This window comes from Streptomyces sp. NPDC002537, assembly GCF_053594975.1.
The window spans coordinates 1-57,442 of sequence record NZ_JBSFWT010000026.1 but is presented as its reverse complement, the minus strand read 5'-3'; the positions used below and the strand labels follow the sequence as shown (position 1 = coordinate 57,442).

At 72.2% G+C, this 57,442-nt stretch carries 48 protein-coding genes and 1 riboswitch (1 of these 49 cut by a window edge); of the genes, 13 read left to right on the top strand and 35 right to left on the bottom strand.

Going from position 1 to position 57,442, the window contains the following annotated elements; all coding sequences use genetic code 11:
• The 4 genes in view from ACWD4A_RS14780 to ACWD4A_RS14765 are tightly spaced (at most 35 nt apart) and all read left to right on the top strand, a layout consistent with a single transcriptional unit that may run on beyond the window.
• Positions 1-1,738 carry the 3' portion of a non-ribosomal peptide synthetase gene (locus ACWD4A_RS14780; RefSeq protein ID WP_451193749.1) on the top strand. Its footprint begins 89 nt before the window's first position, so the window shows 1,738 of its 1,827 coding nt (coding positions 90-1,827); its start codon lies beyond the left edge, outside the window; the stop codon is at positions 1,736-1,738.
• A gap of 35 nt (positions 1,739-1,773) precedes the next feature.
• A complete protein-coding gene (locus tag ACWD4A_RS14775) occupies positions 1,774-3,558 on the top strand; it encodes a beta-ketoacyl synthase N-terminal-like domain-containing protein (protein WP_451193746.1) in 1,785 nt (594 codons plus the stop codon).
• The gene (locus ACWD4A_RS14770) at positions 3,555-4,838 is read left to right on the top strand and encodes a cytochrome P450 (protein WP_451193744.1); all 1,284 of its coding nucleotides are present in this window, start codon (positions 3,555-3,557) and stop codon (positions 4,836-4,838) included. Before ACWD4A_RS14775 ends, ACWD4A_RS14770 begins: the two co-directional genes overlap by 4 nt.
• Before the next feature lie 32 nt (positions 4,839-4,870).
• Positions 4,871-5,530 carry a formyltransferase family protein gene (locus ACWD4A_RS14765; protein WP_451193742.1) on the top strand — a complete coding sequence of 220 codons (660 nt, stop codon included), beginning with the start codon at positions 4,871-4,873 and terminating at the stop codon, positions 5,528-5,530.
• Between the two features lie 158 nt (positions 5,531-5,688).
• Here the strand turns inward: ACWD4A_RS14765 and ACWD4A_RS14760 are convergent, their stop codons facing one another.
• The 4 genes from ACWD4A_RS14760 to ACWD4A_RS14745 all read right to left on the bottom strand — a co-directional run bounded on the left by ACWD4A_RS14760 (position 5,689) and on the right by ACWD4A_RS14745 (position 10,034).
• Positions 5,689-6,684 carry an alpha/beta hydrolase gene (locus ACWD4A_RS14760; protein ID WP_451193740.1) on the bottom strand — a complete coding sequence of 332 codons (996 nt, stop codon included), beginning with the start codon at positions 6,682-6,684 and terminating at the stop codon, positions 5,689-5,691.
• 152 nt (positions 6,685-6,836) lie between these two features.
• Entirely contained in the window at positions 6,837-8,300 is a 1,464-nt protein-coding gene (locus ACWD4A_RS14755) for a serine/threonine-protein kinase (protein WP_451193738.1), read from the bottom strand.
• Positions 8,301-8,363: 63 nt separating this feature from the next.
• On the bottom strand, positions 8,364-9,170 hold the full coding sequence (locus ACWD4A_RS14750) for a serine/threonine protein kinase (protein WP_451193736.1): 807 nt from the start codon (positions 9,168-9,170) through the stop codon (positions 8,364-8,366).
• 201 nt (positions 9,171-9,371) lie between these two features.
• Complete coding sequence (locus ACWD4A_RS14745) at positions 9,372-10,034, bottom strand: GGDEF domain-containing protein (protein WP_451193733.1); 663 nt, start codon at positions 10,032-10,034, stop codon at positions 9,372-9,374.
• A gap of 187 nt (positions 10,035-10,221) precedes the next feature.
• On the opposite strand from ACWD4A_RS14745, the gene ACWD4A_RS14740 reads away from it, so the two are divergent.
• The gene (locus ACWD4A_RS14740; RefSeq protein ID WP_451193732.1) at positions 10,222-10,635 is read left to right on the top strand and encodes a DUF779 domain-containing protein; all 414 of its coding nucleotides are present in this window, start codon (positions 10,222-10,224) and stop codon (positions 10,633-10,635) included.
• Between the two features lie 40 nt (positions 10,636-10,675).
• Here ACWD4A_RS14740 and ACWD4A_RS14735 read toward each other — a convergent pair whose 3' ends face one another.
• The 3 genes from ACWD4A_RS14735 to ACWD4A_RS14725 form a co-directional block, all read right to left on the bottom strand.
• A complete protein-coding gene (locus ACWD4A_RS14735; RefSeq protein ID WP_451193808.1) occupies positions 10,676-12,775 on the bottom strand; it encodes a putative bifunctional diguanylate cyclase/phosphodiesterase in 2,100 nt (699 codons plus the stop codon).
• Between the two features lie 1,005 nt (positions 12,776-13,780).
• Entirely contained in the window at positions 13,781-14,410 is a 630-nt protein-coding gene (locus ACWD4A_RS14730) for a GNAT family N-acetyltransferase (RefSeq protein ID WP_451193730.1), read from the bottom strand.
• Positions 14,411-14,528: 118 nt separating this feature from the next.
• Positions 14,529-15,866 carry a peptidase C39 family protein gene (locus tag ACWD4A_RS14725; RefSeq protein WP_451193728.1) on the bottom strand — a complete coding sequence of 446 codons (1,338 nt, stop codon included), beginning with the start codon at positions 15,864-15,866 and terminating at the stop codon, positions 14,529-14,531.
• A gap of 143 nt (positions 15,867-16,009) precedes the next feature.
• On the opposite strand from ACWD4A_RS14725, the gene ACWD4A_RS14720 reads away from it, so the two are divergent.
• Positions 16,010-16,600 carry a uridine kinase family protein gene (locus ACWD4A_RS14720; RefSeq protein ID WP_451193726.1) on the top strand — a complete coding sequence of 197 codons (591 nt, stop codon included), beginning with the start codon at positions 16,010-16,012 and terminating at the stop codon, positions 16,598-16,600.
• A 481-nt stretch (positions 16,601-17,081) separates the two neighbouring features.
• Positions 17,082-18,998, top strand: a complete 1,917-nt coding sequence (locus ACWD4A_RS14715; RefSeq protein WP_451193724.1) for an AAA family ATPase — start codon at positions 17,082-17,084, stop codon at positions 18,996-18,998.
• Positions 18,999-19,124: 126 nt separating this feature from the next.
• On the opposite strand, the gene ACWD4A_RS14710 is transcribed toward ACWD4A_RS14715, so the two are convergent.
• The 10 genes from ACWD4A_RS14710 to ribD form a co-directional block, all read right to left on the bottom strand.
• Complete coding sequence (locus tag ACWD4A_RS14710) at positions 19,125-20,234, bottom strand: hemolysin family protein (protein WP_451193722.1); 1,110 nt, start codon at positions 20,232-20,234, stop codon at positions 19,125-19,127.
• Positions 20,231-21,562, bottom strand: coding sequence for a hemolysin family protein (locus ACWD4A_RS14705; RefSeq protein WP_451193805.1), 1,332 nt, complete (start codon positions 21,560-21,562; stop codon positions 20,231-20,233). The genes ACWD4A_RS14710 and ACWD4A_RS14705 overlap by 4 nt, the downstream gene beginning before the upstream one ends.
• Positions 21,563-21,768: 206 nt before the next feature.
• Positions 21,769-22,224 carry a PH domain-containing protein gene (locus ACWD4A_RS14700; protein ID WP_451193720.1) on the bottom strand — a complete coding sequence of 152 codons (456 nt, stop codon included), beginning with the start codon at positions 22,222-22,224 and terminating at the stop codon, positions 21,769-21,771.
• 65 nt (positions 22,225-22,289) lie between these two features.
• Positions 22,290-23,138, bottom strand: a complete 849-nt coding sequence (hisG, locus tag ACWD4A_RS14695) for an ATP phosphoribosyltransferase (protein WP_451193719.1) — start codon at positions 23,136-23,138, stop codon at positions 22,290-22,292.
• Between the two features lie 69 nt (positions 23,139-23,207).
• Complete coding sequence (locus ACWD4A_RS14690; protein WP_451193717.1) at positions 23,208-23,480, bottom strand: phosphoribosyl-ATP diphosphatase; 273 nt, start codon at positions 23,478-23,480, stop codon at positions 23,208-23,210.
• A gap of 33 nt (positions 23,481-23,513) precedes the next feature.
• The gene (gene ribH, locus ACWD4A_RS14685; RefSeq protein ID WP_451193714.1) at positions 23,514-23,999 is read right to left on the bottom strand and encodes a 6,7-dimethyl-8-ribityllumazine synthase; all 486 of its coding nucleotides are present in this window, start codon (positions 23,997-23,999) and stop codon (positions 23,514-23,516) included.
• 53 nt (positions 24,000-24,052) lie between these two features.
• Positions 24,053-25,333 carry a bifunctional 3,4-dihydroxy-2-butanone-4-phosphate synthase/GTP cyclohydrolase II gene (locus ACWD4A_RS14680; RefSeq protein WP_451193713.1) on the bottom strand — a complete coding sequence of 427 codons (1,281 nt, stop codon included), beginning with the start codon at positions 25,331-25,333 and terminating at the stop codon, positions 24,053-24,055.
• Positions 25,330-25,986 carry a nicotinamide mononucleotide transporter family protein gene (locus ACWD4A_RS14675; protein ID WP_451193711.1) on the bottom strand — a complete coding sequence of 219 codons (657 nt, stop codon included), beginning with the start codon at positions 25,984-25,986 and terminating at the stop codon, positions 25,330-25,332. Before ACWD4A_RS14675 ends, ACWD4A_RS14680 begins: the two co-directional genes overlap by 4 nt.
• Positions 25,983-26,591: a riboflavin synthase gene (locus tag ACWD4A_RS14670; protein WP_451193709.1), complete on the bottom strand. Its 609-nt coding sequence runs from the start codon at positions 26,589-26,591 to the stop codon at positions 25,983-25,985. Before ACWD4A_RS14670 ends, ACWD4A_RS14675 begins: the two co-directional genes overlap by 4 nt.
• 2 nt (positions 26,592-26,593) lie before the next feature.
• A complete protein-coding gene (gene ribD, locus ACWD4A_RS14665) occupies positions 26,594-27,670 on the bottom strand; it encodes a bifunctional diaminohydroxyphosphoribosylaminopyrimidine deaminase/5-amino-6-(5-phosphoribosylamino)uracil reductase RibD (protein WP_451193802.1) in 1,077 nt (358 codons plus the stop codon).
• Between the two features lie 191 nt (positions 27,671-27,861).
• Positions 27,862-27,992: riboswitch (FMN riboswitch) on the bottom strand.
• A gap of 190 nt (positions 27,993-28,182) precedes the next feature.
• Here ribD and ACWD4A_RS14660 point away from each other — a divergent pair.
• Positions 28,183-29,385: an MFS transporter gene (locus tag ACWD4A_RS14660; RefSeq protein ID WP_451193707.1), complete on the top strand. Its 1,203-nt coding sequence runs from the start codon at positions 28,183-28,185 to the stop codon at positions 29,383-29,385.
• A 100-nt stretch (positions 29,386-29,485) separates the two neighbouring features.
• Here the strand turns inward: ACWD4A_RS14660 and ACWD4A_RS14655 are convergent, their stop codons facing one another.
• Positions 29,486-29,884 carry a hypothetical protein gene (locus ACWD4A_RS14655; RefSeq protein ID WP_451193706.1) on the bottom strand — a complete coding sequence of 133 codons (399 nt, stop codon included), beginning with the start codon at positions 29,882-29,884 and terminating at the stop codon, positions 29,486-29,488.
• Positions 29,885-30,103: 219 nt separating this feature from the next.
• On the opposite strand from ACWD4A_RS14655, the gene ACWD4A_RS14650 reads away from it, so the two are divergent.
• Both ACWD4A_RS14650 and ACWD4A_RS14645 read left to right on the top strand, forming a co-directional pair.
• Complete coding sequence (locus tag ACWD4A_RS14650; RefSeq protein ID WP_451193705.1) at positions 30,104-31,507, top strand: uracil-xanthine permease family protein; 1,404 nt, start codon at positions 30,104-30,106, stop codon at positions 31,505-31,507.
• Between the two features lie 72 nt (positions 31,508-31,579).
• Positions 31,580-32,263: a DUF5995 family protein gene (locus ACWD4A_RS14645; RefSeq protein ID WP_451193704.1), complete on the top strand. Its 684-nt coding sequence runs from the start codon at positions 31,580-31,582 to the stop codon at positions 32,261-32,263.
• 257 nt (positions 32,264-32,520) lie between these two features.
• Here ACWD4A_RS14645 and ACWD4A_RS14640 read toward each other — a convergent pair whose 3' ends face one another.
• The 14 genes from ACWD4A_RS14640 to ACWD4A_RS14575 form a co-directional block, all read right to left on the bottom strand.
• Positions 32,521-34,221 (bottom strand): flavin monoamine oxidase family protein, encoded by a 1,701-nt coding sequence (locus tag ACWD4A_RS14640; protein WP_451193702.1) that lies wholly within the window; start codon positions 34,219-34,221, stop codon positions 32,521-32,523.
• Positions 34,222-34,270: 49 nt separating this feature from the next.
• Complete coding sequence (locus ACWD4A_RS14635; RefSeq protein WP_451193700.1) at positions 34,271-35,071, bottom strand: carbon-nitrogen hydrolase family protein; 801 nt, start codon at positions 35,069-35,071, stop codon at positions 34,271-34,273.
• A 421-nt stretch (positions 35,072-35,492) separates the two neighbouring features.
• The gene (locus ACWD4A_RS14630) at positions 35,493-35,948 is read right to left on the bottom strand and encodes an Lrp/AsnC family transcriptional regulator (RefSeq protein ID WP_451193698.1); all 456 of its coding nucleotides are present in this window, start codon (positions 35,946-35,948) and stop codon (positions 35,493-35,495) included.
• Positions 35,949-35,958: 10 nt separating this feature from the next.
• Positions 35,959-37,452 (bottom strand): amino acid permease, encoded by a 1,494-nt coding sequence (locus ACWD4A_RS14625; RefSeq protein WP_451193697.1) that lies wholly within the window; start codon positions 37,450-37,452, stop codon positions 35,959-35,961.
• Between the two features lie 375 nt (positions 37,453-37,827).
• Positions 37,828-39,270: a GuaB1 family IMP dehydrogenase-related protein gene (locus tag ACWD4A_RS14620; protein WP_451193694.1), complete on the bottom strand. Its 1,443-nt coding sequence runs from the start codon at positions 39,268-39,270 to the stop codon at positions 37,828-37,830.
• Between the two features lie 183 nt (positions 39,271-39,453).
• Positions 39,454-40,020 (bottom strand): FABP family protein, encoded by a 567-nt coding sequence (locus tag ACWD4A_RS14615; RefSeq protein WP_451193692.1) that lies wholly within the window; start codon positions 40,018-40,020, stop codon positions 39,454-39,456.
• A 55-nt stretch (positions 40,021-40,075) separates the two neighbouring features.
• The gene (locus ACWD4A_RS14610) at positions 40,076-41,248 is read right to left on the bottom strand and encodes a pyridoxal phosphate-dependent aminotransferase (protein WP_451193690.1); all 1,173 of its coding nucleotides are present in this window, start codon (positions 41,246-41,248) and stop codon (positions 40,076-40,078) included.
• Between the two features lie 52 nt (positions 41,249-41,300).
• Positions 41,301-42,113, bottom strand: a complete 813-nt coding sequence (locus ACWD4A_RS14605; RefSeq protein ID WP_451193688.1) for an S-methyl-5'-thioadenosine phosphorylase — start codon at positions 42,111-42,113, stop codon at positions 41,301-41,303.
• Complete coding sequence (gene metK / locus ACWD4A_RS14600; RefSeq protein WP_451193687.1) at positions 42,110-43,339, bottom strand: methionine adenosyltransferase; 1,230 nt, start codon at positions 43,337-43,339, stop codon at positions 42,110-42,112. The genes ACWD4A_RS14605 and metK overlap by 4 nt, the downstream gene beginning before the upstream one ends.
• A 54-nt stretch (positions 43,340-43,393) precedes the next feature.
• Entirely contained in the window at positions 43,394-44,539 is a 1,146-nt protein-coding gene (locus ACWD4A_RS14595; protein WP_451193685.1) for a GNAT family N-acetyltransferase, read from the bottom strand.
• A gap of 2 nt (positions 44,540-44,541) precedes the next feature.
• Positions 44,542-45,300: a thioesterase II family protein gene (locus ACWD4A_RS14590; RefSeq protein ID WP_451193684.1), complete on the bottom strand. Its 759-nt coding sequence runs from the start codon at positions 45,298-45,300 to the stop codon at positions 44,542-44,544.
• Positions 45,297-46,442 (bottom strand): aminotransferase class V-fold PLP-dependent enzyme, encoded by a 1,146-nt coding sequence (locus ACWD4A_RS14585; protein ID WP_451193683.1) that lies wholly within the window; start codon positions 46,440-46,442, stop codon positions 45,297-45,299. The genes ACWD4A_RS14590 and ACWD4A_RS14585 overlap by 4 nt, the downstream gene beginning before the upstream one ends.
• A gap of 159 nt (positions 46,443-46,601) precedes the next feature.
• Entirely contained in the window at positions 46,602-50,138 is a 3,537-nt protein-coding gene (locus ACWD4A_RS14580) for an SDR family NAD(P)-dependent oxidoreductase (RefSeq protein WP_451193681.1), read from the bottom strand.
• A gap of 3 nt (positions 50,139-50,141) precedes the next feature.
• Positions 50,142-51,935 (bottom strand): non-ribosomal peptide synthetase, encoded by a 1,794-nt coding sequence (locus tag ACWD4A_RS14575; protein WP_451193680.1) that lies wholly within the window; start codon positions 51,933-51,935, stop codon positions 50,142-50,144.
• Positions 51,936-52,375: 440 nt separating this feature from the next.
• Between ACWD4A_RS14575 and ACWD4A_RS14570 the strand changes: the two genes are divergently transcribed.
• The 3 genes from ACWD4A_RS14570 to mtnB are packed head-to-tail and all read left to right on the top strand — an operon-like array spanning position 52,376 to position 54,302.
• Positions 52,376-52,969 (top strand): 1,2-dihydroxy-3-keto-5-methylthiopentene dioxygenase, encoded by a 594-nt coding sequence (locus ACWD4A_RS14570; RefSeq protein ID WP_451193678.1) that lies wholly within the window; start codon positions 52,376-52,378, stop codon positions 52,967-52,969.
• Entirely contained in the window at positions 52,966-53,691 is a 726-nt protein-coding gene (mtnC, locus tag ACWD4A_RS14565) for an acireductone synthase (protein WP_451193676.1), read from the top strand. Before ACWD4A_RS14570 ends, mtnC begins: the two co-directional genes overlap by 4 nt.
• The gene (gene mtnB, locus ACWD4A_RS14560) at positions 53,688-54,302 is read left to right on the top strand and encodes a methylthioribulose 1-phosphate dehydratase (protein WP_451193674.1); all 615 of its coding nucleotides are present in this window, start codon (positions 53,688-53,690) and stop codon (positions 54,300-54,302) included. The genes mtnC and mtnB overlap by 4 nt, the downstream gene beginning before the upstream one ends.
• 110 nt (positions 54,303-54,412) lie before the next feature.
• Here the strand turns inward: mtnB and mtnA are convergent, their stop codons facing one another.
• From mtnA to ACWD4A_RS14545, 3 genes are all read right to left on the bottom strand, one after another.
• Entirely contained in the window at positions 54,413-55,444 is a 1,032-nt protein-coding gene (gene mtnA / locus ACWD4A_RS14555; protein ID WP_451193673.1) for an S-methyl-5-thioribose-1-phosphate isomerase, read from the bottom strand.
• A 43-nt stretch (positions 55,445-55,487) separates the two neighbouring features.
• Positions 55,488-56,747, bottom strand: a complete 1,260-nt coding sequence (locus ACWD4A_RS14550) for an MDR family MFS transporter (RefSeq protein WP_451193671.1) — start codon at positions 56,745-56,747, stop codon at positions 55,488-55,490.
• A gap of 243 nt (positions 56,748-56,990) precedes the next feature.
• Positions 56,991-57,251 carry a DUF5372 family protein gene (locus ACWD4A_RS14545; protein ID WP_451193670.1) on the bottom strand — a complete coding sequence of 87 codons (261 nt, stop codon included), beginning with the start codon at positions 57,249-57,251 and terminating at the stop codon, positions 56,991-56,993.
• Between the last annotated feature and the right edge of the window lie 191 nt (positions 57,252-57,442).

Sequence of the window (57,442 nt, the reverse complement as noted above, 5' to 3'; positions counted from 1 at the left end):
CTACGGCGACCTGGACGAGCGGTCCCGTGTGCTGGCCGAACGGCTCGTCGCCGACGGCGCCGGCCCCGGCGTACCGGTCGGCATCTGTGTCGAGCGCACCCCCGACCTGCTCGTCGGCATCCTGGCCGCCCTGCGCGCGGGCTCCTGCTACGTGCCGCTGGACCCGAGGTATCCGGCCGACCGGCTGACCTTCATGGTCCGGGACAGCGGGACCCGTCTGCTGCTGACCACGCCCGCGTCCCGGGCCAGTTGCCCGGCCGGCCCGACCGTGGTCGTGCTGGGGGAGACCGTGACGACCGAGCCGGGCGAGAAGCCCGTTCCGGTCGTGCCCGGCGACACCGCGTACGTCATCTACACGTCGGGATCCACCGGCACGCCGAAGGGCGTGGCCGTCCGGCACGGCGGCTGCGTCGCCATGCTGGCCGAAATGGACCGGATCTTCGAGGGCTGCGACCTGAGCGGCGTCTCGGCGGCGAGCTCGGTCTGCTTCGACATGTCCGTGATGGAGATCTTCGCCGCGCTGTGCCGCGGCGGCGCCGTCGTGCTCGTGGAGAGCGCCGTCCACCTGCCGGAGAGCCGGTACGCCGACAGGATCACCCACCTCAACGTCGTCCCGTCGGTGATGAACGGCCTGCTCGACGCCGGCGTTCTGCCCCCGAACGTGCGCACGGTCGTGTTCGGCGGCGAGGCCCTGCGGCGCAAACTGGTGGACCGGACGTACCGGGAGACCGGCGCCGACCGGGTCTTCAACGCCTACGGCCCCACCGAGGGAACCGTCTTCTGCTCGTTCGGGCTGGTGCCGGAGGACGGGACCGGCGAGCCGACGATCGGCACGCCGTCGGTCGGCGCCCGTATCCACGTACTCGACGAGAACCTGGAGCGGCTGCCCGCCGGCGAGCCCGGTGAGCTGTACCTCGGCGGCGCCGGCCTCGCCCACGGCTACGTCAACCGGCCGCGCACCACGGCCGAACGGTTCGTGCCGGACCCGTTCCTGAGCGGCGAGCGCATGTACCGCACCGGTGACGTCGTCAAGTTCACCGAGGACGGCGAGCTCCGGTTCCTCGGCCGCACCGACCACCAGGTCAAGCTGCGCGGCTTCCGTATCGAGCTGGAAGAGGTCGAGGCCCGGCTGACCGGCTGCCCCGAGGTCAGGGAGGCCGCCGCCGCCGTACAGGGCAACAGACTCGTCGGCTACGTCGTGCCCGAGGGCGACGGCCACCCGCGGGACGGCGCCCGGCCGGACGCCGGACTCCAGAGCGCCATCACCCGCAAGCTCGCCGCCGAGCTGCCCGAGCACATGGTGCCGGCGACGATCGTGTTCCTGTCCGCGCTTCCGCTGGGACCCGGCGGAAAGCTCGACCGCGCCGCGCTTCCCGAGCCGCCGGCCGCCGGGAACAGCGGGCCCCTGACGGCTGCCAGTACGCCGACCGAGGTGGCGCTGTCGGAGATCTGGGGCCAGTTGCTCGGCCTCGAACCGGCGGGCATCGACGTCCGGGCCGCCTTCTACGACCTCGGCGGCGACTCGCTGCTGCTCGTCCGGCTGGCCAGGCTGATGACCCGGCGGTTCGACCGCCGGGTCCGCGTGCCCGACCTCTTCAGCTTCCGTGACATCTCCTCCCTCGGCCGCTGGCTCGACGAGGAGAGCGGCGCCACCCCCGAGGTGGTCCGGTCGGCGCGCCTCCGCGCCAACACCCGCCGCGCGGCGCTGCGCGGCCGCGCCACCTCCACCGGCAGTTGAGCCACCCCCCTTCGACACGAAGCAGGAGCCTCACCATGACCGACAGCCCCGAGCAGGAGTACGACCCGGGCGATGTGGCCGTCATCGGCATGTCCCTGCGGGCGCCCGGCGCCCGCACCAAGGAGCAGTTCTGGGACAACCTCGTGCACGGCAGGGAGTCCGTGTCGTTCCTCGCCAAGGACGACATCCACGTCGACGAGACCTTGATCCACAGCCCGTTCTACGTCCGGGCCTGCGGTGTGCTCGACACCTACGACAAGTTCGACCCCGCGGTCTTCGGCATCAGCGACCGGATGGCGGCCGCGATGACCCCGGAGAACCGGCTGTTCCTGGAGAGCGCGTGGGAGACGCTGGAGGACGGCGGTTACGACCCGGACCGGGTCGAGGCCGAGATAGGCATGTACGGCGCCAACAACCCGCAGACCGCCGCCCTCTACAGCTCCCCGCCGGACCGGGTGTCGGTCGGCCCCGAGGCGATCGAGGCCAGCCTGGCGTGGTCGCCGGACACCATGACGTCCAACGCGCTGTACTACATGGGGCTCACCGGCGAGGCCGTCACCGTCGCCGCCGTCTGCGCAGGCTTCCACTACGCGGTGCACCTGGCCTGCCAGTCGCTGCTGCTCGGCCAGACCGACATGGCGATCGCCGGTGGTGCGATGGTCCGGCTGCCGCACCCCCGCGGTCACCTGTGGGAGGAGAACCGCATCCTGTCGAAGGACGGCCACTGCCGCCCGTTCGACGCCAACGGCACCGGCACCGCCCTGTCCAGCGGTGTCGTCACCGTGCTGCTCAAGCCGCTGGCACAGGCCGTCGCCGACCGCGACCACGTCTACGCCGTGGTCAAGGGCACGGCCATCAACAACAACGGCGTCAGCGCGATGGCCTACGGCCTGGCCCAGCCCGAGCGGCTGAGCGCGTGCATCGCCAACGCCATGGAGGTGGGCGGCGTCACCCCGGACACCGTCTCCATGTACGAGGCCAACGGACTCGGGATGCCGATGACCGACGAGCTCGAAGTGCACGCGGCGAGCATGGCGTTCGGCAAGCAGACCGGCACCACCTCGATCGGCGGGGTCAAGGGCAACGTGGGCCACGGCGGTGTGGTGTCGGGCGGCTTCGGCGCGGTGAAGGCCGCGATGGCCCTGTACCACGGGAAGCTGCCGGCGACGATCAACCTGACGGAGGTCAACCAGGACCTCGACCTCCCCAGCACCCCGTTCGTACCGCAGCTGGAGGCGGCCGACTGGGAGCCGGAGTCCGGTATCCGCCGTGCGGGCATCACCTCGATCGGCGGCGGTGGCTACAACGCGCACCTGCTGCTGGAGGAGCCGCCGGTGGTCGCCGGGCGCGCCCCCGAGGCCGGCGGCAGGCCGCGGCTTGCCACCTTGTCCGCCCTGGACGACGAAGCACTGGCGCGTCAGCGCGCGCGGCTGAAGGAGCGGCTGGAGGCCGACCCCGGCCTGCGTCTGGACGACGTCTGCTTCAGCCTCAACCTGGGCCGCAAGGTGATGACGCGCCGGTGGGCGGCCGTGGTCCGCAGCCGCGAGGAGCTGATCGCGGCGCTGTCCGACGGCTCTCCCCTCGGCCTGGCCACCGGGACCGCCGCCGCGCCGAGAGTGGACGCCGGTTCCTTCCGCCGCAACGACAACGGGATCGTGCGGTCCGGGACGGACGCGCACGCGCTGTCCGAGCTGGCCGCCGCCTGGGTCGACGGCGAGCAGGTGGACTTCGGCTCCCTGCACATGGGGGAGACCAGCCACCGCGTGCCGCTGCCCACCTACCCGTTCCAGCCGCGCCGGTTCTGGCGTACGGACTGGTGACCGTGAGCACACCGGCACCGGACACCGTGGACCTGGGCGATCCGGACACCTTCGCGGACCACGACCTCGACGAGTTCTGGCGCACCCTGCGCGACACCGCCCCGGTGCACTGGAATCCTCCGGTCGACGGCCGCCGGGGGTTCTGGGTGCTCTCCCGCTACGACGACATCATGGCCACCTACCGGGACAACGTGAACTTCACGTCCGAGCGCGGCAATGTGCTCGTCACGCTGCTGGGCGGCGGGGACGCCGGCGCCGGCCGGATGCTGGCCGTCACCGACGGGCACCGGCACCACGAGCTGCGCAAGATCCTTCAGCGGGTGCTCTCGCCGAGGGTGCTCGCCGAGGTCGCGCGAACGGTGCGGGTCAACACCCGGCGGTGGATCCGCGAGGCGGTCGAGTCCGGCGGCTGCGACTTCGCCGAGCAGATCGCCGCCCGGATCCCGATGACCACGATCTCGAACCTGCTCGGAGTACCCGAGCAGGACCGGGACTTCCTTCTCTCCCTGACCAGGACCGCGCTGTCGGCCGACGACGAGGACGTCGACGAGATCGACTCCGAGATGGCCCGCAACGAGATCCTGATGTACTTCATGGACATCGTCGAGGAGCGGCGCGAGTCCCCCGGCGACGACGTGATCAGCATGCTGGTCGGCAGCTCCGTCGACGGCGTGCCGCTGTCCGACGAGGACGTCGTGCTCAACTGCTACAGCCTGATCATCGGGGGCGACGAGACCAGCCGGCTCACGATGATCGACTGCGTCCGCATGCTCGCGGCCCGGCCCGAGCAGTGGCGGCGGCTCAAGCACGGTGAGGTCGCCGTCGAGACCGCCGTGGACGAGGTGCTGCGCTGGGCGTCCCCCACGATGCACTTCGGGCGCAGTGTCGTACGGGAGACCGAACTGCACGGCGTACGGCTGCGGCCGGGCGAGATCGTCACGCTCTGGCACGCCTCCGGCAACCGGGACGAACGGGTCTTCGCGCGGCCCGGGGAGTTCGACCTCGGCCGCACCCCCAACAAACACCTGGCCTTCGGCTACGGCCCGCACTTCTGCGTCGGCTCGTACCTGGCCAAGGTGGAGATCGCCGAACTGCTGGCCGCCCTGCGGGACTTCACCACCGGGTTCGAGCAGACCGGCGAGTCGCTGCCCATCCGGTCCAACTTCCTGACCGGCTTCTCCACGCTGCCGGTGCGGTTCCGGCCCGATCACTCCGGACTGAAAGAGGCCCCCTTTCCCCTCAGCACCTGCCACACCAGCGACTGCCGGGAGCGCGAGTGAACATCTACCTATCAGGACGAGGGGCATTCGCGGTGCAGGTCGCGGAAGCCCTGCTGGACGAAGGCCACAAGGTCGTCGGCGCGGCCGCACCCAGGCTGCGCCAGGGCCGTTCCGACGAGAGCGACGCGATGTCCTGGGACCGCCTGCGCGCCTGGGCGTACCCCAGGAGCATCCCTTGGACGGACTCGGCCGAGCTGCGCGCGATGCACGTGCCCGACAGCGTGGACATCATCGTCGCCGCGCATTCGCACGCCTTCATCGGCCGGCGGACACGGGCCAGGGCGGGCGTCGCCACCATCGGCTACCACCCCAGCCTGCTGCCGTTGCACCGCGGCCGGGACGCGATCCGATGGACGATTCGCGACGGTGACAAGGTGACGGGCGGGAGTGTCTACCACCTCACCGAGCGTACCGACGCCGGACCGATCGCCGCACAGGAGCACCTGTTGGTGCCCCCGGGCTCGACCGTGCAGAGCCTGTGGCGCGAGCACCTGGCCCCGCTCGGTGTGCGGTTGCTGGTGCGGGTGGTCGCCGACCTCGCCGAGGGCAGGCGGATCGAGGTCCCGCAGGACGAGAAGATGGCGACGTGGGAGCCCGCGATGGACGCGCCGCCACTGTTCAAGCCCGAACTCGTCGCGCTGCCGGGAACGGCGTCCGTCGACGGCAGCAAGTGGGCGCTGCACGCGCGGTGAACCGCTCCATGAGCGCGTTCACGGAACTCGCGCGCACGGTGGCGCGGTCCCGGGACGCGGAGGCGTAGTGGGCAAGGGACTTGCCGGCCGGCTGCTGCGCCGCGGCTACGCCCTCGGCCGCCACGCGTCCGTGTCCCGGCCGGGGACCGGGCCGAGGGCTACGCCTTGCGGAGCCGGTCGATGATGCCGTCGAGGTCGCGCTGGAAGAGGTCCGGGCGGACGAAGTGCCCGCCCGGCACCTCGTGCCACTCGTGCGGGATGCCGGCGTTGCCGAGGAGGCCGCGGAACTCCCGCTGGGTGTCGAGCACGGCGGTCTCGTTGAACCTGTCCCAGAACGTCGGCTCGGGACTGGTGCCGGCCACCATGAAGACCCGCTTGTTCCGGTAACTCTCGATGCGCTGGCAGGGGTTGTCCATGTTGACCCTGTTCTGGTCCCACGGCACGCCGTAGACCGTTCCGCCGCCCAGTTCCAGGGCCGCGGAGGACAGGTTGGCCCAGTGGACGACCCCGCCCGCGATGCCGCCGGCGACGCCGCGCAGGCTGGCCGGGCCGGAGTGGGAGCTCACCGAGGCGAAGTGGCCCCAGTACTTGGCCGCGTACTTCAGCGCGCCGAAGCCGCCCATCGAGAATCCGGAGACGGCGCGGCCGTCGTACTCGGCGTACGTCCGGAAGTTCGCCTCGATCCACGGGAGCAACTGGGCCATGTGGAAGGTCTCCCAGTTCCGGGGACCGACGTTGGTGGTGACCGGGTTGGAGTACCAGCCCGCGTGCCCGCCGTCGGGCATCACCACGATGATCGGCTTGCCCGCGGTCCAGTCGCGGATGTGCAGGCGGTCGAAGGTGATGAAGTCCTGGTCGGTGCCGCCGCCGTGGAACAGGTAGAGGACGGGGTAGGTGCGGCCGCTGGTGTGGTAGTCGTCGGGGAGCAGGACGTTGACGGCGGGGGCCCAGCCGATCGCCGCGGTGTCGAACCGGTAGTACCACATACGCGGGTCCGCCTCGCCCGCTTCCCTGATGTGCAGCCCGAAGCCGTCGGAGGCGGCACTGGCCGACGACGCCGACGCGACGACGCCCCCGGCGCCGAGAGCCACCGCCGCGGAGACCCCGCCGGCGGCCTTCAGGACACCTCTGCGCGTGGGGTGGTGCTCACTCATCATGACCTCCTGGTCAGTTGTCACATGCGCACCGGTCGGAGCCGACCGGTCCGCAAGGTAACCGTGGGCGGCCGGGCAAGGCATCCGGAACGATCCGGAGTGACAGGGCCCGGCGGTCCCTGACAGGCTCGTGGAGCGCGAAGGGCGGCCCCTTACCGCCGCACGGGGGTGGGACGCGGGCACTCGGGGACCGCGGGGCGGTCCTTCGTGCGCACGGCGGGCAGCCAGGCGGTGGACTGCGGGAGGCGCACACGGAACCACTCGGCGGACTGCACGTCCGCCTCGTCGATGATGACCATCCCCTGGGGAAGCCGGCAGTCGACGGCGAGGACATCACCGTGCCACACCCTTGTCGGCACGACGTTGTCGATGGTGTAGGGATGCAGGGGATCGATCGCCAGGCCGAGACTGCACTCCGGCTCCCGGTCCGTACGGCTCCTGCAGTTCTGGTCGGCGTTGAACACCCGTATCCGGGCGGCGGATTCGGCCGCGGCGCCGTCCGGTGCCGTCGTGGCGGGCGCGCCGTCGCGCGCGGCGTTCGACCAGGCCCAGGTCGCCGCGGCCATCCCGCACACCGCGACGGCCAGGAGAGCGGCGCGGGTTCCGCCGAGCCGGCGTACCGCCGGAGGCGCGGCCGTACGGCCGGCGGCGGCCCGGCCGACCTCCACGGCGGGCTCCGCCTCCGGGGCCGGGCGGGCGGTGATGCGCGCCAGCAGGCTCTCGGCGGTGTGCGCGGCACGTGCGTCGTGGGTCGGGGCCAGGCAGTCGGCGGCCAGCGCACGCCAGAACGGCGGTACCGCGTCGGCCAGGCGCAGCGGTGCGCGCCCGTCGGCGTACTCCTGTGCCGCGGCACTGCGCGACACCGGTGTGGCACCGGGGAACGGCGGGGCGCCGGACGCGAACACCTCGTGGATCATGATGCCCAGGGCCCAGATGTCGGCGCTCGTCCGGACCCGCACGCCGCGCTCGCCGAGCGGGGCCTTCCAGCGCTCCGGCGGGAGGTAGTCCAGGGTGCCCATCGGGGGCGCGTACCCGTGGGTGGCGTGGTCGCCGGCCAGTTCCGTGGCGAGTCCGAAGTCCGAGAGCTTGACCGAACCGTCCGCCATGAGCAGGACGTTGTCCGGCTTGAGGTCGCCGTGCACCCAGCCGCTGCGGTGCAGATGTGCCAGGCCCTCGCAGATCCCGGTGATCAGCCGGGCGCCTTCGGCCTCGGTCACTCCGGCGGCGAGCCTGCTCCGCAGACTGCACTCGGCCCGCTCCATGACGAGCACGATCGCGCCGTCCAGGAACGGGTGGCCCGGTTCGCCGAGCACGACGGAGTCCAGCAGGCGTATCAGCCTCGGGTGGTGGGCCCGGCGGCCGAGTTCGACCTCCCGCCGGGCGGCTTCCGCGACGTTGCGGGCCTGGCGCGGTGCGAGCCCGGCGGTCGGCAGGAACTTGAGCGCGACGTCTCCCCCGCCCGCGCGCCCGGTGCCGTCGCCGACCGGGCGCCCGGCGTGGACCGTCGCCCAGCCACCGGCCGCGATCGGCCCGGTGACCTCCCAGTCACCGACCCGGTAGCCGCGCGGGAGTTGCTCCGCGCGATCGCTCCCCGAGGTGTCGGCCGGGTCGCGCACCGTCTCAGCCCCCGGTCCGCCGGCCGTACCGGCGTATGCCGGCGCTCCCCGCGGGTCCGCGTCTCATCTCACCGTCTCCCGCTCCCGTGTGCCCGCTCCGGCCCGGGGCGGGAGCAGCGCGAGATGCTCCTCGCGCACGAGCCCGAACCGCAGCGCGATGCCGACGATCGACTCCCGCTTGCCGTTGCGGCGGGCCTCCCTGCGGAGTCCGTGTTCGGCCGGGACGCCGATCCGCATCTTCTCCTCGGCGATGTAGTCGATGTGCGAGCTGACCGCCCGGGGCGTCAGCCGCCCGCAGGCGGCGTGGTCCCCGAGCCGCTCGACGATCTGAGGGGTCGTCGGCACCGCGACCGGCGACTCGTCGCGCAGCCGCGGTTCGCAGAGCGCGACCAGCACCAGGAAGTAGCGGGACGTCTCGTCCAGGGAGTACGCCGGGACGGTGTGGGTCCCCCATTGGCCGTCGAGGGTGTCCGGGTCCAGGTAGACGTGGTCGGGCGCGAACACCTGGAAGGCGACCGTGCCGTTGCTCCGGGTGGGCAGCACGACCCGGGCGAACTCGAAGGGGATGGGCGCGCCGGCCCGCCGTGGCGGCACCCTCAGGTACTCCCCCGCCCCTTCCGGGTTCTCCACCAGATAACTCTGGGTCCTGCTGTGGTTGCTGAGCTGCCAGTGGTCGTCCGTCACGCGGATCTCCCCGGCCAGCCGGGAGATCGCCGTGTCGGCGAGGCGGAGTTCGACCGGGGTCCTCGCGGAGCCCCGCCCGAAACGGGCCACTCCTCCCGGGCCGAGCCGCAACGTCACCGCGTCACCGCTCCGCGCCCCTCCGATGCCGCCGCTCCCCTGTGGCAGATGGATCACTACCCCGCTCACCGCGCCCTCCCCAACCCCCGTACCACCGGTTGCCACGCACTCCGAACGTTATACATCCCCCGCACATCGGGGTCGCGGCCGGAGGGAAGGCGGAGTGGTGCGGGGGGTCCCGCCTTCCCCCTCTGTCGGTTTCCATCGGTTTCTGTCGGTGCGGTGGGCCTGTCGGTGCGGTGGGCCGGATCAGGGCGCCCCGCCGCCCGCTTACGAGGCCTTCCTTCGGGTCTGCGGGAGGAGGGTCAGGTGGGTGCCCGGACGGCCCGTACGGCGGCCGTTGGTGGTGGGGTAGACGTCCACCCGGCCCGCGGGACGCCAGTGCTGGCCCAGGCGCTTCGCCGTGTACATGGCCTCGTCCGCGCCGCGCAGCAGTTCAGGCAGGCCGGCACCGGGGCGGTGGCCGACGCGGCACAGGCCGATGGAGGCGCGGGGCGAGAGGGTGACGGTGCCGGTGTCGAGCGCGGCGGAGAGCCGCGCGGAGAGGCCGTAGGTCAGTTCCGCGTGCAGGTCGGCGTCCGGCGCGAGGCGGACCACGGCGGTGTACTCGTCGCCGCCCAGCCGCGCGGCGAACCCGCCCCGCTCGTGGCACCAGGCGGCGAGCCGCCGGCCGACGGCGGCGATGACCTGGTCCCCCACGGCGTGGCCGTGGGTGTCGTTGATCTGCTTGAAGCCGTTGAGGTCGAGGAGCAGCACGGCGGCGTCCGGGTGCCTGACGGCCCGCCGCGCCCGGGAGGTGAACTCATCGCGGCACATGAGGCCCGTGAGGGGATCGGTGCGGGCGGTGCGGAGGCGGCGGACGAGGATGAGCGCGTGGGCGGCCCAGCCGACGGTCGGCGCGGCTATGGGGAGTGCCTGGACGAGGAGGTTCATCGAGCACCTTCCGAACAGAGAGCTGGCCCGCCACGGCTTCGCGGACTCGGCGCGTGCGGGCCGGTGGGTGGTCCGGTCATGCTGGAGATCCCCCCTTTCCGCTCGATCGGCGCCAACTCCGCTTCTGTTCAAGGCCGTTCGCATACGATGTCTGGCGGGCGGCGCCCGTTCGGGGCAGGCTGTCCGGATGGACAAGGACGTTATGGGCAAGGGCGTTATGGACGAGGACGTTTCCCGTGTCGCGCTCACGCCTGCCGCCGCCGAACTGGTCCGGCGGCTCCGGGAGAAGCACGGTCCGCTGATGTTCCATCAGTCCGGTGGCTGCTGCGACGGAAGTTCACCCATGTGTTATCCGTACGGGGAGTTCCGTACGGGTGGGTCCGATGTGCTGCTCACGGAGCTCGCCGTGGCGGGGGTGGCCGAGCGGGTGGGGTTCTGGATGTCGGCCGATCAGTTCGAGCGGTGGCGGCACACACATCTGACGGTGGACGTGGTGGCCGGGCGGGGCAGCGGCTTCTCGCTGGAGGCGCCCGAGGGGGTGCGGTTCCTCGTGCGGTCGCGGTTGTTGAGCGACGAGGAGGCGCGGGTCCTCGACGGCTGACCGTCTCGCCCGCGCCTCCCGCCCGCCCGGCGGCTCCTCGCTACGACCCCGCGTCCGCCAGGGACAGCGTGCGCAGCCGCTCCGGCGGGCCCGGCCTCGCGTAGTACCAGCCCTGGGCCGTGTCGCAGCCGAGGATCCGGAGGTGTTCGGCCTGGGTGCCCGTCTCGACGCCCTCGACCGTGACCGACAGGTCGAGGGTGTGGGCGAGGGAGACGATGCCCTCGACGATCTTCACATCGACCGGGTCCGCGGGCGAGCACTGCATGCCGCGGGTGAAGGACCGGTCGAGCTTGAGCGTGCTGACGGGCAGTCTGCGCAGGTAGGAGAGGTTGGAGTAGCCGGTGCCGAAGTCGTCGAGGGCGATGTCGACGCCCATGTCGGCGAGTTGGCGCAGCGGGCGCAGCTCCTCCTCGTCGGCGCCGATCAGCGCGTTCTCGGTGACCTCGAGGCAGAGCGAGGACGGCTCCAGGCCCGCGTTCTCCAGGATGGCGACGGTGTCGGCGACCAGGAACGGGTAGCGGAGCTGGGACGGCGAGAGGTTGACGTTGACGCGCATGGGGGTCCGGTCGGCGCCCTCCTGCCAGGCCCGTGCCTGCCGCGCGGACTCCTCCAGGACCCAGCGCCCGAGCGGCACGATCAGCCCGGTGCTCTCGGCGAGCGGGATGAACTGGTCCGGGCCGAGCACTCCGTGGACGGGGTGCAGCCAGCGGACGAGCGCCTCCGCGCCGCGCACGGTGCCGTCGGTGAGGTGTACGAGGGGCTGGTACTCGATGAAGAACTCGCTGTTGTCGAGCGCCGCGGGCAGCCGGTTGGTGAGGCTGTGCCGGGCGATGACCCGGGCGTCGGAGTCGGCGTCGGCGAGTTCGTAGCGGTTGCCGCCGGCGGCCTTGGCCCGGTACATCGTGATGTCGGCGCTGCGCAGCACCTCGGCGGCGCCGAGTTCGCCGGCGGCGCCGTCGACGATGCCGATGCTGGCCCGTACGGACAGGTCGCGGCCGTCGAGGCGGATGGGCCGGGAGAGGGCGGCCAGCATGCGGCGGGCGAGGGCGATCGCGTCGGCCTGCGCGGTCGGGCCGGTGAGCAGGGCCACGAATTCGTCGCCGCCGAGGCGGGCGACGAGCTCGGCGGGGGCCGTGGCGCAGGAGCGCAGCCGTTCGGCGACGGCGACGAGGAGTTCGTCGCCCACGGCGTGCCCGAGGCTGTCGTTGACCGCCTTGAAGCCGTCGAGGTCGAGGTAGCACAGGCCGAAGCGGGACGGGTCGGAGCCGGCGCCGGAGGTGGCGAGCGCCCGGTCGAGGTTCTCGAAGAAGAGGGTGCGGTTGGGCAGGCCGGTGAGGGCGTCGTGGGTGGCCTCGTAGCGCAGCCGTTCGTGGAGCAGCCGCCGTTCGGTGATGTCCTCCATGAGCGCGAGCTGGTACTGGGGCTCGCCGTGGGCGTCGCGGAGCAGGGCCACGGAGAGGTCGGTCCACAGGACGCTGCCGTCGCCGCGGTAGTACGGCTTCTCGACGCGGTAGTAGTCGCGGTCGCCGCGGATCAGTTCGCTGTACATGCCCCAGACGTCCGGGTGGTCGTCGGGGTGCACCATCTCGCCGACGTTCCGGCCCATCACGTCCTGGACCGGGCCGCCGAACATCCGGGTGAGGGCGTCGTTGACGTCCATGATGCGGCCCTCGACGTCCGCGATGCCGACGCCGATGGCCGCGCCCTCGAACACCGCCCGGAACCGGGCCTCGCTGGTGTGCAGGGCCTTCTCCGTCTCCGCCTGCGCGGCCAGGGCGGCGCGGGAGAGGGCGTCCTGCTCGGCGAGAGCGCGCTCGCGGAGGGCGCGCGCGAAGCCGGCGGAGAGCGAGTGCTGGAGGCGGGCGCACCGCGCGCGGGCCTCGGTGTCGGAGACGGTGCCGCCCGGCGGGCAGTACACCAGGAGGTAGGAGTCGATGGCGCCGAGGACCGACGGCAGCGCCTCGGGGTCGGTGCAGTGGGCGCGGACGAGCGCCGCGCCGACCTCGGTGGCGGGGGCGGGGTCGAACGGCCAGGTGCACAGGACGGCAGCGAGCCGGCCGGCGAGGGGGACGAGGTGGTCCTCGAACTCGGCGCGGGACATATGGGTCGCCGTGACCGGGTAGACGGCCCGGCTCCAGATCGCGGCGAACCGTCTGAGGCTGTCGTCGCGCCCGGGGCCGCCCGGCCCTTCGGAGCCCCGGCGGTCCGGTTCCGATTCCGGTTCTGGTTCCGGTTCCGGATGGTGGCCGCGGAAGGCGTGGGCGTGATGTCCCCGCGCGTGGTGGACGTAGGCGCCTCCGGCGCCGGGGCGGTCCCCCGCCGTGGCGCGGCCCTCCGCCTCGGTGCGGCCTTCCTCGCAGCAGGGCTCCCCGGCCCCGCCGCCGTCTCCCGCGCGCTCCGTGAAACCCGTGGGTCCCGTATGCCCCACGGGCCCTGCCCGTCCCGCGGAAGCGGAACCCGTACGCCCCGTGGCACCTCCCGTGAGACCCTCGTCAGTGCGGCCGTCCCCCGAGCGGCCTTCCTGCGTATGGCAGTCCTGCGCCTGGCCGTCGCGCACGCAGAACCCGGCGGCCCTGCCCGTCGCGACGCCCAGGGCCGCTGCCCCGCTCCCGATACCCACCCCGACCCCGGCTCTGCTTCCGATTCCGTTTACGGTTCCGCTCATCGCGCTGCCCTTGGTTCCGGCCGCCGCCCGTACGGGCCCGCCGGCCGCCCCTCCCGCTGTTCCGCCCCCGGATCCGCCCAGCGTCGTACCGCTCGACGTGTCGGTCACGGCCGGCGCCTCACCGCGGCCGAGCCGTCGTACACGGAAGGGTCGATGCCTCGGGGGATCCGGGTGGGACGCTCCATCAGTCTGACTCTCCAGCTCATCGAACGGATATGTGAGCAGAGGCTACTGATCGACCGTTCGAATGGAAGAAGCAAGTGGAAAACTGCGATCCGCATTTAACTCAGTTCAACTCTGCCTCATCCGGGTGCTCTCCTCGAAGCACCTCAAAACAACTTTCCTACGTGAGATGCATCTCTCCCGCTCCCCCTCTCACGCGCCCCTACGATCGCAGCAGGCACTCGGACGCGGCCACATGGCGGCGCCACCGAGTGCGTCGATCATGCAATAAATGATCTTGGTAGGGGAAATGTGCGCTCAGGATCGCGGCTCACGCCACATCGGCCACATGTGCGGACCGTCCGGCAGCTCGATGGGCGCGCCCATGGCGGCGAAGCCGAGGCGTTCGTAGAGCGCCCTGCTGCGCGCGTTGCTCGCCTCCAGGTAGGCGGGCATCCCCTCCCGGTCGCAGCGGTCCAGGACGGGCGCGAGCAGCGCCCGCCCGCGGCCCTCGCCGCGACGGCCCGGGGCGGCGACGATGACCGGCAGGTAGTAGTGCGAGCGGTCGGTGGGGTGCGCGAGGCCCGCGAGCTCACCGACGGTCCGGACGCGTTCATTGCCGGGGGCGGCCGCGCACAGCTGCTCGCCGAGGTCCTCGCCGCCCTCACCGTCCTCATCGGCCTCGGCCCCCGCCCGCACCGGCAGCCAGAGCGCCGCCGCCGAGAGGTCGTCCGTCACATCGACCCAGCCGTCGCGCAGCGCGGCGTCCAGGTAGACGCCGAAGAAGCCCGGCTGCGCGGCGCGCCGGTACTCCTCGCCGGGGAAGACCCAGCCGCTGACCGGGTCCGCCATGAACGACTCCCCGATCAGCAGACTGATCGCGTCCCGCTCCTCCCGCACGGCCCGGCGGATCTCCGGTACGACGACTGCGCCCTGATGCACGGTCATGGCCCCTTCCCCTGCGTACGCATGCGTACGAACCCTGTGTGCGACCGACGTGGCGATCGCGTGTCCGTCGATCGTACGGACCAGGGGCGCGCCGGTGGTACGGGGCGGCGGGCGCCGGTCAGCGGACCCCGACGGCCGCCAGGGTGTGGCGCTGCGCGGCCGTGGGCTCGACGGGGAAGTAGAGGTAACAGACACCTCCCGTGCCGTTCCTCACCTGGCCCTGCGCGTTGTGTCGCTTGGTGCGCAGCCAGATGTTCTCGAACTGGCGGCGTTTGTAGACGCGTCGGACCGCTCCGTCCGACGGGCTCGCCGGGTCGTTGGCCACGACATCGCCGTCCCGGGTGAAGCCGACGACGCACATCAGGTGGCCCGCGGTGCCGTAGCCGGCGCCGTCCAGTTCGGAGGCGAGGAAGGACTGCGAGGTGATGACGGGGATCTTCGCGCGGATCAGCCGCTCCACATCGCCGAGCGAGCGCAGCCGGGTGACGACGGCCTGCATGTCGCGGTACGTGGCCGCGTAGGCGGCGTTGAACGGCCAGTTGCCGCAGCCCTGGTACTGGTAGTCGTAGGTGGAGCGGGCCGCGTGGCAGACCTGGGGGTCGGCGTACGCGGGGTCGACCCAGGCGAGATCCGCCCGCGAGGGGACCCGGCCCCAGTATTCGAGCACCATCTGCGAGGAGGTCGGGCTGCACCACGCCTCGCCGCCGTTGTCGTACTGCGGGTACTGGCCCTTGTGGATCTCCTGCGAGTAGTGCGGCACCTTCAGCTCGTGGCCCCGCCCCTCCCCCGGCGCGGAGGCGGGCACGGTGAAGCGGTCGGGGATGTCGGAGCCCATGGCGCCGAGCCGCCACACGGTGGGGGTGAGGGCGGTGCCGGGCCTGCGGTGGAGGGTGAGGCGCAGTTCGTACGAGGCCAGCCGGAGGCCGGTCGCGGGGTCGTCGATCGCGAGGGTGTCGGTGGAGACGCTGCTCCTGCCGTCCTTCTGGCCGTCGACGGAGGTGCGCCGGATGTCGCCCGCCGCGTCACCGGCGGTCCAGCGGCCCATCACATACCAAGGAGTGCGCCCGCCGTCGGTGTAGGTGGCGCGGAGCTCGACCTGGAGCCAGGTGCCCGCGGGCGCGTGGGCGTTCCAGGAGGCGACGACCTCGCTCGCGGGGGCGGGGAGGCGGCGGACCGGCCCGGTCCAGGTGGCGTACTCCCAGGTGGCCGTGGTGCCGGTGTGCGGGTCGGCGTAGTCCAGGGTGCCGACGGGGTGGTCGATGGCGATGCCGGAGCGGTGTCCGGTGCAGGCGCGGGTGCCGTGGGCGGTGCCCTGGCGCCAGTCGGCAGGGGTGGTCCAGGCGTGGTAGTCGACGGCTTCTCCTCCGGATGGGGCGGCGACGGCGAGTTGGGGGGTGACCGCGGCGGCGGCGACCGCGCCGAGGGCTGCTGCGAGGACGGTGCGTCTGCTGGACATGGCGGTGATCTCTCTGGTCGGTCGGCTGGCGAGGGGTTTTTCCCCAGCCCCGCCCCTCCCCGAAACTGAGGGAACCCCCCAGGCCTCCCTGATTCGGGGGCCGGGCCCCGCACACCGCTCGCGCCGCGGCCTACGGTGGAACCGTGAACGATTCGTCCCGCCTCGCCCCGCTCGCCCGGCGGCTCCGCGCCCTCCCCCCGTCCCTCGGACGGGTAAGACTCGTGGCCGTCGACGGCCACGCCGGCTCCGGCAAGTCCACCTTCAGCGCACGGCTCGCCGCGGCCCTCGGCGGCGCGCCCGTCCTGCACCTGGACGACCTCGCCACGCACGAGGAGCTGTTCGAGTGGACCGAGCGGCTCCGCGACTGGGTCCTGGAGCCGCTGGCCCGCGGCGAGACCGCGCACTACCGCGCCTACGACTGGGTGGCCCGCGAGTTCGCGGAGGAGCGCACGCTCCCGGCGGCGCCGGTCGTCCTCGTGGAGGGCGTCGGCGCGGGCCGACGGGCCCTGAGACCTCATCTGGCGTGCCTGTTGTGGATGGAGTTGACCCATGAAAACTCTTGGGAAAGGGGTCAACTCCGTGATGGTCCCGAACTGACCGATTTCTGGGACGGCTGGAAGCGAGCGGAGCGGCGCCACTTCTCGACGGATCCCACCCGCCCCTACGCGGAACTACTGGTTCTCCAGGGACGAGAGGGATACGAGGTGCTGCCGGGGCCCCAAGAGACCTCGTGAACCGCCCTTGCCCTCACGCTCAGTGAGCAACTGGGGCCGGTGCACCGGCCGTCGCCGACCGATCCCCGCCGAGTGCGCCAACTCGGCTTGACCGAGGGGGCGTACAGGACTTACGTTCTCATTAGGCGGCCGTCAGCGGTCGCCGGAAGACGCGAAGCCCCCGGTTGTTCCCCCGTGATCGGGGGCTTCGTACGTTCCTCGAAACCCCCTTTTGAGTGCTTTGCTCCGCCGTCCCCTTCACACTGGGTGACCGCCTTCCGGATCGTTTTCCGGCCCCCGGGGATCGTCCCGACACCGTGAACAGCGGTGCGGCACCCTTCGGCCCATGCCAACCGCGCAGGTACGATGCCAGACGGCACACCTCTCGGCTGGGTGCGCCACACACACTGGTCAACTCCCGTCCACAGCACAGCGGTTCGGAAAGGCGCGCCAGGCAGCCGCCCGGCAGCACGCTACGGGGGCAGGGTTTGTGGGGGACGTGATGGATATCGGCATGCAGGGCCCACCCGCCCCGGCCGATCTCGCCTGGCTGCGCGCCGTCGACGCCTACACCATGGGCGCGTACGCACAGGCCGAGGAGGAGTTCCGGGCCGCGGTCCGGGCCGATCCGGGAATGGCCGACGCCTGGCTGGGGCTGCACGCGCTGCGCGCCGAGACGACCACCGCGCTGCTGCGCATGTACCGCCATCGCGACCGGTTCGGCGAGCAGCGCACCCGCCACCGGCGCACCCTCAACTCCTGGTACTGGCTCGGCTGGTGGGTCCAGCCCGTACTGGAGAGCGGCCGTGACCTGCTGCTCGCCCACGCCTCGCACTGGCTCGACGGCCGCCATGTGCCCGAGCTGGACCGGGCCCTGGCCGACTGCCCGCCCGTCGAGACGGACCCCCAGGTCCGCTTCCTGCACGCGTGCCGCGCCTACCTCGTCAAGGACTGGGAGCAGCTCGTCCGGCACACCGAACCCCTGCTCGGCGATCCGCTGCTGGGCATCGAGGCCGGTCTCTTCGGCGGCATGGCCCGGGTCCGCCTGGAGATGTACGGCCAGGCGGAACCGCTGCTGTCCGCCGCGCTGATGCGCTGCCGCAGCGAGCAGCCGCAGCGCAAGGAGCTGCGCTACTGGCTGGCCCGCGCGCACGAGGGCACCGGCCGCAGCGCCGCGGCGCTCCCCCTCTACCGGGCCGTGCACCGCGTCGATCCGTCCTTCATGGACACCTCCGCCCGGCTCACGGCCATCGCCGACGCGGACGGCCTCGACGAGCACCTGGACCTGGCGTCCGTGTCCCTGGGCGGTCCCCCGGTCCAGGACCCCGCGACCCCCGACGGGGCGGCGGGCGACCCCGACACGCTGCCCTCCCCCGAACCCCTCGACGGCCGCGATCTGCTGACCGGCGGCCCGGACCCGGCCGGCACGGCACAGCCCGGCCCCGACGGCACGCGCAGGCCCGTCCGGGTCCCTTCCCAGCAGCAGCCCGTGCCGCAGCCGATGCCCGGCCCGTCCGACCCCGTGCTGCTGGCGCAGGCCCTCTCCGAGCTGGAGCGGATGGTCGGCCTGGAGCCCGTCAAACGGCAGGTGCGGGCGCTGTCCGCGCAACTGCACATGGCACGGCTGCGGGCCGGACAGGGGCTTCCGGTGCAGCCTCCCAAACGGCACTTCGTCTTCTCCGGCCCCTCGGGCACCGGTAAGACCACGGTCGCCCGCATCCTCGGCAGGGTCTTCTACGCGCTGGGGCTGCTGGGCGGCGACCACCTGGTCGAGGCCCAGCGCGCCGACCTGGTCGGCGAGTTCCTGGGACAGACCGCCGTCAAGGCCAATGAGCTGATCGACTCCGCGCTCGGCGGGGTGCTCTTCGTCGACGAGGCGTACAGCCTCTCCAACTCCGGCTACAGCAAGGGCGACGCGTACGGCGACGAGGCCCTCCAGGTGCTGCTCAAACGTGCCGAGGACAACCGCGACCGCCTGGTCGTCATCCTCGCCGGCTACCCCGAGGGCATGGACCGGCTGCTGGCCACCAACCCCGGCCTGGGCTCCCGCTTCACCACCCGGGTGGACTTCCCCAGCTACCGCCCCCGCGAACTGACCAGCATCGGAGAGGTGCTGGCCGCCGAGAACGGCGACCGGTGGGACGAGGAGGCGCTGGACGAACTCCGCAGCATCAGCGCCCACGTCGTCGAACAGGGCTGGATCGACGAGCTGGGGAACGGGCGGTTCCTGCGCACGCTCTACGAGAAGAGCTGCGCGTACCGGGATCTGCGGCTGTCGGGGTACGCGGGCACCCCCACCCGCGACGACCTCGCCACGCTCCGCCTGGCGGATCTGATGCAGGCGTACGGCGAGGTCCTGTCCGGGCCGGGGTGGTCGTCCCCGCGGCGGGAGTCCCGCGACCCGCAGGATCCTCCGTAACGGCGGGCTTTCAGTCCCCGGTCCCGCCCCTTCCCGAAACCGGGGGAGACCCCCGGACCCCCGACCGGGGTCCGGGGCGGAGCCCCGGTTTCGGGAAGGGGCGGGACCGGGGAAATACACCCGGCCTCAGGCCGTCACCACGCCCCGTTCCTGGGGGACGAGGACTTCGACGCGCGGGTCCGCCACTACGGGGCGGACAGTCGTGACCGCCCGGTGCGAAGGATCCCGCACCTCGCCCACCAGCATCTCCAGCACATCCTCCAGCGCCACGAGCCCCAGCACCCGACCCGACGCGTCGGCGACAGCCGCCAGGTGCGCGGCGGCCCGTCGCATCACGGTGAGCGCGTCGTCCAGCGGGAGTTCGGCCCGCAGGGTCTCCACCCGCCGCCAGACGTGCTGGGGGACGGCACGGTCGCGGTCCTCCAGGTCGAGGACGTCCTTCACATGCAGATAGCCCATGAAGGCACCACCGGGCCCGGCGACCGGGAAGCGGGAGTAGCCGGTCCGTACGGTCAGCTCCTCGATCTGCCGGGGTGTGACGGACGGGGCGACCGTGACCAGCGTGGCCGGGTCGAGGAGGACGTCCGTGACCGGGCGGCTGCCCAGCTCCAGCGCGTCCTCCAGCCGCTCCTGCTCCGCCGGTTCGAGGAGACCGGCCTGACGGGAGTCGTCCACCAGGCGGTTGAGCTGCTCGCTGGTGAACACCGCCTCGACCTCGTCCTTGGGCTCGACCCGGAACAGCCTCAGCACCCCGTGCGCGCAGGCTCCGAGGAGGGCGGTGACCGGCCGGCACAGCCGGGCGAAGGCGACGAGCCCCGGTCCGAGCCACAGCGCGGCCCGGTCGGGGGCCGACATGGCCAGGTTCTTCGGCACCATCTCGCCGATGACCAGGTGCAGGAAGACCACGAGGGCCAGCGCGATGACGTAGCCCAGCGGGTGGACCAGCCCGTCGGGCAGTCCCGCCGCGTGGAAGGCGGGCTCCAGCAGGTGCGCCACGGTCGGCTCGGCGACCGCGCCGAGCGTCAACGAGCAGATGGTGATGCCGAACTGCGCGGCGGCCATCATCTGCGGCAGGTTCTCCAGCCCGGTCAGCACCGTACGGGCCCGCGCCGAGCCCTCGGCGGCCTTCGGCTCGATCTGGCTGCGGCGCACGGACACGAGTGCGAACTCGGCGCCCACGAAGAAGCCGTTGGCGAGCACCAGCAGCACGGCGAAGAGGAGTTGCAGCAGACTCATCGCTGCTCCCCCTGCGCACCGCCGGTGCGGACGAGCCGCACCCGCTCGGCACGGTGGTGGGCCACCTGCCGCACGGAGAGCCGCCAGCCCGGCAGCTCCGCGGTGTCGCCGGGCGCGGGAATCCTGCCGAGCAGGTCCGCGACCAGGCCCGCGACGGTCTCGTAGGGGCCGTCGGGCGTCTCCAGGCCGACGCGGCGCAGGGCGTCGACCCGGCAGGCACCGTCGGCGTCCCACGCCGAGCGGCCGTCCTCGCAGGCGACGGGGGCCAGTTCGGGCCGGTCGGCGTCCTCGTCGTCGTGCTCGTCGCGCACCTCGCCGACGAGCTCCTCGACGATGTCCTCCAGGGTGACCACGCCCGCCGTGCCGCCGTACTCGTCGACGACGACGGCTATCGGCTGCTCACTGCGCAGCTGCTCCAGCAGCGGCTGCACGGGCAGCGTCCCGGGGACGAGCATGGGCGCGACCGCGATCCGGCCGACCGGGGTGCGCAGCCGGTCCTGGCCGGGGACCGCCAGGGCGTCCTTGAGGTGGACCATGCCGACGACCTCGTCCAGACGCTCCCGGTAGACGGGGAAGCGGGAGAGGCCGGTGGCACGGGTGAGGTTGAGGACGTCCTCGGCGGTGGCGGTCGACTGGAGGAAACTGACCTTCACCCGGGGGGTCATCACATGCTGGGCGGTCAGCTCGCCGAGCGAGAGGGTCCGTACGAACAGGTCGGCGGTGTCCTGCTCCAGGGCGCCGGCGCGGGCCGAGTGCCGGGCGAGGGAGACGAGTTCGCCGGGGGTACGGGCGGAGGCCAGCTCCTCGGCGGGCTCGACGCCCATGGCCCGGACGAGCCGGTTGGCGACCGTGTTGAGCAGGGTGATCACGGGCCGGAAGAGGTGCGCGAAGGCGTGCTGCGGCCCGGCGACGAACCGCGCGACCTGGAGCGGCCGGGAGACCGCCCAGTTCTTCGGCACGAGTTCGCCGATCACCATCTGGACGGCGGAGGCCACCAGCATGCCGGTCACCACGGCGGCGCCGGGCGCGGCACCGGCCGGGAGCCCGGTGGCGGCGAGCGGCCCGGTGAGCAGCCTGCCGAGGGCCGGCTCCGCGAGCATGCCGACCACCAAGGAGGTGATGGTGATGCCGAGTTGGGTGCCCGAGAGCTGGAAGGAGAGCTCGCGCAGGGAGGCGACGACGGTGCGGGCGCGGCGGTCGCCGGCGGCGGCGGCCCGTTCGGCCTCCGGCCTCTCGACGGTCACCAGGCCGAACTCGGCGGCTACGAAGAAGCCGTTCGCGAGGATGAGGAGCAGTGCTGCCGCGAGAAGCAGCAGGGACAGGGTGATGCTCATGCCGCCGCCTCGTCAGGGTGGGCGGCGGCGCAGGTACTGCAGGACGATCCGTCCATTGCCGGAGGGAGTCACTCCTCGGTTCGCAGGTGCCCCGCGGCCGCGGCGTTCCGCGGCGTTTCTTCCGGTGTGCGGGGCCGGGCACGGTGTGCCCGTGGCACCAGAGTAATCAAGGACTCGCGATCAGGGGGCTGACGGCCGGGTCAGGTTGTGGGCCGTCCGGTGCCGTACGCCTCGGCGAGGGCCCGCAGCGCGCGGGCCTGGGCGACGGCCCGGTCCTTGGCGATGCCCGGCTGGATGCCCATGGCGGGCAGGGCGGTGCCGTCGGAGAGGTCGAGGCGGACCCAGGGGTCGCCCGCGCGCAGGTTGACGCGGACGATCTGGGCCCAGGCCAGCCGCCGGGTCCTCGCCAGGTTGACGACGGTGACACCGTCCTCGGTGGCGACGACCCTGGGACGGGCGAGCATCCAGAGGACCCAGAAGACGAGGAGCCCGACAGCGGTGAACGTGGCCCGGTCCCCCGCCGTGAAGCTGCCGGTCAGCCAGGCGCCCGCCGTGAGCACGGCGAACAGCACGGTGCCGAGGCTCAGCAGCACGGCCCGGGTGGCGGTCGGGCGGAAGGTGACCGGAAGCTCCGGCAGGGGTGCGGGGGTGGACACGTCGTGCGTTCTCTCGGCGTCGTCGGGTGTCGTCGGAACTCGCGGGCGGGGGCGGGCCGCCGCCGTCAGAGGCGGCAGGCGTGGATGCCGGTGGTGAGGATGGCGCGCGCGCCCAGCTCGTACAGCTCGTCCATGATGCGCTGGGCGTCCTTGGCCGGGACCATGGAGCGCACGGCGACCCAGCCCTCGTGGTGCAGCGGGGAGACGGTGGGCGACTCCAGGCCGGGGGTGAGGGCGACGGCCCGCTCGACGTGCTCGACGCGGATGTCGTAGTCCATCATCACGTAGCGGCGGGCGACGAGGACGCCCTGCATACGGCGGAGGAACTGCTGGACCTTGGGGTCGTCGGCGGGTGCGCCCGCGCGGCGGATGACGACGGCCTCGGACTCCAGGATCGGCTCGCCGATGATCTCCAGACCCGCGTTGCGCAGGGTGGTGCCGGTCTCGACGACGTCCGCGATGATCTCGGCGACGCCGAGCTGGATGGCGGTCTCGACCGCGCCGTCGAGGTGGACGACGGAGGCGTCGACGCCGTTGTCGGCCAGGTGCTTGGTGACCAGGCCGGAGAAGGAGGTGGCGACGGTCATGCCGCCGAACTCGCCGACGTCCTTCGCGGTGCCCGGCCGGGTGGCGTAGCGGAAGGTCGACCCGGCGAAGCCGAGCTGCATGATCTCCTCGGCGCGCGAGCCGGAGTCCAGCAGGAGGTCCCGGCCGGTGATGCCGATGTCGAGCTTGCCCGAGCCCACGTAGACGGCGATGTCGCGGGGGCGGAGGAAGAAGAACTCGACGTCGTTGGCGGCGTCGACCAGGACCAGTTCCCTGCGGTCCTTCCGCTGCCGGTAGCCGGCCTCATGGAGCATCGCCGACGCAGGCTCGGAGAGAGAACCCTTGTTGGGGACGGCGATGCGCAGCATGAGGTCGTTTCCTTCGTGCGGGGGAGGATGTGCGTGGGAGTTCTGGGGGTGGTGCGGGGTGATGCTCGATCAGAGGTGAGCGTATACGTCGTCGAGGGAGATCCCCCGGGCGACCATCATCACCTGAACGTGGTAGAGGAGCTGGGAGATCTCCTCGGCAGCGGCGTCGGCGCCCTCGTACTCGGCGGCCATCCACACCTCGGCGGCCTCCTCGACCACCTTCTTGCCGATGGCATGGACGCCCTTGCCCACGAGCTCGGCGGTGCGGGAGGTGGCGGGGTCGCCCGTGGCGGCCTTCTGCTGGAGCTCGGCGAAGAGCTCCTCGAACGTCTTCTTGGACATGGTGGTCCTACCCTACGGGGTCCGCCGCCCGCTTCAGTGCCAGGGCTCGGACACCGAGCGCAGGATCGCCGCCGTCGCGACGGCCGCGGTGACCGCCTCGTGGCCCTTGTCCTCGTGCGAGCCCTCGATCCCGGCCCGGTCCAGGGCCTGCGCCTCGTCGTCACAGGTGAGGACGCCGAAGCCGACGGGGACGCCGGTGTCGACGGAGACCTGGGCCAGGCCCTGGGTGACGCCCTGGCACACGTAGTCGAAGTGCGGGGTGCCGCCGCGGACGACGACGCCGAGGGCGACGATCGCGTCGTAGCCGCGGCCCGCCATGACCTTGGCGACGACGGGGAGTTCCCAGCTGCCCGGGACGCGCAGCAGCGTCGGCTCGTCGATGCCGAGGTCGCTCAGGGCGCGCAGGGCGCCGTCGACGAGTCCGTCCATCACCTTCTCGTGCCACTGCGCGGCGATCACGGCCACACGCAGGTCCTGACAGTTCCGCACACTCAGCTCGGGGGCGCCCTTGCCGCTCACGTTTCTCCTCGGGTTCTGGTCGGGTGACGGTCGGGTGGATCAGTCGGAGTGGATCACTGGTTGCCGCAGGCGGAGACCGGGTCGGCGTCGAGCCAGGGCAGGTCGTGCCCCATCCGGTCCCGCTTGGTCCGCAGATAGCGGAGGTTGTGCTCGCCCGCCTGGACGGGCATGGGCTCGCGGCCCGTGACCGTCAGTCCGTGCCGGACCAGCGCGGCCGTCTTGTCGGGGTTGTTGGTCATCAGCCGCAGCGAGCGCACCCCGAGGTCGGCGAGCATCCGCGCGCCGGCCGCGTAGTCGCGCCCGTCCGCGGGCAGACCGAGTTCCAGGTTGGCGTCCAGCGTGTCGCGGCCGTCCTCCTGGAGCTCGTAGGCGCGCAGCTTCGGCAGCAGACCGATGCCGCGGCCCTCGTGGCCGCGGAGGTAGAGGACGACACCCCGGCCCTCGGCGCTGATCCGCTCCAGGGACGCCCGGAGCTGCGGGCCGCAGTCGCAGCGCAGCGAGCCGAAGACGTCACCGGTGAGGCACTCGGAGTGCACGCGCACCAGGACGTCCTCGCCGTCGCCGACCTCGCCCGCGACCAGCGCGATGTGCTCCACGCCGTCGACGGTCGAGCGGTAGCCGACGGCCCGGAAGTCGCCGAAGGCGGTGGGCAGCCGGGTCTCCGCCTCGCGCCGGACGGTGGGCTCCGCGGACCGGCGGTAGGCGATCAGGTCCTCGATGGAGATGATCGACAGGCCGTGCTTACGGGCGAACGGGATCAGCTCGGGCAGCCGCAGCATCGTCCCGTCCTCGCCCGCGATCTCCACGATCGCGGCGGCGGGGCGCAGTCCGGCGAGGCGCGCGAGGTCCACGCCCGCCTCGGTGTGGCCGTCACGGACGAGGACACCGCCGGGCCGGGCGCGCAGCGGGAAGACGTGGCCGGGCCGGACGAAGTCGCCCGGGGTGGTCGCCGGGTCGGCGAGCAGCCGGATGGTGGTGGCGCGGTCCGCCGCGGAGATCCCGGTCCCGATGCCGTGGGCGCGGGTCGCGTCCACGGAGACGGTGAACGCGGTGCGCATCGACTCGGTGTTGTCGTCGACCATCTGCGGCAGGTCGAGCCGGGCGATGTCCGGCTCCTCCAGCGGGACGCAGATCAGGCCGCGGCACTCGCTCATCATGAACGCCACGATCTCGGTCGTGACCTTCTCGGCGGCGACGACGAGGTCGCCCTCGTTCTCGCGGTTCTCGTCGTCCACGACGACGACGGGCCGTCCGGCCGCGATGTCGGCGACGGCGCGCTCGACCGGATCGAGGGTCAGGTCCCCGGCGTCGTACCAGCTCTGCAGGGCGGTCATGCTGCGACTCCTTCCAGTGCGGACTGCTGTTGTCCGGCTCGGGACCGCAGCCACCAGTCGCGCATGCCCCACAGGACGACGACGAAGTAGATGACGTAGACGAGGCCGGAGAAGGCGAGGCCGCTGCTGAAGGCCAGCGGGACACCGACCACGTCCACGAGCAGCCAGGCGAACCAGAACTCGATGAGGCCGCGGGCCTGGCAGACCATCGCGGCGAGCGTGCCGACGAAGATGTAGGCGTCCGGCCAGGGGTTCCAGGAGAGCTCCGGCACGGCGGTGAACAGGGCGCCCACCGCGAGCGTGCCGAGGGCGGTGCCCGCCAGCAGGGCGCCCCGCTCCCGCCAGGAGGCGAAGCGTACGGCGATCGAGCCGTCCTGCGCGTCCCGCCTGCCGCGCTGCCACTGCCGCCAGCCCCACAGTGCGACGCCGATGACCAGGAGCTGCTTGCCGACGCCGCCGCTGAGGTGGGCGGAGAGGTAGGCGGCGACGAGGATCAGGCCGGAGAGGAACTGGGTGGGCCACGTCCATATGGAGCGCCGCCAGCCGAGGGCGAGGGCGGCGAGGCCCACGGTGTTGCCGATCATGTCGGACCAGATGACGTGCTGGCCGAGGACCGTGAACGCCTCGCCGTTGAGCCAGTTCAGCGCGCTCACTGCGTCTTCTCCGTACGGTCGTCGCCCAGCAGCCGCTCGACGTACTTGGCGAGCACGTCCACTTCGAGGTTGACGGGGTCGCCGGGCTGCTTGATGCCCAGGGTGGTCAGTTGGAGGGTGGTGGGGATGAGGCTGACGGTGAAGAAGTCGTCGCCCGCCTCGACCACGGTGAGGCTGATCCCGTCGACGGTGATCGACCCCTTGTCGACCACGTAGCGGCGCAGCCCGGCCGGGAGGGCGATCTTCACGACCTCCCAGTGCTCGCCGGGCACCCGCTCCAGGACGGTGCCGGTGCCGTCGACGTGGCCCTGGACGAGGTGGCCGCCGAGGCGCCCGCCGAGTGCCATGGGCCGTTCGAGGTTCACCCGGGAGCCGGGGGCGAGGGCGCCGAGGCCGGAGCGGTCGAGGGTCTCCGCCATCACGTCGGCGGTGAACTCGCCGTCGGCGGTGTCGACAACGGTGAGGCAGACGCCGTTGACGGCGATCGAGTCGCCGTGCTTGGCGCCGTCGGTGACGAGGGGGCCGCGCAGCCGGAGAACCGAGGAGTCGCCACGGTTCTCGATGGCGACGACCTCGCCCAGTTCTTCGACGATTCCGGTGAACACGTTCAGTTCTCCTCAGGAGCGGAAGCGGTGGGGGTGGCGGTGATGCGCAGGTCGGGGCCGAGGCGGTCGACGCCGGTCACCTCCAGGCGCAGTGTCTGCGCGATGGTGCCGATGCCCGCGTCGCCGAGGGCGGCGGGTCCGGCGCCGAGCAGCGCGGGCGCGAGATAGCCGACGACCCGGTCGACGGCGCCCGCGGCGACGAACGAACCGGCGAGGGTGGGGCCGCCCTCCAGCAGGACGGAGCGGACGCCGCGCCCGTACAACTCGGTGAGCAGGGCGTGGACGTCGAGGCCGGTCCCGTCGTGGGGCAGCCGTACGGTGTCGACGCCGGGCAGGTGGCGGGTGTCGGCGTGCTCGCCGACGGCGATCAGCGTCGGCGCCGCGTCGTCGAGGACGCGGGCGCGCGGGGTGATCGAGGCGTGGGTGTCGACGACGACCCGCAGCGGCTGGGTGCTGTCGTCCCGGCCGCGCACGGCCAGGTGCGGGTCGTCGGCGCGCAGGGTGCCGGAGCCGACGACCACGGCGTCCGCCTCGGCGCGCAGCCGGTGGACGTCCGCGCGGGACGCGGCGGAGGTGATCCAGCGGCTGGTGCCGTCGGCGGCGGCGCTGCGGCCGTCGAGCGTGGCGGCGTACTTCCAGAGGACGAAGGGGCGGTGGCGCGGCACCGAGGTGAGCCAGGCGGCGTTGCCCGCGGCGGCCTCGTCGGCGAGGAGTCCGCCCTCGGTGTCGATCCCGGCGGCGGCGAGGGTGGCCGCGCCTCCGGTGGCGGTGGGCGTCGGGTCGGCGACGGCGTAGACGACGCGGGCCACTCCGGCGGCGATCAGGGCCTGTGCGCAGGGGCCCGTGCGTCCGGTGTGGTTGCAGGGTTCGAGGGTGACGACGACGGTGCCGCCGCGGACGTCCCGGCCGGAGTCCGCGGCGTCGCGGAGGGCCTCGACCTCGGCGTGCGGTCCGCCCGCGCGGCGGTGCCAGCCTTCGCCCGCGGTGCGGCCCCGGGCGTCCAGGAGGACGCAGCCGACCACGGGGTTGGGGCTGGTGGAGCCGAGGGCTCGGGCGGCGAGTGCGACGGCCCGGCGCATCGCGTCGGCTTCGACGGCGCTCTCTCGGGTGGCCACCGGGTCCTCCTGCCTCTCAGGGCACGGACTCCGGGGCTGTCGTACGGGACGACGAAGGAGCGGGAACGCCACCGGGGGTGCACCGAGTTCGCAAGAGGGTCCGCCCCCGGAAAGTGGGCCGGATCACCTGCGGGTGTGCCGGATATGCGTGCCCGCCGCGCACTGCCTCCCATCCGGACTTTAACCGTCGGTCCAGGAGTTTCACCTGGTCAACCGGCCGCTGGCTGCGGCCGGGTCGCGGACTGTAACCGCCGGTTCGGAATTTCACCGACCCCGGAGTGCGCTGCGTGAATACTTGTCCAACAAATGCTACATGGGGTCTGACCTGCACGTTCCTTGAACACTGCCGGTCCGACGCCTTTGAGCGTACGCCGAGGGGCGGCGCGGTGTCCACGGTGATGTGGCGCGCACGACGGGGCCGCGGGCGGGGAAACGGGGTCGACCGGCCCGGACCGCGTCCGGGAGGATGCCCGTCCATGAGCGCGGACAGCAGGGGTGCGGGCGAGGGGAACGGCCGGACGGGCGGGGACGGGAACGGCGCGCCCGGCCGGTTACGCCGGGCGCGGTACGCGGTGGCCGCGGTGTTCGCGGTGCACGGCGCGGTCACGGGGAGCTTCGCGACCCGGGTGCCGTGGATCCAGGCGCACGCGGACATCGGCGCGGGCCGGCTGGGGTTGGCGCTGGCGTTCCCGGCGATCGGCGCGTCGCTGGCGATGCCGCTCGCGGGGCGGGTGGGCCACCGCTTCGGGTCGCGGGCCGCGTTGCGCGGGCTGATCACGCTGTGGTGCGGCTCGCTGGCGCTGCCCGCGCTCTCCCCGGGGCTGCTCGCGCTGTGCGGGGCGCTGGCCGTCTACGGCGCGGCCTCGGGGATGGCGGACGTCGCGATGAACGCGCTCGGCGTCGAGACCGAGGAGCGCATGGGCCGCTCGATCATGTCGGGGCTGCACGGGATGTGGAGCGTGGGGACGCTGGCCGGTTCGGCGGTGGGCACGGTCGCCGCGCACGCCGGTACGGACGCGCGGCTCCATCTGGGACTCGCGGCGGTGGTGCTCGCGCTGTGCGGGGCGCTCGTCTGCCACTGGGTGCTGGATCTGCGCACCCCCGCCGGGGAACACCCGCCGCCGCGCTTCTCGTTGCCGCCGCGCGCGGCTCTCGCCATCGGAGCGGTCGGGTTCTGCGCGGTGTTCGCCGAGGGCGCGAGCCTGGACTGGTCCGCGGTCTACCTGCGCGATGTCATCGGCTCGGACCCGGGAGTGGCGGCGGGCTGCACCACCGCGTTCTCCTGCACGATGGCGGCGGCCCGGTTCGCGGGGGACGCGGCGGTACGGCGGTACGGCCCGGTGCGGACCGTACGGTACGGGGGCGCGCTGGCCACGGCGGGCGGGGTGCTGGTGGTCTCGGCGACCGGGCCGGTGGCCGCCGTCGCGGGCTTCGCGCTGATCGGCCTGGGCGTCGCCGTCGTCGTCCCGCTGGCCTTCTCGGCGGCGGGACGCAGCGGGCCGGCGCCCGCTCGGGCCATCGCGGGGGTCGCGACCGTCGTCTACACGTCGGGGCTCCTCGCCCCGGCGGCGATCGGGCAGATCGCGGACGCGGCGTCGCTCGTCGCGTCGTTCGGCCTGGTGACCGCACTGGCGGCGGGGCTGGTGGCGGGGGCGGCGGTGCTGCGCACGGCGCGGTAGGCGGGGCGGGAGGAAGGGCGGACGCGGCGGTGGGCCGCACGGCGGGCCCTTGGAGGGTCCACCGCACGGCCCGAACCAGGCGGCTGTGCGCCGTTACCGCTTAGAGGATGCCGAACAGACCGCCCAGGCCGCCCCAGCCGCCCCAGCCACGGTGGCCGAACTCCCGGCCCTCGTGACGCTCGCAGCCGCGGCCCTCGTGACGGCCCCATTCGCCGCCACCCCAGCCCCAGCCTTCGTCGCAGTCCTCGTGGCGACGGTGGCCCCAGCCACGGTCCCAGCCGCGGTCGCAGTCGTCACGGTCCCAGCGGCCGTGGTCGTGGCCATGGTCGCGGTCGTGGTCCCAGCGACCGTGGTCACGGTCCCGGTCGTGGTCGTGGTCGTGGTCCCACGCCTGGACGGCGGGGGTGGCCGGGGCGGCCTGTGCCACACCGGCGATCGGTACGACGGCTGCCGCGGCGAGAACGGCGGCGGCCGCGGTGCGGCCGACGAGGTTACGCATGTGTGTCTCCTGGATTCGCAGGAATCGGACACAGAGACGCATACCTCGCATGAAGCAAGAAACAGCACGATGCAGCGGTCATACAGTCTTACGGACCATTGATTGCCCCGATTGCAGCAGCGAACGGGCCCGCCGCGTTGCGGACGGCGGCCGGGAGCACAGGCCGGCGCCACTTAACATGGTCCGGATTCCCCCCACTGCGAACCTTTTGGAGCACTCATGGGCCTCGGCGTGCGCTGGACTCTGCACGGGGACGGGCGCACCCCGGCCCCCGGGGCCGTCGTCCGGCCGGACGAGCGGCTCTCCTGGCCCAGGACCGCGGGGCTCGGCGCCCAGCACGTCGTGGCGATGTTCGGCGCGTCCTTCGTGGCCCCGGTGCTGATGGGTCTCGACCCCAACCTCGCGATCATGATGTCGGGTGTCGCCACGATCCTCTTCCTGCTGGCGACGCGCGGCCGGGTGCCCAGCTATCTGGGGTGCAGCCTCTCGTTCGTGGGGGTCGCCGCGATCATCCGGGCGCAGGGCGGCGGCACCGCGGCCGTCACCGGAGCGATCTTCGTGGTCGGCGCGGTGCTGCTCCTGAGCGGGCTGGCGGTGCGGAAGTTCGGCGCGGGGATCATCCACGCGGCGATGCCGCCGGTGGTCACCGGGGCCGTCGTCATGCTGATCGGCTTCAACCTCGCGCCGGTCACCGCCCGTACCTACTGGCCGCAGGACCAGTGGACGGCGCTGCTGACGATGCTCGTCACCGGGCTCGCCGTGGTGTGCCTGCGCGGGTTCTGGTCCCGCGTGGCCATCTTCCTCGGGCTGCTCTTCGGCTACGGCATCTCCTGGGTGTTCGACCGGGCCTTCGGGAAGATCCACTCCGTGCACGGCGGCCCGGACGCCGTCGACCACTGGCGGCTCGACCTCTCCGGGGTCTCCAAGGCCGACTGGATCGGCCTGCCGTCGCTCCACGGTCCGACGTTCAGCTGGTCCGCGATCCTCGTGGCCCTGCCGGTGGTCATCGCCCTGATCGCCGAGAACGCCGGGCACGTCAAGGCTGTCGGAGAGATGACCGGCGACCCGCTGGACGACCAGCTCGGCACCGCGATCTCCGCCGACGGCGTGGCGACGATGCTGTCCACCGCGGTCGGCGGCCCGGCCAACACCACGTACTCCGAGAACATCGGCGTCATGGCGGCCACCCGCGTCTACTCCACCGCCGCCTACTGGGCGGCGGCCGGCTTCGCCCTGCTCTTCGGCGTCTGCCCGAAGTTCGGTGCCGTCGTGGCGGCCGTGCCCGGCGGTGTGCTGGGCGGCATCACCGTCATCCTCTACGGAATGATCGGCCTGCTCGGCGCGCAGATCTGGGTCCACAACAAGGTCGACCTGCGCAATCCGCTGAACCTGGTGCCGATCGCCGCGGGCATCATCATCGGCATCGGCGGCGTCAGCCTGAAGATCAGCGACAACTTCGAGCTCAGCGGCATCGCCCTCGGCACCCTCGTGGTGCTCTCCGGCTACCACGTCCTGCGCGCCCTGGCCCCGGCCCACTTGAAGGAGCAGGAGCCGCTGCTGGACGCCGGGACGAGCGGCTACGACGCGGCCGCCGAGGAGGACGCGGCCCGGGACGGGCGCTGACCTCGTCATCCGTTCCGGTCATCCACCCACCGCCCGCCCCTACGCTGCGTACTCGCATGTCACTGTGAGCACATGACGACGGCAGGGGTGCGGGCGGCATCCACGGGTATCGAGGGCGTCGTGGCCCGGATGCGCCGACTGGCGGAGACCCTGCCGCCACGGGACGGGGTGGCGGTCTTCAACCGGGTCTACCTCACGGTCACCGAGGAGATCGGACGGCGGGTCACGGCGGGGGCGTTCACGGACCGGGGCACGGCGACGGAGCTGGACGTCCGGTTCGCCGCGCGCTATCTGACCGCCGTCGACGCCGTGGCGGCGGGCCGCTGCCCGCCCGCGTGCTGGCGCCCGCTCTTCCAGCTGCGCGGGCACCCCGCCGTACGGCCCCTCCAGTTCGCCCTGGCGGGCATCAACGCCCACATCGGACACGACCTGCCACTGGCGCTCGCCGATACGTGCCGGGTGCTGGATCTCGAACCGTGCGCGCTCGAAGCCGACTTCGACCGGGTGGGCGAGGTGCTCGTGGCCCTGGAGGAGCGGGTGCGGGACGGCTTGGCGCCGGAGCTTGTGGATGTCGCGGATCCGCTGACGCATCTGGTGGGGGCGTGGAGCCTTGAGGCGGCGCGGGGTGCCGCGTGGGCGGCGTTCCGGGGGCTGTGGGCGGTGCGGGATCTTCCGGACGTGTCCGAGGAACTCGTCGAACGCCTCGACTCCGGCGTGGGGTTGGTGAGCCGCTGCCTGCTCACCCCGCTGGGGTGACTTGTTCTCCAGCCCCGCCCCTTCCCGAACCGGGGCTCCGCCCCGGACCCCGGTCCTCAAACGCCGGACGGGCTGGATCTGCTGACCGTAGTCCGTAACCTGCGGGCCGCAGGTCAAAGAACCACAGTCCGGAAAATCCAGCCCGTCCGGCGATCGAGGACGCGGCCGCAGGCCGCCCCCGCCGCTGGGGGTCCCCCCGGCCGAAGGTTGGGGGAGGCGAACCAGCCCGCAGCCGGGAGCCCGTGGCCGGAAAGGGTTCAGTCCTCCGGGAGTTCGACCGGGGCGAGGTCGTCGTAGAGGTCGCCGGGGCCCGGGTTGGTGGGGTCGGTGGCGCCGCCGAACTGGCGCATCACACCCCACACCGCGTTGAGCGCCGTCTGGACGGCGCCCTCCGCCCAGCCCGCCGTCCACGAGATGTCGTCACCCGCGAGGAACAGCCCCCGCTTGTCCTCCGGCAGGAGGTCCTGCATGAAGTGGGTGAACAGGCGCCGCTGGTAGCGGTAGTGGCCGGGCAGGTTGGCCTTGAACGCGCCCATGAAGTAGGGCTCGTTCTCCCAGGAGACGGTGACCGGGTTGCCGATGATGTGGCGCCGGATGTCGACCTTGGGGTAGATCTCGCCGAGCGACTTCAGCATGACCTCCATCCGCTCGTTCGCGGACAGCGGCAGCCACTTGAGGCTGTCGTCGCACCAGGTGTACGAGAGGCAGATGACGGCCGGCTTGTCGGGGCCGTCGTCCAGGAGGTACGTGCCGCGGGTCATCCGGTCGGTGAGCGTCATCGACATGACGTCCCGGCCGGTCTCCTCGTCCTTGTCCAGCCAGAACGGCCGGTCGACGGGCACGAACAGCTTGGAGGACTCCATGTAGTGGGTGCGCTCCATCGCCGTCCAGTGGTCGATGGGGAAGAGCGAGTCGTCGCACGCGATCTTCGACAGCAGCATCCACGACTGGGCGGTGAAGACGGCCGCCTTGTACGTGCGGATGTCGCCCGACGCGTCGGTCACCGTGATGCCGTTGCCCGCGGTGCGGTGCAGGCGGGTGACGGCCGGGCGGGGCTCGCCGTCGTGCAGCGAGGACAGCGAGGTGCCGGGCGCCCAGTGCAGGATCTTCGCGGGCTCGCGCTCCCACAGCCGCAGCGGGAGCTGCTGGCTGCCGCCGACGATGCCGCGGTGGTGGTCGTCCGCCTCGGTGTAGACGACGCGGAGGATCTCCAGGATGGAGTTGGGGAAGTCGGTGTCCCAGCCGCCGGTGCCGAAGCCGACCTGGCCGAAGATCTCGCGGTGGCGGAAGGACTTGAAGGCGGTGGACTCGCAGAGGAAGCCGTAGAAGGTCTGGTTGTCGAGCTTCTCCACGAGCTTCGCCCAGATCTCGCGGATGCGCGGCACGTCGCGCTCGCGCAGGGCGCGGTTCATGTCGGAGAAGTCGGCGCCCTCCTCCAGGCAGGCGTTCCACGCCTCCGCGACCTCGCGGTAGACCGGCGGCAGGTCGTCGATGGTCTTCGCGTAGTGCGACTCGCCCTTGAGGTCCACGACGGTCGACGGGGTGTCGGGCGCGAGGGGGTTGGGGAACGGCTTGGTCTCCAGGCCCACCAGGTCGATGTAGTACTGGAGGGCGGTGGAGCTCGGCGGGAAGCGCATCGCGCCCATCTCGGCGGTCAGCGAGGGGTCGCAGCCCTCGAAGCCGACGGTGCGCAGCCGGCCGCCGATCTTGTCGGCCTCGTAGACGACGGGCTTGAGGCCCATCTTCATCAGTTCGTAGGCCGTGATGATGCCGGAGAGGCCGCCGCCGATGACCGCCACCTCGGTGCCGTGCTCGGTCGCGGGTATCTGCCCGAGGCCCGCGGGGTGCGCGAGGAAGTCGTCGTACGGGAAGGGGAAGTCCGGACCGACCATGGTGATCGGCGGCAGGGCCGGCTGCGACGGCTCGTCGTGGGCGGCGGTGGGCACCGTGGACGTCATCGGCTGAACTCTCCTGCGGAAAAAGGGGGAAACAGTGGGGGGTGGTACGTCAGCCGAGCGAGCCGTACAGCTCCGGACGGCGGTCGCTCAGGTAGGTGTTCTCGGCGCGGGACGCCTTGAGCAGTGCCGGGTCCACATCGGCGATGATCAGGTCCTCGCCCGCGCCCGCCCGCGCCCGCGCGGTCCCGTCGGGGGCGGCGAGGCAGCTGAGCCCGGCGAAGGTGAACTCGCCCTCGGTGCCGCAGCGGTTGGCGTAGGCGATGTACAGCTGGCTCTCCCAGGCGCGGGCCGGGACGATCGTCTGCGGGACGATCTCGTACGGGCGCATCAGGGCGGTCGGGGTGAGCAGCAGCTCGGTGCCGGCGAGCGCGTGGGCGCGCACGGTCTCGGGGAACTCGACGTCGTAGCAGATCAGCACGCCGAGGCGGACGCCCTCGAAGTCGGCCTGGACGAGGGGGTCGTCGCCGGGTGTGAAGTACGCCGTCTCGAAGTCGCCGAAGAGGTGGGTCTTGCGGTAATGGGCGAGGCGGGACCCGTCCGGCGCGATGAGCTGGAAGGAGTTGTGGAGCGCCGCTCCGGCGCGCTCGGGGTAGCCGTAGCCGATGGCCAGGCCGTGCTCGGCGGCGATACCGGCGACGGCCAGCGCGCCGGGTCCGTCGGCCGGCTGGGCGCGGTCCCGGACCGAGGGGCCGAGGGCGTAGCCGGTGAGGTACAGCTCGTTGGTGAGCAGCAGCCGGGCTCCGGCGTCGGCGGCCCGGCGGGCGGCGCCCGCCAGCGCGTCGAGGGTCTCGGCGGTGGAGGAGGGGACGCCTGGGGGGCCTTGGTGGAGCGCGATGCGCAGCGGCGTCATGCGGCCTCTCTTCACCTGTTCGAGGGGGCGTTTCGTTAAGACGCTCTGACGGTACGGGCCGGTAACTCCGACGGACAAGGCGCCACCGTTGCGTACCGGCGCATCATTCGTTGCGCGTTGCCGGTCCTCGGCGGTGATTCATTGCGTGGGGGCGCGGAGGGTGTCGCGGACGAGTCCGCGCGGCCACCCGTGGCCGGCGTCCGCCTCGTGGCGCGGGTGCCGGGCCATGGAGATCATCACCGGGGGCGGTGGCGAGGACGCGGCGGCGCGGGCCGTTGCGGCGGGCGCCTCGTCGACGGGGCCGGAGAGGTGGAGCCGGTCGGCGGGCGCGGTGGCGGACCCCTCGGTGAGCAGCGCGTCGAGGGCGATCAGCAGGTCGAGGTCCGGTCCGGGGCCGCCGCCCGGCCCGGGGCGCGGGTGCTCAGGAGGGGGCGCCGGAGCTGAAGCGGCGCAGCAGCGGGGAGAGCACCAGGACGGATTTGGTGCGTTCCACGAAGGGCTCCCCCGCGATGCGTTCCAGGACCCGTTCGAAGTGGCGCATGTCGGAGGCGAAGACCTGGACGAGGGCGTCCGCCTCACCGGTGACGGTGGAGGCGGCCGCCACTTCGGGGTAGCGCGACAGGCCGCGGTGGATGGCCTCGGGCGAGGTGTTCCGGCGGCAGTAGATCTCGATGAAGCCCTCGGTCTCCCAGCCGAGCGCCGCCGGGTCCACGCGGACGGTGAACCCGGTGATGGCGCCTTCGGCGCGGAGCCTGTCCACGCGGCGTTTGACGGCGGGCGCGGACAGGCCGACCTCGGTGCCGATGTCGGCGTAGGAGCGGCGGGCGTCCTCGGCGAGGGCGTGGACGATGCGTTCGTCGAGATCGTTCAGTCGCACTGCGGGTGGATCACTTCTCTAGGGGTACCTGCTGGCCTTCCCGGGCGAGCCGCGAGCGGTTCTTCCCGTACCCGAAGTAGATCACGAGCCCGATGAGCATCCAGCCACCGAAGACCATCCAGGTGACCTCGTCCAGGCTGCCCATCATGTAGACGCAGAGGCAGAAGCCGATGGCCGGGAAGAGCGGGCTGAGCGGTACCCGGAAGGTGCGCTTCATCCCGGGGCGGGTGCGGCGCAGCACGATGACGGCCACGTTGACCAGGGCGAAGGCGAAGAGGGTGCCGATGCTGGTGGCGTCGGCGAGCTGCCCGAGCGGGATGGCGGCGGCGAGGACGCCGCAGAAGAGGGAGACGATGACGGTGTTGGCGCGGGGGGTGCCGCTCTTGGGGTGGACCTTGGAGAAGACCTTGGGCACCAGGCCGTCGCGGGACATCGCGAAGAGGATGCGGGTCTGGCCGTAGAGCACGGTCAGCACGACGGAGGCGATGGCGATGACGGCACCGGCGGCGAGGAGCACGGCCCAGAAGCCCTGGCCGGTGACGTCCTTCATGATCCCGGCGAGTGCGGCCTCGCTGCCCTCGAACTTCTGCCACGGCATGGCGCCCACGGCGACGGCCGCGACCAGGCAGTAGAGCGCGGTGACGATGATCAGGGAGAGCATGATCGCGCGCGGCAGGTCGCGCTGGGCGTCCTTGGCCTCCTCGCCCGCGGTGGAGGCGGCGTCGAAGCCGATGTAGGAGAAGAACAGGGAGGCTCCGGCGGAGCTGAGGCCCGCGATGCCCAGCGGCATGAACGGGGTGTAGTTGCCGGCCTTGACGCCCTGGAAGGCGACGCCGCAGAAGAGCAGCAGGGCGGCGATCTTCACCACGACCATGATGGTGTTGGCGCGGGCGCTCTCCTTGGCGCCGCCCAGCAGGAACGCCATGCAGAGCAGCACGACGAGCAGGGCGGGGAGGTTGAAGACCCCGCCGTCGCCGGGCGGGTTGGCCAGGGAGGCGGGGATGGTGACGCCGATGGTGCCGTCGAGCAGTTCGTTGAGGTACTGCCCCCAGCCGACGGCGACGGCCGCGACGGAGACGCCGTACTCCAGGATCAGGCACCAGCCGCAGACCCAGGCGACGATCTCGCCGAGGGTGGCGTAGGCGTAGGAGTACGAGGAGCCGGAGACCGGGATGGTGCCCGCGAGCTCGGCGTAGGAGAGCGCCGAGAACAGCGCGGTGATGCCCGCGATGATGAACGAGACGATGACGGCGGGGCCCGCCTTGGGCACCGCCTCGCCGAGCACCACGAAGATGCCGGTGCCGAGGGTCGCGCCGATGCTGATCATCGTGAGCTGCCACATGCCGAGCGAGCGGCGCAGTGTGCCGCCCTCGCCCTGGCCGCCCTCGGCGACGAGGGCCTCGACGGGCTTGCGCCGCAGGAGCCCGGCCGCGAAGCCGGCGGCCGGGCGCGCGGCGCGCTGGTCGTCGTCTGCGGCGGGGGGCGCTGTGCCGTGGTCCAACACTGGGTGGCTCCATTCGTCGCTGCCTGTCGAGGGCGGAGGGGACGACCGCCACGGCACCCGACCGGGGCGCGCCGACGGGGCGGAGCAAACCCATGGGAGGAGGGGGACCGCGAGCAAGCGGTATCCGCCACTCCACGTACAGCGCAGACCCTACGAGGTGGGTGCGTGCGCTCGTAATGCACCATTCTTGCGTATGCGCGATCGATCATTGCGCGTGGGGGGCCGGAACGGGCGATCGTTGCACGTCACCTTATGAATCGGTACATGTCGTCGCCAACGGGGTGCGATCGGGGCGCGGCGCGAGAGCCGCTCGGGAAACGCGAAGGGGCGCGGCCCGGAGAACCGGACCGCGCCCCTTCGGGGTGTGCGTGCTGATTACTGCCAGCTGGCGTGCAGCGGCTTGCCCTCGGCGTAGCCCGCGGCGCTCTGGACGCCGATGACGGCCCGCTCGTGGAACTCCTCCAGGGAGCCCGCGCCCGCGTAGGTGCAGGAGCTGCGGACGCCCGCGATGATCGAGTCGATCAGGTCCTCGACGCCCGGACGGGTCGGGTCGAGGAACATCCGCGAGGTGGAGATGCCCTCCTCGAACAGGGCCTTGCGGGCCCGGTCGTACGCGGACTCCGTGGAGGTGCGGTTCTGCACGGCGCGCGCGGAGGCCATGCCGAAGCTCTCCTTGTAGAGACGGCCGTCGGCGGTCTGCTGGAGGTCGCCCGGGGACTCGTAGGTCCCGGCGAACCAGGAGCCGATCATGACGTTGGACGCACCGGCGGCGAGCGCCATGGCGACGTCGCGCGGGTGACGGACGCCACCGTCGGCCCAGACGTGCTTGCCGTACTTCTTCGCCTCGGCGGCGCACTCCAGCACCGCGGAGAACTGCGGGCGGCCCACGCCGGTCATCATGCGGGTGGTGCACATGGCACCGGGGCCCACGCCGACCTTGATGATGTCGGCGCCCGCCTCGATGAGGTCGCGCACGCCCTCGGCGGCGACGATGTTGCCCGCGACGATCGGGACCTGCGGGTCGAGGCCGCGGACGGCCTTGATCGCGGCGATCATCGACTCCTGGTGGCCGTGGGCGGTGTCCACGACGATGGTGTCGGCGCCGGCCTCCAGCAGGGCCTTGGCCTTGCCCGCCACGTCGCCGTTGATGCCGACGGCGGCGGCGATGCGCAGCTTGCCGTCCTTGTCGGTGGCGGGGGTGTAGAGGGTGGCACGCAGGGCGCCCTTGCGGGTGAGGATGCCCGCGAGGCGGCCGTCCTTGTCGACGGCGGGCGCCAGCTTGCGGTGCGCGGCGTCGAGCTGGTTGAAGGCCTCGCGCGGGTCGATGTCGGCGTCGAGGAGCAGCAGCTCCTTGGACATGACCTCGGACAGCTGGGTGAAGCGGTCCACGCCGGTCAGGTCGTGCTCGGTGACGACGCCGACGGGGCGGTGCTCGTCGTCGACGACGACGCCGGCGCCGTGGGCGCGCTTGGGCAGCAGCGACAGCGCGTCGGCGACGGTCTGCGTGGGCGCGAGGACGATCGGGGTGTCCAGCACGAGGTGGCGGCCCTTGACCCAGGAGATGACCTCGGTCACGACCTCGATCGGGATGTCCTGGGGGATGACCACGATGCCGCCGCGGCGGGCCACCGTCTCCGCCATGCGGCGGCCGGCGATGGCGGTCATGTTGGCGACCACGAGGGGGATGGTGGTACCGGTCCCGTCCTGGGCGGACAGGTCGACGCCCTGCCGGGAGCCGACCGCGGAGCGGCTCGGCACCATGAACACATCGTCGTAGGTCAGGTCGTACGACGGCTTCTGGTCGTTGAGGAATCGCATACTGGCTCTCTCACCTGCGGTTTTGAGTACAAAGCGGGTGGGGAGTCAGCACCGAGCCAGCACCGGATCGGGCTGAGGTTCCTGGACCCATCATCCATGATGCCGCCGCGGAACCGCGAACCGGAGGCACATTCTTATGGCTTCCCCCAGGGCCGGGCGCCGGCGTCTGTGGCTTCGGACAGGTCACGGGAGCGGGTGCGGGCGCAGGCTCGCGGCCAGGTGGTGCTGGAGGGGCTGTCCGACGCCCGCGAGCTGGTGGACGTAGTCGAGGGTGCCGTCGTCGGTGAGGGTGTAGCGCCGGTGCTCGGCGGTGACCTCCTTGGCCACCGGGGTGCGGACGACCTCCTTCGTGGCCATCTCGACGGTGGCGCCCGAGACCCGGCCGGTGTAGGTCTCGGCGATCCCGGTGGGGTGGGCGAGCAGGGCCTCCATGTAGCCCTCCGGGGTCACCCGCCACCAGCCGGTCTCCCGGCCGGACGGGCGGAGCGGGTTCCCCTCGCCGTCGATCAGCCAGGCCCGCGCCTCGACGTGGAGGAAGGGGCGGCCGTCGTGGGAGAAGGTGAGCTCCTGCTCGTAGGCGAAGCCCTCGGCGAGGGTCGGGTAGCTGCCCTCGCCGCGGCCGCGCCAGCGCCCGAGGAAGGACCGGACGGGCTCCAGCCAGGGGTGCAGCCCCTCCGCCGAGCAGGTGTCGGGGTAGGGGGCGGCCGGGAACAGCGCTTCTCCGGCCGTGCCGGGTGTGTGCTCGCTCATGGTGTTCCTCTCACACTGTGTCCCGGCGGGCCGGGCGTCGGGTTGCTCGGGTCGGTCACGCCGCGAGCTGTTTGAGGCGCGCGACCGCGTCCTCCAGCACGGCGGTCCGCTTGCAGAACGCGAAGCGGACGAAGGGGGTGCCTTCGGCGCGGTTGTCGTAGAAGACGGCGTTGGGGATGGCGACCACGCCCGCCCGTCCGGGGAGCGCGTGGCAGAACGCGAAGCCGTCGGTCTCGCCGAGCGGGCGGATGTCGGTGGTGATGAAGTACGTGCCGGCCGGGCGGTAGACGGTGAAGCCCGCCTCCGTCAGCCCCGTCGCCAGCAGGTCGCGCTTGGCCCGCAGGTCGGCGCGGAAGCCGGCGAAGTAGTCGTCCGGCAGGCGCAGGGCCTCCGCGATCGCGTACTGGAACGGGCCGGACGAGACGAACGTCAGGAACTGCTTGGCCGAACGGACCGCGGTGACCAGGGCCGCCGGGGCGGTCGCCCAGCCGACCTTCCAGCCGGTGAAGGAGAAGGTCTTGCCCGCCGAGCCGATGGTGACGGTCCTCTCGCGCATCCCGGGGAGGGAGGCGAGCGGGATGTGCTCGGCGTCGTCGAAGACGAGGTGCTCGTAGACCTCGTCGGAGATGACGAGCAGGTCGTGCTCCAGCGCGAGGGCGGCGATCGCCGTGAGCTCCTCGCGGCCGAGCACGGTGCCCGTCGGATTGTGCGGGGTGTTGATCAGGAGCACCCGGGTGCGGGGCGTCACGGCGTCCCGCAGTTCGTCGAGGTCGAGCCGGAAGGCGCCGTCGCGGGGCCGCAGCGTCACCGGGACCCGCTTGCCGCCCGCCATGGCGATGCAGGCGGCGTACGAGTCGTAGTACGGCTCCAGCGCGACGACCTCGTCGCCGGGCTCGACCAGGGCGAGCAGCGCCGCGGCGATCGCCTCCGTCGCCCCGGCCGTGACCAGGACCTCGGTGTCGGGGTCGAAGGACAGCGCGTACCGGTCGCGCTGGTGGTCGGCGACGGCGAGGCGCAGCTCCGGCACGCCGGGGCCCGGCGGGTACTGGTTGCCGCGGCCGTCGCGCAGGGCACGGACGGCGGCCTCCCTGATCTCCTCCGGGCCGTCGGTGTCGGGGAAACCCTGCCCGAGGTTGATCGCGCCGGTCCGGGCCGCGAGCGCGGACATCTCCGCGAAGATGGTGGTGCCGAACTCCGCGAGGCGGCTGTTGACGGGCTTGCGGGTCATGGTTCTCTCTTCCCTCGACGAAGACGGAACGGTCCGGGTGTCCTGTGCGGCGTCAGGGCAGCTCGAAGGGCAGCGGCATCCCGTCGAGCACCCCGGCGCACGCGCAGTCGCGGTGTTCCGGAAGCGTCCTCACAGCTTCCATGATCACACCGCGCAGCCGCTCGGTGTTCTCGGCGAAAACCTTGAAGACCTCGTCCTGGGCGACACTCTCCTCCGCGTCGATGCCCGCGTCGAGGTCGGTCACGAGGGCCACCGAGGTGTAGCAGAGCGCGAGTTCCCGGGCGAGCACGGCCTCGGGGTGGCCGGTCATGTTGACCAGGGACCAGCCGGCGGCCGCGAACCACTGCGACTCGGCGCGGGTGGAGAAGCGGGGGCCCTCCACGACGACCATCGTGCCGCCGTCGTGCGCCTCGGTGCCCGCGGCCCCGGCGGCCCGCAGGACCGCCGTCCGGCCGGCACGGCAGTAGGGGTCGGCGAAGGACACATGGGCGGCGCCCTTGTCGTAGTACGTCTGCACCCGGCCGCTGGTGCGGTCCACCAGTTGGTCGGGGACGACGATGGTGCCGGGGCCGAGCTCACGGCGCAGGGAGCCGACCGCGCAGGGCGCGAGGACCTGGCGCACGCCGAGCGAGCGCAGGGCCCACAGGTTGGCGCGGTAGTTGATGGTGTGCGGGGCGAACTCGTGCTCCCGGCCGTGGCGGGGCAGGAAGGCCACGCGACGGCCGTCGACGTCGCCGACCGCGATGGCGTCGGAGGGCTCGCCGTACGGGGTGTCGACCCGTACCTCCTCCGCGTCGGCGAGCAGCCGGTAGAAGCCGCTCCCGCCGATGACGCCGATGGCGGGGGCCGTGGTGCTGTCGGTCATGCGGACTCGGTTCCCTTCGTGGCGGTGGCGGCCTTCTTCAGTGCGTCGACGCGGTCGGTGCGCTCCCACGTGAAGTCCGGCAGCTCACGGCCGAAATGACCATAAGCGGCGGTCTGCGCGTAGATCGGCCGCAGCAGATCCAGATCGCGGATGATGGCGGCCGGGCGGAGGTCGAAGACCTCGCCGATGGCGTGCTCGATCTTCTCGGTCTCGACCGTGTTGGTACCGAAGGTCTCCACGAACAGACCCACCGGCTCGGCCTTGCCGATCGCGTACGCCACCTGCACCTCGCACCGCGAAGCCAGACCCGCGGCCACCACATTCTTCGCCACCCAGCGCATCGCGTACGCCGCCGAACGGTCCACCTTGGACGGGTCCTTGCCCGAGAACGCGCCACCGCCGTGACGGGCCATGCCGCCGTAGGTGTCGATGATGATCTTCCGGCCCGTCAGACCCGCGTCACCCATCGGGCCGCCGATCTCGAACCGGCCCGTCGGGTTCACCAGCAGACGATAGCCCTCGGTGTCCAGCTTGATGCCGTCCCCGACCAGCTCCCCGAGCACGTGCTCCACCACGAACTCACGGATGTCGGGGGTCAGTCGGGCATCGAGGTCGACATCGGCCGCGTGCTGGGAGGAGACGACGACGGTGTCGAGACGGACGGCCTTGTTGCCGTCGTACTCGATCGTCACCTGCGTCTTGCCATCGGGGCGCAGGTACGGGATCGTCCCGTTCTTGCGGACCTCCGACAGACGACGCGACAGACGGTGCGCCAGCTCGATCGGCAACGGCATCAGGGTCGGCGTCTCGTCACACGCATAACCGAACATCAGGCCCTGGTCGCCCGCACCCTGCTTGTCGAGCTCGTCCTCGTCACCCTCCACACGGCTCTCGTACGCCGTGTCGACACCCTGCGCGATGTCCGCGGACTGCGCACCGATGGACACCGACACACCACAAGAGGCGCCGTCGAAGCCCTTCTTGGACGAGTCGTAACCGATCTCCAGGATGCGCCCGCGGACGATCTGCGGGATGGGGGCGTACGCCTTGGTCGTGACCTCACCGGCGACATGCACCAGGCCGGTGGTGATCAAGGTCTCGACGGCGACGCGCGACGTCGGGTCCTCCCTGAGGAGCGCGTCGAGGATGCTGTCGCTGATCTGGTCGGCGATCTTGTCGGGGTGACCCTCGGTCACGGACTCCGAGGTGAACAGGCGGCGGGACATGGGACTCCAGGTCGTGCGTGGTCGAACGGTCGTAGGGGTGCGGCGGCGGGGCGGTCAGCCCGCGGCCGCCGCCTGCCGTATGCGGTCCAGCAGGCGCTCGGTCTCGGAGCGGGCCTTGTCGTCGAACACCTTGAGGTAGCCGTAGCGCTGCTCCAGCGTGCAGCCGCGGGACAGCTTCGTGGCCTCGGAGGCGACCGCGTAGTCCAGGGCGGTCGCCCCGATACGGCTCGCGTATTCGACCGGCTCGTAGTAGCAGAGGGCGAAGTAGAGCGGGAGCTTGCCCTGCCACTCGTAGTCGTACCCGGTCTGGCGGACGTAGAGCCGGGAGCCGCGCCGGACGACGAGGGAGAAGCCGCGCACCACGCCGTCCGCGGAACGGCCGGTGATGACGCGCAGGTCGTCGCCGCAGTGCCGGTCGTGGAGCTCCAGGTTGCGGGTGAGGGACTCCTCGGCGTAGTCGTGGCCGTACTTGCCGCCGTGCTGGCGGAGCAGCGGTACGAGCTGCCGCGTCAGCTCCGGGGTCAGCGGCTCCACCTCGAACGTCACCTGGGCGTCGGCGAGTTGCCTGCGCTCGTAGCGGAGCTTGCGGCGGCGGTTGGCGGCGATCAGCCCGAGGTAGGCGTCGAAACCGGGGGCGGGGAGGTGCAGCGTCGAGTAGCGGGCGGTCGGGAACTCGGCGTAGCCCCGGCCGGCGAGGGTCTGCCGGAGGTCCCGGTCGGACTCGGCCACGAAGAGGAACGACACGCTGGCGGCGGCGTTCTCCCGGGCGTCGTCCTCGGCGGCGGCGACGAGCTCGTCGATCAGGCGCGGCCTGCGCTCCTCGGGGAGGTCCGGGGCCGTCAGGACACGGGTGTTGGGGACCCTGCGGCCGCCGCAGAGGCGGGTCGGCAGGAGTCCGTCGAGGGCGGCCTCGGTGGTGCCGTCCGTCTCCAGGGCGTACTGCTCGGCGAGTTGTCTCAGGAAGAGGTCGGCGCGCATGAACGGCCAGGCCTCCGAGGTCGCGTCGAGCGGGAAGCACGGCAGGGCCGCTTCGGGCGTGCCCGGCTCGTCACCGGCGAGGTAGAAGACCGGGGGGATGTTGGTCTGTTCGCTCTCCAGGGAGAGCCATCCCGGGGTCCGGAAGAGGTCGTCGGGGTCGACGAGCGCGTCCCAGCCCTGGCGGACCGCGTCCGCGACGGTGTCCGTCCTCCACACGGCCATGGTCAGGCCCTCCCCGTCACCGCGGCGGCCACCGGACCGAATTCCTCGCGGACGAGGCGCTGCACCTCGGCGCGGGCGTCGGTCAGGTAGAAGTGCCCGCCGTCGAACTTCCGTACCCGGCAGTCGCCGGTGGTGAGATCGCCCCACGCGGCCAGCGAGTCGGTGGGCACCAGGATGTCGTCCGTGCCGCCGAACGCGGAGACGGGGCAGGACAGCCGGGGCCGCTCCGGCCACCGGTAGTGCTCGTAGGCGTGGAAGTCGGCCCGCAGCGCGGGCAGCATGATGCGCATCATGTCGGGGTCGTCCCAGATGGAGTCCGGGATTCCGGCGTAGGCGCGGCGCACCTCGGCGAGGAACTCGGCGTCCGGCAGGTGCGAGACGGGCGGCTCGTCCTCCATGCGGTGGGGCGGCGGGGAGGCGGAGGCGAAGAGGTGGACGGGCTCCTCGGGCAGCCGGTGCGCGGTCTCGTAGGCGATGATCGCGCCCATGCTGTGGCCCAGGAAGGCGAACGGCCGGTCGAGGAGCGGCAGCATCCCCTCCGCCACGTGGTCCGCGATCGCCTGGAGGTCGTCGAGCGGCTCCTCCTTGCGGCGGGACTCGCGGCCCGGGAGGTGCACCAGGCAGACCTCGATGTCGGGGGCCAGTTCCGGCACCCAGCGGGCGAGGGCCGACGGGCCCGCGCCGCCGTGCGGGACGAGGAAGAGCCTCGCCGCCGCGTCGGGCAGCTTCCGGGGCCGTTTGATCCAGGGGGAGTCCGTCATGCGATCACCTGCGTGTGCTTGCCGACGGCCAGCTTCTCCAGCGTCGAGGAGAAGTGGTCCAGCTCGTCGAGTGAGTTGTAGTAGTGCAGCGAGACGCGCAGGAGCTCGGTGAGTCCCCGCCGTCCCATGTCGAGGCAGGCCGCGTTCTCCAGACAGACCCAGGTGTTGATGCCCGCGGCCTTCAGCCCCGCCCTGACCGACTGGGCGTCGTGGCCCTCGACGGTCAGCGCGATGCTGGCGCAGCGCTCCAGGCCCCGGTCGTGCACCGAGACGCGGGGGATGTCCGCGAGTCGCTTGCGCAGGTCCCGGGCCAGGTGCTGGATGCGCGGCCAGGTGCGGTCGAGTCCCCAGGAGAGGGCGTAGTCGACGGCGACGCCGAGCCCGATGCGGGAGGCGCAGTTGGCCTCCCAGGTCTCGAAGCGGCGGGCGCCCTTCGCCAGCCGGTAGGTGCCCGAGGCCCACTCGACGCCGTCCAGGCCGACGATGGGCGGGTCGAGGTGCTCCGCGAGCTCCCGGCGGACGTAGAGGAAGCCCGTGCCGCGCGGTCCCCGGAGGAACTTGCGGCCGCAGCCCACGAGCAGGTCGCAGCCGATCGCGGCGACGTCCACGGGCAGTTGGCCGGCCGACTGGCAGGCGTCGACCAGGTAGGTGATGCCCCGGGCGCGCGCGAGGGCACCGATGGCCTCGACCGGGTTGATCAGGCCGTCGTGCATCGGGACGTGCACCGTGGCGATGAGCTTGACCCGCTCGTCCAGCATCTCCTCCAGCGCCGCCACGTCCACGAGGCCGTGCTCGTCGACGGGCAGCACCTCGAGCACGACGCCGAGGCGGTCGGTGAGGTGGAGCAGGGAGAGGTGGTTGCTGCCGTACTCGACGGGCGAGACGAGGACGCGGTCGCCCTCCCGCAGCGGGACGCTGGCCAGGGCCATGCCCCAGGCGCGGGTCGCGCTGTCGAGGACGGCCACCTCGTCCGGGGCGCAGTTGATCAGTTCGGCGATCGCGCCGTGGGCGCGGGCGACGGCGTCCTGGGCGAGTTCGGCGGCCTCGTACGCGCCGAGGCGGCCCTCCAGCTCCAGGTGGGCGGTCATGGCGTCGACCACGGGCCGCGGCGCGAGGCCGGCGCCCGCGTTGTTGAGATGCACGACATGGTTCACACCTGGCGTGTCGGCACGGGCCCTCGCGAGATCGGAATGTACGTCGAACACCGTTTTGTTTCCTAGCGTCGGTATGGCGTCCTGAGGGTGGGCGGAGCCCCGGTGCGGGAGGGGCCGGGGAGCGGGGCTCCCCGGCCCGCCGGGGTGTCAGCCCGCCAGGTACTGGAGGGCCTGCCGGCCCGCGTCTTCTTCGGGGGCGGGCCGCTGGGGGGCCACGTCCCAGGCGATGTCCGCCAGTTCGGCGACGGTCGAGGAGCCCCAGAACTCCGCCATCGGCACCTTCACCTGGAGCGTCTGTTCCACGCGGGAGACCACTTCGAGGAGGGCCAGCGAGTCGCAGCCCACGGCGAGGAGTTCGTCGTCGACGGCCACGTCCGGCACCTCGGTCACCTCGCCGACGATGCGGCGGACGGCCTCGGTCACCTCGTCCCGCGTGAACGCGGTCCGCTGGGCGACGCCTTCGGCGGCCGCCTCCTGGCGCCTGCCGAACGAGCGGCGGATGCGCTCGACGCGCTGGGCCAGCGGGACCGTGGAGACCACGCACTGGGCCTCGCCGGAGGTGAGGACCGGCCCGAGGACGTCACCGGCCTGGGCGGGGCGGATCGCGGTGCGTGCCGCGGCGGCGCCGATCCGGGTGGACAGCGACTCGTCGAAGCGCCACGAGTCCCAGTCGACGCTCACCCAGGGGGCGCCCTCGGCGCGCCTGCGGTGCGCGTAGCTGTCGAGGTAGCGGTTGGCGCTGGTGTAGATGCCGAAGGCGATGCCGCCGAGGAGCGTGTCGAGGCTGGAGCAGACCAGGACGAAGCCGAGCGGCTGCGAGCGGGTGACACGGTCGAGGACGGCGATGCCGGGGACCTTGGGCCGGAGTGCGTCCCGGGCGCGTTCGATGGAGGTGTCCGCGATGAAGGAGAAGTTCCGGCTCTCCTCGATGCCCGCGGAGTGCACCACGCCGTCGACGGGGCCCCAGCGGTCGTTGATCTCGGCGACGGCGGCGGCCAGTTGCGCCTCGTCCGCGACGTCCGCGGCCAGGGTCAGCACCTCGGCGCCGAGTTCCCGGAGGCGGCGGAGGGCCGCGCTCCCGGCCTCGTCGGGGGTGCCGCGGCGCGAGACCAGGGCGAGCCGCACCGGGGCGGTGCGGGCGAGGTGTTCGGCGATCGTCAGGCCGATCCGGCCCAGGCCGCCGGTGACGAGGTACACGCCGCCGGGCTCGACCGGGATCGCGGTCCCGGAGGGCGCCTCGACGGGCTCCACCGAACCGGTCAGCCGGTCGCCGCCGCGCAGGACGACCTCCAGTTCGTCCTCGGGGTTGGCCATCTCGGCGAGCAGCTTCGGCACCGCGGCGGAGGCGGCCGTGCCGCGCGAGAAGTCGACGCAGTGGCAGCGGATGGCGGGGTGTTCCTGCGGGATGACCCGGCAGAGGCCGAGGAGTGCCGAGGCCTCCAGGTCGAGCGCGGCGGCCTCGCCCTGCGCGGGCTGGGCGTTCTCGGTCACGACCCACAGTTCGGGGGCCTCGCCCGCGGCGGCGAGCGCCTGGACCAGGGTCAGCGCGCTGAGGGTGCCGCGCCGCATGCCCTCCTCCTGGCCCGCGTCGGCGGTACCGTACGACCAGAGGTGGACGACCTTGCGGATCGGCCCGGCCTCGGCAACGGCCCACTCCACGAGCCCTGCCATGTCGGCGGGTTCGCCGGGCCGTACGGTCAGCGTGCGGTCCTCCCCCACCGTGAAGGCGTCACCGGCCTCCACGAGCACGGTCGTCAGGCCCGCCGCGGTCAGCTCGGCGCGCAGCGCGGCCGTCAGCTCGCCGCGGTCGCCGAACACCAGGCACGCGCCGTCGGTGCCCCGCAGGTCACCGGGGTGGTAGGGCCGGGGCAGCCCGGTGCGCCGCCAGGTCGGCCGGTAGAGCCACTCGGTGACGGGGGCCTGCTCCTCCGCCTCCAGGAGCACGCCGTCGGCGGAGGTGTCGGCCTTGGCGGCCACCCACAGTTCCTCCCCCTGCCAGGGGTAGACGGGCAGGGGTACGCGCCGCCGGCCCGTGCCGTACAGCGCCTTCCAGTCGACGTCGGCGCCCTGGGCCCAGGCGGCGGCGACGGGCGCGGCGCCCGTGGTGTCACGGTCCCGCGCGGGCCGGTCGGCGTCGGCCGATGTGAAGACGGGGGTGTCCGCGGCCGCGCCGGCGAGCGCGCGCCCGAGTTCGGCGACGGAGCCGACCGCGGCGGCCCAGCGGTGCGGGAGCGGGCGGCGGCCGGTGCCGAGGGTGAACGCGAGGTCCGCGAGGTCCACGTCCGGGTGGGCCGTGACGAAGGCGTGCAGCCGCCGCCGTACGGCGCTCAGCGCCTCCTCGGTCCGGCCGGAGAGCACCACCGGGTGTTCTCCGGGGGCACCGGGCGCGGTGTCGGCCTCGGGGGCCTGCTCGACGACGAAGTGGGCGTTGGTGCCGCCCATGCCGAAGCAGCTGACCCCGGCCCGGCGCGGGCCGTCGCTCTCCCAGGTCCGCAGTTCGCGGTTGATGTAGAAGGGGGTCCTGGAGAAGTCGATCTCCGGGTTGGTCTCCTCGAAGACGGCCATGGGCGGCAGTTCGCCGTGCTTGACGCAGAGGACGGCCTTGATCAGGCCCGCGATGCCCGAGGCGAAGCAGAGGTGGCCGATGTTGGCCTTGACCGAGCCGAGGGCGATGGTCTGGTTCTTCGAGGTGTGGGCGCGGTAGGCGCGGGTGAGGCCGCGCACCTCGATCGGGTCGCCGACCTGGGTGCCCGTGCCGTGGCCCTCCACCATGCCGATGGAGTCGGCCGGGACGCCGGACGCCTCCAGGGCGGCGCGGATGACGCGGGACTGGCCCTCCACGCTGGGGGCGGAGAAGCCCGCCTTGGCGCGGCCGTCGTTGTTGACGGCGCTGCCCTTGATGACCGCGTGGATGTGGTCGCCCTTGGCGAGCGCGTCGTCGAGGCGGCGCAGCACGAACGCGCCGACGCCGTCGCCCTCGACGTAGCCGGACGCCTTGCTGTCGTAGGCGCGGGTGCTGCCGTCGGCGGAGAGGATGAAGCCGTCCTGGTGCTCGTACGCCAGGCTGTCCGAGGTGCCGATGCTGGCGGCGCCGACCAGGGCCATGTCGGACCGGCCCTCGCGCAGCGACTCGCAGGCCAGGTGCACGGCGACCGCCGCGGACGAGCAGGCCGACTGCACATTGACGCTCTCGCCGGTCAGGCCGAGCTTGTAGGAGATGCGCGTCGGCAGTGTGTCCGGCCCGTTGGAGAGCTGGATGAGCATGCGCTCGGCGGCGGACCGGGGGCCGAAGTCCCGGTCCTCGTAGTAGGTGTTGGGGCCCACGGAGGTGTAGACCGCGACATCCTCGCCGACCCGGAAGGGGTCGTAGCCCGCGTCCTCCATCGCGTTCCAGGCGCACTCCAGGAGGTGCCGGTGCTGGGGGTCGAGCACTTCCGCCTCGCGGCGCGGGATGCCGAAGAAGTCGGCGTCGAAGCGCTTGACGCCGTCCATGACGCCGCGGGCGTGCACGAAGCGGCGGCCGGTGGCCTCGTCCTCGACGACGCGCGGGGAGCCGTGGGTGATCGACTCCTTGCCGTCCCGCAGGTTGGCCCAGAAGGTATCCAGGTCGGCCGCGCCCGGCAGGCCGGCCACCATGCCGATGACGGCGATGTCGGGGCGGTGTGAGTGGGGCGTGCGGTTCACTTGCTATACCTCGGAATTCGCTATTGCCAGGGCCAGCTGACGGACCGTCGTGTACTCGTAGAGCGCGGCGACGGGCAGCGTGATGCCAAGTTCCGTCTGGAGGCGCAGCTGCGCCTTCTTGATCGAGATGGAGGTGCCGCCCAGGTCGAAGTAGTTGTCGTCCATGCCGACCCGGGGCACTTCGAGGATCTCGGCCCAGACGCGGCCGATCAGTTCCTCCAGCTCGTTCACGGCGGGCATGAAGGCGACGCCGAGGTCCAGCCGTTCGGCGTCCACGCCCTCGCGGAGGGCGGCCCGGTCCGCCTTGCCGTTGCGGGTCAGCGGGAGCTTGTCGATGCGGAAGAGCTCCGACGGGATCATGTAGTCCGGCAGCGTCCTGGCCAGCCTCTGGCGCAGCTCGGACACGGTGGGCGCGGCGCCCTCCGCGGGGACGACGTAGGCGGCCAGCACCCGCTCGGCGCCGTTCTGCTGGTCGACGACCGCGGCCTGACGGACGGCCGGGTCCGCCAGGAGCGCGGACTCGACCTCGGTCAACTCGACGCGGTTGCCGCGGATCTTGACCTGGCTGTCGATGCGGCCGACGACCTGGATCATGCCGTTGGGCAGGACGCGGGCGAGGTCGCCGGAGCGGTAGAGGACCGTGCCGGGCACGTCGGGGAAGGGGTTGGGGACGAACGCCTTCTCGGTCAGGTCGGGGCGCCGGTGGTAGCCGCGGGCGAGGGCGTCGCCGCCGATGCAGAGCTCGCCCAGCTCGCCGTCGGGGAGCGGCCGCATCGCGTCGTCCAGCACCCGGACCACGGTGCCGGGCAGGGGCGGGCCGACCGGGGGCGGCGAGAACGCCAGGTCGGCCTCCTCGAAGAGACGGACGCAGGTGAAGACGCCCGCCTCGGTGGGTCCGTAGCCGTTGGAGAAGCGGATGTCCGTGGTGCGCATGGCCTCGGCGAGGTGGGCCGTCGACAGCACCTCGCCGCCCACGACGATCTGCCGCAGCGGGGTGTCGCCGAGCATCCCGAGGTCGACGATCTGGTTGAACAGCGTGGGCGTCAGCCAGAGGGTGGTGACGTCGTACCGGCGCACCGCGTCGATGATCGCCTCGGCGGACACCCGGGCGTCCGGCAGCAGCACCAGGCGGGCGCCGTTGGTCAGCGAGCCCCAGACCTCCAGGACGGACGCGTCGAACGACAGGGGGCAGGCCTGCAGGAAGGTCTGCTCGGCGTCGAAGTCGCCGTAGACGCCGGTCCGCAGGATGCGGCGGGCGGCGCGGTGCGGGACGGCGACGCCCTTGGGGGCGCCGGTCGTGCCGGAGGTGTAGATGACGTACGCGAGGTTCTCGGGGGTCGCCCGGACCGCGGGGGTGGCCGGTGCGTCGGCGGGGGCGGCCGGCCCGTCGGCGAGGAGCCGGACGCCCGCGAAGTCCCGCAGTCGCTCGTGGGTGGCCCGCGAGGTGACGACCACGTCGGCGCCGGAGTCGGCGAGGATGAAGGAGACCCGGTCCACCGGGTCGTCGGTCCGCAGCGGCAGGTAGGCGCCGCCCGCTTCGAGGATGCCCAGGGCGCCCACGATCATTTCGATGGACCGCTCCGCGTAGAGGCCCACGACCACGTCCGGGCCGACCCCCTGCGCACGCAGCCGTGCCGCGAGCCCGCGGGCCCGCTCGCCGAGTTCGCCGTAGGTGACCGACCGGTCGGCGTGGACGACGGCGACCGCGTCGGGCGCGGCGGCCGCGTGTTCGGCGAAGAGATCGTGCAAACAGCTCGTGAACATTTCCTGGGACGGGGCCGGCTGCTGGTCGATCATCCAAATTCCCCCGGGTTGAGCGCACTTCATACGTACGTGACCTGCTGTTGATCAATCGCAGTCCATCGCGGCCCGCCATGCCTTGTCAATGGCCCTGAATATGTTGGGCGTCACGCTGGACAGTTTGCGCCGATGATGCGTCTGGCCTGCAGCTCCACTATAAAAACGGGCAATTGACGACCTGCCGGACGATGTAGCTCCGCTCACCTCGCGAGGGCCTTTGTCGTCCTTTTCCGGTGCTGCCTGAATGACGGTTTCTCATGTGGCGAGAAGGATTCGGGCGATCCTCCTCGCAGCAACTAGATGCAACAGCCACTCAACTCCCTTGCAAGGAACCGCCGAACGCTGTCCGCCCGATGTCGTCATGGGGTTGGCCACACTCCACGGTGCGGCGCGGCCGGGTTACGATCCGTGCACCGCCTGGATTACTGGAGCTCTTCATGACGCTGCTGACCACATGGCCGGAATCCGGCCCGGAGACCGTCGTCCGCCGTACCTCCGAACCCGCCGAGATAGCCGCCGCGCTGGCGCCGGCCGGCGTGCGGTTCGAGCAGTGGCCGGTCCGTGACGACGTCCCCGCCACCGCGGGCCCCGAGGCCGTCCTCGCCGCCTACCGCACCGAGATCGACAGGCTCAACGAGGAGGAGGGCTTCTCCACCGTCGACGTGGCCGCCCTGCACCCCGACGGCACGCCCGAGTGGCGGGAGAAGGCGAAGGCCGCCCGCGAGAAGTTCCTCAGCGAGCACACGCACGACGATGACGACGAGGTCCGCTTCTTCGTCGCGGGCGCGGGCGTCTTCTACCTGCACGTGAACGGCGAGGTGCACGCCGTCCACTGCGAGCGGGGCGACCTGCTCGGCGTTCCGCGCGGCACCACCCACTGGTTCGACATGGGCACCGAGCCGTCCTTCACCGCGATCCGCTTCTTCCACGAGGAGGACGGCTGGATCGGCAGCTTCACCGGCAGCGACATCGCCTCCCGCTTTCCCGGCTTCGACGAGATCCACGCCCTGCACACGGGACGGACGGCATGACCCTGCGCTTCGACGCGGACTGCGTGGTCCTCGACATCGAGGGCACCACGAGCGCCACGGGCTTCGTGGTGGACGTCCTCTACCCCTACTCGCGCGAGCGGTTCGGCGCGCTCCTCACCGGACGCGCCCACGAACCGGAGGTCGAGCGGGCCATCGGCCAGGTGCGCGAACTCCTCGGCGAGCCCGGCGCCGACGCGGCACGCGTCGAGGCGGCCCTCAACTCCTGGCTGGACGAGGACCGCAAGGCCACGCCCCTCAAGACCCTCCAGGGCATCGTCTGGTCCGAGGGCTTCGCGCGGGGCGAGCTGGTCTCGCACTTCTACGACGACGTGGTGCCCGCGCTGCGCCGCTGGCACGCGGACGGCGTGCGGCTGCACGTCTACTCCTCCGGTTCGGTGGCCGCGCAGCGCTCCTGGTTCGGGCACAGCCCGGCGGGCGACCTGCTGCCGCTGATCGACGGCCTGTACGACACCGAGAACGCCGGACCGAAGCAGTCCCCCGGCTCGTACCGGGCCATCACCGCGGCCGTCGGCACGGCCCCGGACCGCACCCTCTTCCTCTCCGACCGCCCCGCCGAACTGGACGCGGCCCGCGCCGCGGGCTGGCTCACAGCCGGGATACGGCGCCCCGGCGAGCCGTACTACGAGCAGGGCACCGGCGGACACCCGGGCGCGGAGTCCTTCGCCGACTTCGAGATCACCACCACGAGGAGCACCCTGTGACCGACATCGCCGACAGCGGACCGGACGTGGAGCGGGCCGGTGCGGTGCTGGCCGCCGAGGCCGCCAGATTCGCCTCGCTCGGCTGGATGCGCGGCACCGCCGGGAATCTTTCGATGGTGACCGGCCGCGACCCGCTGCGCCTGGTCGTCACCGCGAGCGGCCTCGACAAGGGCGAACTCACCCCGTCCGACGTGGTCGTGGTGGACGGTGACGGCGCCGCGGTCGACGGCGGCACGCCGTCCGCCGAGGCCGCCCTGCACGCCCGGGTGGTCCGGCTCACCGGCGCGGGCGCGGTCGTGCACGTGCACACGGTCGCCGCGGTCGCCATGGGACGACGCCACCCGGGGGGCGTGGTGTTCAAGGACCTGGAGATGCTCAAGGGCCTCGGGCAGCCCGCCCACGACCAGGAGGTCACGCTGCCGGTCATAGCCAACAGCCAGGACATGCGCGTCCTCGGCGACCGGCTGGAGGCCGCCCGCGACCCGCGCATGCCGGCGGTCCTCGTGGCCGGCCACGGCCTCTACGTCTGGGGCGCGGACGCCCGCCGGGCGCGCCACCACACGGAGGTCGTGGAGTGGCTCCTGGAACTCGAACTGGCGGCCGGCGCCTGAGCGGTGGGGCTCCGCCCCGGACCCCCGCTCGGGTGCGGCCCGGTGCTCTGTCCGGCGGGACGGGCTGATCTCGGCCCGTCCCGCCGTCGAGGGCGGGGCACCGGTGAGAGCTATCGCAGGTGGTCGCCCGGGAGTTCACCCGCCGATATCTCCAGCACGCCCCGCTCGGTGACGAGCGCGCTCACCAGCTCCCCCGGCGTGACGTCGAACGCCGGGTTGTGCCCGCGCGACCCGGCGGGAGCGCTCCGCACCCCCGCCCACTCCAGGACCTCCGAGCCGTCCCGCATCTCTATGTGGATCGCCGCCCCGGAGGCCGTGTCCAGATCGACCGTGGTCGTGGGCGCCGCCACCATGAACGGGATCCCCGCGTACGCGCACGCCAGGGCGACCCCCACGGTCCCGACCTTGTTCGCCGTGTCGCCGTTGGCGGCGATCCGGTCCGCGCCCACGACGGCCGCGTCGACCTCGCCCCGCAGAATGGTCGCGGCGGCGGCCCCGTCGGCCTGGACGTAGTGCGGGATGCCGTCGTGGGCGAGTTCCCAGGCGGTGAGCCGCGCGCCCTGGAGCAGGGGGCGGGTCTCGTCGGCGTACACGACCTCCACCAGGCCGCGGCGGTGCAGTTCGCGGACGACGCCGAGGGCGGTGCCCCAGCCGGCCGTCGCCAGGGCGCCGGTGTTGCAGTGCGTGAGCAGGCGCAGCGGCCGCCCGGCGGCCACGCGCCGGATCAGCCAGTCGGCGCCGTGGGCGGCCATGTCGTGGTTGGCCCGCAGGTCCTCGCGGACCACCGCGTGGGCCTCCGCGAGCACGGCGTCGAGGCCCTGGCCGAGCAGCGGCGCGACCCGGTCCACGCACACCGCGAGGTTCACCGCGGTCGGCCGCGCGTCCCGGATGCGGGCCACCGCGGCGTCCAGTTCCTCCCGGCTCCAGCCGTGGCGGCCGGCTTCCAGGAGCGCCACGGCGACGCCGTACGCCCCGGCCGCGCCGATCGCCGGTGCGCCGCGGACGACGAGCCGCACGATGGCGTCGACCAGGGCGTCGACCTCACGTACTTCGATGTGCCGCAGTTCGTGCGGCAGAGCGGTCTGGTCGATGAGGGACAGGCCCGCTCCGGTCCATTCGACGGCGCGCAGCTCTTGGTTCATGACGTGCTCCGGAGTACGGGACACCGGGGTGCCCATGGGGATTTCAGGATCGGGATGATTCGGCCGGCTCGGCGCCCGCGGAATTCCTGTCCCCGGGCGCCGGAACGGCGGCGGCCGCTCGCCTGCTCATGCCACGCACGGCGACGAGACTCGCCGCGATGCTCACGGCGGCGAGACCGGCGAAGAACAGCCAGATGGCCCGGTCGCCGAGGATGTCGTGCAATTGCAGCCCGGTCAGCGGCGCGATCATCCAGGCCAGCAATTGGCTGCTCGTGTAGCCGCCCATGTAGGCGCCGTGCAGATGGGACGGCGCGAGCCGGGAGATCAGCGTCTGGATCGTCGGCACCCACAGCATTTCCCCGAACGCGAAGACGATCACGACGAGGGTGACCATTGCCGGATGGGAGCTGATGAGCAGCAACAGGAAGGGCGGGCCCATCAGGAGCACGCCGACGGTCAGTGTGAGGACGGGCGGCCATGCGGCCGTCCACCGGGTGAGGCGTATCTGCAGGAGCAGCACCAGCACGGGGTTGACGGCGTAGAGCAGACCCCAGGTCGCCGGCGCCAGGTGGAAGGAGCTCACGGCGACGACGGGCAGCACCGTCTCGAACGACATGTAGACCATGAAGCCGAGCAGGGTGGCGAGCAGGAGCAGCAGGAACGGCCGGTCGACGCCGACGACCTTCAGGGTCTCGCCGAGCCCCAGTTCCTCGTCCTTCTTCGCGCCTCGCCCGGCGGGCAGGAAACGGACCGCGAGCAGGCAGGTCAGACCGCCCAGGAGCGCGATGCCGACGAGGAACGCCGCCCAGCCGCCCAGGACCAGGAGCAGGGCGGCGGCGGGCGGCCCCGCGACCACACCGAGGTTGTTGGCGGTACGGAGCGCCGCGTACGCCTGGTCGCGCCGCTCGGGCGGGATGACGTCCGCGACGACGGCGTTGATGGCCGACCGGCCGGGCGCCCAGACGACCCCGGCCGCGACGACCAGCCCGATGCCCCACCAGACGTGATGCCCTGTCAGCCACAGCGAGAGAATCAGCAGGGACTGCAAACCGGTACTGCACACCAGAATGGGTTTCCGGCCGTAACGGTCGGAAAGATAACCGCCGATCCACGCCGCGGGCGGACTCAGCACCGCGTTGGCGAGAAAGGTGATGCTCAACTGCGAGGGCGTGGCGCCCAACGCCTTGATGGCCCAGATGCCGACATAACTCCAGAAGGTGGAGAACGCGGCCCCACTGACGAGAGTGATGACGGCGGCGCGCCCGAGTACGGGTTCCCATTCCATTCCGAGAACGACGCGCACGGCGGCGATCAGAATTCTGGAGACCCGGGATCCCGCGCCCGCCCCATCGGTACCGACAACTGCCCGGCGGAGCTGGCCATTGTCGTCATTCTCCGGCATGCGGAACCCTTTTTACGGCTGCCACCATGATCGAAATGAGGCTACTGACCAGCAGATCCGCTGGTCAAGGGCGTGTTTAACACCTGCGGGAGATGTGGCTGGAGTCACGCGACCCCACCGCAATGCGGTGGCCGGTCCGCCAATTCAGTATTCCTGGTCCCCCATCCCGACATAGTGGCTCATCACCCCCTCCATCGAGCTCCGCAGCCGGCCGAGCGCACCGGTGGAGACCCGGAAGCGCGGTGATTCCACGGCGAGATCCGTGGCGAGATCCGTCCAGGACCGCAGGAGGGTCACCGAGGTTCCGTCCTCCCCGTCACAGACCAATACGTCCTCGCCACCGCGGCATTGCACCTTGCGCACCCGCATCCGCCGCCCCCGGAGGGGGTGGAGCGGATGCGTCACGGCGAGGGAATCCCCGGGAGCGGGTGATGAATCGACGGTCCGCACCGCACCGTGACGCATTCCGTCACCTCCGTCTCATCCGATCGGTACCCGCGGTCAGCCGACGACGGTCCAGGTGTCGTTCCCGGCCAGGAGGGTGGCGAGGTCGCCTTTGCCCTGGTGGTGGGTGGCGGTTTCGAGTTGGTCGTTCA

Excerpts from the sequence above, each read along its gene's own strand:
- ACWD4A_RS14775 (WP_451193746.1), top strand. The coding sequence starts at position 1,774 with ATGACCGACAGCCCCGAGCAGGAGTACGACCCGGGCGATGTGGCCGTC.
- ACWD4A_RS14760 (WP_451193740.1), bottom strand. The coding sequence starts at position 6,684 with ATGAGTGAGCACCACCCCACGCGCAGAGGTGTCCTGAAGGCCGCCGGC.
- ACWD4A_RS14745 (WP_451193733.1), bottom strand. The coding sequence starts at position 10,034 with ATGAACCTCCTCGTCCAGGCACTCCCCATAGCCGCGCCGACCGTCGGC.
- ACWD4A_RS14740 (WP_451193732.1), top strand. The coding sequence starts at position 10,222 with ATGGACAAGGACGTTATGGGCAAGGGCGTTATGGACGAGGACGTTTCC.
- ACWD4A_RS14730 (WP_451193730.1), bottom strand. The coding sequence starts at position 14,410 with ATGACCGTGCATCAGGGCGCAGTCGTCGTACCGGAGATCCGCCGGGCC.
- ACWD4A_RS14725 (WP_451193728.1), bottom strand. The coding sequence starts at position 15,866 with ATGTCCAGCAGACGCACCGTCCTCGCAGCAGCCCTCGGCGCGGTCGCC.
- ACWD4A_RS14715 (WP_451193724.1), top strand. The coding sequence starts at position 17,082 with ATGGATATCGGCATGCAGGGCCCACCCGCCCCGGCCGATCTCGCCTGG.
- ACWD4A_RS14710 (WP_451193722.1), bottom strand. The coding sequence starts at position 20,234 with ATGAGTCTGCTGCAACTCCTCTTCGCCGTGCTGCTGGTGCTCGCCAAC.
- hisG (WP_451193719.1), bottom strand. The coding sequence starts at position 23,138 with ATGCTGCGCATCGCCGTCCCCAACAAGGGTTCTCTCTCCGAGCCTGCG.
- ACWD4A_RS14690 (WP_451193717.1), bottom strand. The coding sequence starts at position 23,480 with ATGTCCAAGAAGACGTTCGAGGAGCTCTTCGCCGAGCTCCAGCAGAAG.
- ACWD4A_RS14680 (WP_451193713.1), bottom strand. The coding sequence starts at position 25,333 with ATGACCGCCCTGCAGAGCTGGTACGACGCCGGGGACCTGACCCTCGAT.
- ribD (WP_451193802.1), bottom strand. The coding sequence starts at position 27,670 with ATGCGCCGGGCCGTCGCACTCGCCGCCCGAGCCCTCGGCTCCACCAGC.
- ACWD4A_RS14660 (WP_451193707.1), top strand. The coding sequence starts at position 28,183 with ATGAGCGCGGACAGCAGGGGTGCGGGCGAGGGGAACGGCCGGACGGGC.
- ACWD4A_RS14655 (WP_451193706.1), bottom strand. The coding sequence starts at position 29,884 with ATGCGTAACCTCGTCGGCCGCACCGCGGCCGCCGCCGTTCTCGCCGCG.
- ACWD4A_RS14650 (WP_451193705.1), top strand. The coding sequence starts at position 30,104 with ATGGGCCTCGGCGTGCGCTGGACTCTGCACGGGGACGGGCGCACCCCG.
- ACWD4A_RS14645 (WP_451193704.1), top strand. The coding sequence starts at position 31,580 with ATGACGACGGCAGGGGTGCGGGCGGCATCCACGGGTATCGAGGGCGTC.
- ACWD4A_RS14640 (WP_451193702.1), bottom strand. The coding sequence starts at position 34,221 with ATGACGTCCACGGTGCCCACCGCCGCCCACGACGAGCCGTCGCAGCCG.
- ACWD4A_RS14635 (WP_451193700.1), bottom strand. The coding sequence starts at position 35,071 with ATGACGCCGCTGCGCATCGCGCTCCACCAAGGCCCCCCAGGCGTCCCC.
- ACWD4A_RS14620 (WP_451193694.1), bottom strand. The coding sequence starts at position 39,270 with ATGCGATTCCTCAACGACCAGAAGCCGTCGTACGACCTGACCTACGAC.
- ACWD4A_RS14615 (WP_451193692.1), bottom strand. The coding sequence starts at position 40,020 with ATGAGCGAGCACACACCCGGCACGGCCGGAGAAGCGCTGTTCCCGGCC.
- ACWD4A_RS14610 (WP_451193690.1), bottom strand. The coding sequence starts at position 41,248 with ATGACCCGCAAGCCCGTCAACAGCCGCCTCGCGGAGTTCGGCACCACC.
- ACWD4A_RS14605 (WP_451193688.1), bottom strand. The coding sequence starts at position 42,113 with ATGACCGACAGCACCACGGCCCCCGCCATCGGCGTCATCGGCGGGAGC.
- metK (WP_451193687.1), bottom strand. The coding sequence starts at position 43,339 with ATGTCCCGCCGCCTGTTCACCTCGGAGTCCGTGACCGAGGGTCACCCC.
- ACWD4A_RS14595 (WP_451193685.1), bottom strand. The coding sequence starts at position 44,539 with ATGGCCGTGTGGAGGACGGACACCGTCGCGGACGCGGTCCGCCAGGGC.
- ACWD4A_RS14590 (WP_451193684.1), bottom strand. The coding sequence starts at position 45,300 with ATGACGGACTCCCCCTGGATCAAACGGCCCCGGAAGCTGCCCGACGCG.
- ACWD4A_RS14575 (WP_451193680.1), bottom strand. The coding sequence starts at position 51,935 with ATGATCGACCAGCAGCCGGCCCCGTCCCAGGAAATGTTCACGAGCTGT.
- ACWD4A_RS14570 (WP_451193678.1), top strand. The coding sequence starts at position 52,376 with ATGACGCTGCTGACCACATGGCCGGAATCCGGCCCGGAGACCGTCGTC.
- mtnC (WP_451193676.1), top strand. The coding sequence starts at position 52,966 with ATGACCCTGCGCTTCGACGCGGACTGCGTGGTCCTCGACATCGAGGGC.
- mtnA (WP_451193673.1), bottom strand. The coding sequence starts at position 55,444 with ATGAACCAAGAGCTGCGCGCCGTCGAATGGACCGGAGCGGGCCTGTCC.